General features: G+C 54.8%; 49 protein-coding genes and 1 pseudogene (2 of these 50 only partly in view). 24 read left to right on the plus strand and 26 right to left on the minus strand.

Translation table 11 applies throughout. The features are described 5' to 3' along the window. A protein-coding gene (uspE, locus tag ACT3RT_RS13635) for a universal stress protein UspE (RefSeq protein ID WP_034790525.1) crosses the window boundary here: on the plus strand, window positions 1–342 show its 3' end. 618 nt of this gene lie to the left of the window's left edge; only the last 342 of its 960 coding nucleotides appear in the window; the start codon falls outside the window, past its left edge; the stop codon is at window positions 340–342. 82 nt (window positions 343–424) lie between these two features. Here the strand turns inward: uspE and pntB are convergent, their stop codons facing one another. Both pntB and pntA read right to left on the minus strand, forming a co-directional pair. Then, window positions 425–1816: a Re/Si-specific NAD(P)(+) transhydrogenase subunit beta gene (gene pntB, locus ACT3RT_RS13640; protein WP_396130674.1), complete on the minus strand. Its 1392-nt coding sequence runs from the start codon at window positions 1814–1816 to the stop codon at window positions 425–427. A 10-nt stretch (window positions 1817–1826) separates the two neighbouring features. Next, window positions 1827–3356, minus strand: a complete 1530-nt coding sequence (gene pntA, locus ACT3RT_RS13645) for a Re/Si-specific NAD(P)(+) transhydrogenase subunit alpha (RefSeq protein WP_396130673.1) — start codon at window positions 3354–3356, stop codon at window positions 1827–1829. 535 nt (window positions 3357–3891) lie between these two features. Here pntA and ydgH point away from each other — a divergent pair. Beyond that, window positions 3892–4857, plus strand: coding sequence for a DUF1471 family protein YdgH (gene ydgH / locus ACT3RT_RS13650; protein ID WP_485900547.1), 966 nt, complete (start codon window positions 3892–3894; stop codon window positions 4855–4857). Window positions 4858–4964: 107 nt separating this feature from the next. On the opposite strand, the gene ACT3RT_RS13655 is transcribed toward ydgH, so the two are convergent. After that, a complete protein-coding gene (locus ACT3RT_RS13655; protein ID WP_353502086.1) occupies window positions 4965–5384 on the minus strand; it encodes a hypothetical protein in 420 nt (139 codons plus the stop codon). A gap of 326 nt (window positions 5385–5710) precedes the next feature. Here ACT3RT_RS13655 and rstA point away from each other — a divergent pair, with 326 nt between their 5' ends. From rstA to ACT3RT_RS13680, 5 genes are all read left to right on the plus strand, one after another. Then, a complete protein-coding gene (gene rstA / locus ACT3RT_RS13660) occupies window positions 5711–6445 on the plus strand; it encodes a two-component system response regulator RstA (protein ID WP_353502087.1) in 735 nt (244 codons plus the stop codon). Continuing rightward, on the plus strand, window positions 6442–7749 hold the full coding sequence (gene rstB, locus ACT3RT_RS13665; protein WP_396130670.1) for a two-component system sensor histidine kinase RstB: 1308 nt from the start codon (window positions 6442–6444) through the stop codon (window positions 7747–7749). Before rstA ends, rstB begins: the two co-directional genes overlap by 4 nt. Before the next feature lie 24 nt (window positions 7750–7773). Continuing rightward, window positions 7774–9255 (plus strand): carboxypeptidase M32, encoded by a 1482-nt coding sequence (locus ACT3RT_RS13670; RefSeq protein ID WP_353502089.1) that lies wholly within the window; start codon window positions 7774–7776, stop codon window positions 9253–9255. Window positions 9256–9700: 445 nt separating this feature from the next. Next, window positions 9701–10132, plus strand: coding sequence for an acid resistance repetitive basic protein Asr (asr, locus tag ACT3RT_RS13675; RefSeq protein ID WP_034790559.1), 432 nt, complete (start codon window positions 9701–9703; stop codon window positions 10130–10132). Window positions 10133–10432: 300 nt separating this feature from the next. After that, the gene (locus tag ACT3RT_RS13680) at window positions 10433–11302 is read left to right on the plus strand and encodes a trypsin-like serine peptidase (protein ID WP_485900551.1); all 870 of its coding nucleotides are present in this window, start codon (window positions 10433–10435) and stop codon (window positions 11300–11302) included. Between the two features lie 74 nt (window positions 11303–11376). Here the strand turns inward: ACT3RT_RS13680 and ACT3RT_RS13685 are convergent, their stop codons facing one another. Then, complete coding sequence (locus tag ACT3RT_RS13685) at window positions 11377–11709, minus strand: gamma-glutamylcyclotransferase family protein (protein WP_496203142.1); 333 nt, start codon at window positions 11707–11709, stop codon at window positions 11377–11379. Between the two features lie 13 nt (window positions 11710–11722). Further along, window positions 11723–15619, minus strand: coding sequence for an ATP-dependent RNA helicase HrpA (gene hrpA, locus ACT3RT_RS13690; RefSeq protein ID WP_496203143.1), 3897 nt, complete (start codon window positions 15617–15619; stop codon window positions 11723–11725). A gap of 296 nt (window positions 15620–15915) precedes the next feature. Between hrpA and ACT3RT_RS13695 the strand changes: the two genes are divergently transcribed. Beyond that, window positions 15916–16533 (plus strand): FMN-dependent NADH-azoreductase, encoded by a 618-nt coding sequence (locus ACT3RT_RS13695; RefSeq protein ID WP_485900554.1) that lies wholly within the window; start codon window positions 15916–15918, stop codon window positions 16531–16533. A gap of 127 nt (window positions 16534–16660) precedes the next feature. On the opposite strand, the gene ACT3RT_RS13700 is transcribed toward ACT3RT_RS13695, so the two are convergent. From ACT3RT_RS13700 to ACT3RT_RS13710, 3 genes are read right to left on the minus strand one after another with little or no spacing between them, the layout of a single operon-like run. Beyond that, window positions 16661–17002, minus strand: a complete 342-nt coding sequence (locus tag ACT3RT_RS13700) for a YdbL family protein (protein ID WP_496200362.1) — start codon at window positions 17000–17002, stop codon at window positions 16661–16663. A gap of 57 nt (window positions 17003–17059) precedes the next feature. Next, window positions 17060–17269, minus strand: coding sequence for a YnbE family lipoprotein (locus tag ACT3RT_RS13705; RefSeq protein WP_396130667.1), 210 nt, complete (start codon window positions 17267–17269; stop codon window positions 17060–17062). Beyond that, window positions 17266–19965: a YdbH family protein gene (locus ACT3RT_RS13710; RefSeq protein WP_496203144.1), complete on the minus strand. Its 2700-nt coding sequence runs from the start codon at window positions 19963–19965 to the stop codon at window positions 17266–17268. Before ACT3RT_RS13710 ends, ACT3RT_RS13705 begins: the two co-directional genes overlap by 4 nt. A 73-nt stretch (window positions 19966–20038) precedes the next feature. Between ACT3RT_RS13710 and ACT3RT_RS13715 the strand changes: the two genes are divergently transcribed. Continuing rightward, window positions 20039–21025, plus strand: coding sequence for a 2-hydroxyacid dehydrogenase (locus ACT3RT_RS13715; protein ID WP_496203145.1), 987 nt, complete (start codon window positions 20039–20041; stop codon window positions 21023–21025). A gap of 62 nt (window positions 21026–21087) precedes the next feature. Here ACT3RT_RS13715 and ACT3RT_RS13720 read toward each other — a convergent pair whose 3' ends face one another. Continuing rightward, window positions 21088–21372 (minus strand): putative hemolysin, encoded by a 285-nt coding sequence (locus ACT3RT_RS13720; protein WP_185690033.1) that lies wholly within the window; start codon window positions 21370–21372, stop codon window positions 21088–21090. A gap of 236 nt (window positions 21373–21608) precedes the next feature. Here ACT3RT_RS13720 and ACT3RT_RS13725 point away from each other — a divergent pair, with 236 nt between their 5' ends. After that, a complete protein-coding gene (locus ACT3RT_RS13725) occupies window positions 21609–22268 on the plus strand; it encodes an MgtC/SapB family protein (RefSeq protein WP_396130663.1) in 660 nt (219 codons plus the stop codon). A gap of 235 nt (window positions 22269–22503) precedes the next feature. Beyond that, the gene (gene nifJ / locus ACT3RT_RS13730) at window positions 22504–26037 is read left to right on the plus strand and encodes a pyruvate:ferredoxin (flavodoxin) oxidoreductase (RefSeq protein WP_496203146.1); all 3534 of its coding nucleotides are present in this window, start codon (window positions 22504–22506) and stop codon (window positions 26035–26037) included. Between the two features lie 411 nt (window positions 26038–26448). Here nifJ and ACT3RT_RS13735 read toward each other — a convergent pair whose 3' ends face one another. The 4 genes from ACT3RT_RS13735 to ACT3RT_RS13750 all read right to left on the minus strand — a co-directional run bounded on the left by ACT3RT_RS13735 (window position 26449) and on the right by ACT3RT_RS13750 (window position 31531). Then, complete coding sequence (locus ACT3RT_RS13735; protein ID WP_496200230.1) at window positions 26449–27150, minus strand: FadR/GntR family transcriptional regulator; 702 nt, start codon at window positions 27148–27150, stop codon at window positions 26449–26451. Window positions 27151–27250: 100 nt separating this feature from the next. After that, window positions 27251–28027: an SDR family NAD(P)-dependent oxidoreductase gene (locus ACT3RT_RS13740; RefSeq protein ID WP_396130661.1), complete on the minus strand. Its 777-nt coding sequence runs from the start codon at window positions 28025–28027 to the stop codon at window positions 27251–27253. Window positions 28028–28072: 45 nt separating this feature from the next. Further along, window positions 28073–30187, minus strand: coding sequence for a heparinase II/III domain-containing protein (locus ACT3RT_RS13745; RefSeq protein ID WP_496203147.1), 2115 nt, complete (start codon window positions 30185–30187; stop codon window positions 28073–28075). A gap of 3 nt (window positions 30188–30190) precedes the next feature. Then, window positions 30191–31531 carry an alginate lyase family protein gene (locus tag ACT3RT_RS13750; RefSeq protein ID WP_496203148.1) on the minus strand — a complete coding sequence of 447 codons (1341 nt, stop codon included), beginning with the start codon at window positions 31529–31531 and terminating at the stop codon, window positions 30191–30193. A 283-nt stretch (window positions 31532–31814) separates the two neighbouring features. Between ACT3RT_RS13750 and ACT3RT_RS13755 the strand changes: the two genes are divergently transcribed. Further along, window positions 31815–33599: a sodium:solute symporter family transporter gene (locus ACT3RT_RS13755; protein WP_496203149.1), complete on the plus strand. Its 1785-nt coding sequence runs from the start codon at window positions 31815–31817 to the stop codon at window positions 33597–33599. Between the two features lie 217 nt (window positions 33600–33816). Continuing rightward, window positions 33817–34047 (plus strand): hypothetical protein, encoded by a 231-nt coding sequence (locus tag ACT3RT_RS13760; RefSeq protein WP_353502103.1) that lies wholly within the window; start codon window positions 33817–33819, stop codon window positions 34045–34047. 60 nt (window positions 34048–34107) lie between these two features. Here ACT3RT_RS13760 and ACT3RT_RS13765 read toward each other — a convergent pair whose 3' ends face one another. Further along, window positions 34108–34932, minus strand: coding sequence for a lysostaphin resistance A-like protein (locus ACT3RT_RS13765; protein ID WP_496203150.1), 825 nt, complete (start codon window positions 34930–34932; stop codon window positions 34108–34110). 605 nt (window positions 34933–35537) lie between these two features. Between ACT3RT_RS13765 and ACT3RT_RS13770 the strand changes: the two genes are divergently transcribed. Both ACT3RT_RS13770 and ttcA read left to right on the plus strand, forming a co-directional pair. After that, entirely contained in the window at window positions 35538–38045 is a 2508-nt protein-coding gene (locus ACT3RT_RS13770) for a heavy metal translocating P-type ATPase (protein WP_496203151.1), read from the plus strand. 347 nt (window positions 38046–38392) lie between these two features. Next, window positions 38393–39334 carry a tRNA 2-thiocytidine(32) synthetase TtcA gene (ttcA, locus tag ACT3RT_RS13775; protein WP_485900581.1) on the plus strand — a complete coding sequence of 314 codons (942 nt, stop codon included), beginning with the start codon at window positions 38393–38395 and terminating at the stop codon, window positions 39332–39334. A 67-nt stretch (window positions 39335–39401) separates the two neighbouring features. Here ttcA and ACT3RT_RS13780 read toward each other — a convergent pair whose 3' ends face one another. The 3 genes from ACT3RT_RS13780 to ACT3RT_RS13790 form a co-directional block, all read right to left on the minus strand. After that, window positions 39402–40085 (minus strand): hypothetical protein, encoded by a 684-nt coding sequence (locus tag ACT3RT_RS13780; RefSeq protein ID WP_485900583.1) that lies wholly within the window; start codon window positions 40083–40085, stop codon window positions 39402–39404. A 294-nt stretch (window positions 40086–40379) separates the two neighbouring features. Further along, window positions 40380–41363 carry a zinc transporter ZntB gene (gene zntB, locus ACT3RT_RS13785; protein ID WP_353502108.1) on the minus strand — a complete coding sequence of 328 codons (984 nt, stop codon included), beginning with the start codon at window positions 41361–41363 and terminating at the stop codon, window positions 40380–40382. Between the two features lie 44 nt (window positions 41364–41407). Next, window positions 41408–42343, minus strand: a complete 936-nt coding sequence (locus ACT3RT_RS13790; RefSeq protein ID WP_496203152.1) for a LysR family transcriptional regulator — start codon at window positions 42341–42343, stop codon at window positions 41408–41410. Window positions 42344–42444: 101 nt separating this feature from the next. On the opposite strand from ACT3RT_RS13790, the gene ACT3RT_RS13795 reads away from it, so the two are divergent. From ACT3RT_RS13795 to ACT3RT_RS13820, 6 genes are all read left to right on the plus strand, one after another. Continuing rightward, window positions 42445–43662, plus strand: a complete 1218-nt coding sequence (locus ACT3RT_RS13795; protein ID WP_485900586.1) for an MFS transporter — start codon at window positions 42445–42447, stop codon at window positions 43660–43662. Between the two features lie 207 nt (window positions 43663–43869). After that, the gene (locus ACT3RT_RS13800) at window positions 43870–44949 is read left to right on the plus strand and encodes an ABC transporter ATP-binding protein (RefSeq protein ID WP_485900588.1); all 1080 of its coding nucleotides are present in this window, start codon (window positions 43870–43872) and stop codon (window positions 44947–44949) included. After that, complete coding sequence (locus ACT3RT_RS13805; RefSeq protein WP_485900590.1) at window positions 44942–45571, plus strand: ABC transporter permease; 630 nt, start codon at window positions 44942–44944, stop codon at window positions 45569–45571. The genes ACT3RT_RS13800 and ACT3RT_RS13805 overlap by 8 nt, the downstream gene beginning before the upstream one ends. Next, window positions 45571–46239 carry an ABC transporter permease gene (locus ACT3RT_RS13810; RefSeq protein WP_353502113.1) on the plus strand — a complete coding sequence of 223 codons (669 nt, stop codon included), beginning with the start codon at window positions 45571–45573 and terminating at the stop codon, window positions 46237–46239. The genes ACT3RT_RS13805 and ACT3RT_RS13810 overlap by 1 nt, the downstream gene beginning before the upstream one ends. Before the next feature lie 72 nt (window positions 46240–46311). Then, window positions 46312–47211 (plus strand): ABC transporter substrate-binding protein, encoded by a 900-nt coding sequence (locus ACT3RT_RS13815; RefSeq protein WP_496203153.1) that lies wholly within the window; start codon window positions 46312–46314, stop codon window positions 47209–47211. A gap of 50 nt (window positions 47212–47261) precedes the next feature. Continuing rightward, the gene (locus ACT3RT_RS13820) at window positions 47262–48596 is read left to right on the plus strand and encodes an LLM class flavin-dependent oxidoreductase (protein WP_496203154.1); all 1335 of its coding nucleotides are present in this window, start codon (window positions 47262–47264) and stop codon (window positions 48594–48596) included. A 59-nt stretch (window positions 48597–48655) separates the two neighbouring features. On the opposite strand, the gene ACT3RT_RS13825 is transcribed toward ACT3RT_RS13820, so the two are convergent. From ACT3RT_RS13825 to ACT3RT_RS13855, 7 genes are all read right to left on the minus strand, one after another. Further along, window positions 48656–49648, minus strand: a complete 993-nt coding sequence (locus tag ACT3RT_RS13825; protein ID WP_496203155.1) for a fatty acid desaturase — start codon at window positions 49646–49648, stop codon at window positions 48656–48658. Between the two features lie 175 nt (window positions 49649–49823). After that, window positions 49824–50207 carry a hypothetical protein gene (locus ACT3RT_RS13830; protein WP_353502116.1) on the minus strand — a complete coding sequence of 128 codons (384 nt, stop codon included), beginning with the start codon at window positions 50205–50207 and terminating at the stop codon, window positions 49824–49826. Window positions 50208–50429: 222 nt separating this feature from the next. Then, window positions 50430–50711, minus strand: coding sequence for a hypothetical protein (locus tag ACT3RT_RS13835; RefSeq protein WP_496203156.1), 282 nt, complete (start codon window positions 50709–50711; stop codon window positions 50430–50432). Beyond that, window positions 50708–51085 (minus strand): hypothetical protein, encoded by a 378-nt coding sequence (locus ACT3RT_RS13840; RefSeq protein WP_485900599.1) that lies wholly within the window; start codon window positions 51083–51085, stop codon window positions 50708–50710. Before ACT3RT_RS13840 ends, ACT3RT_RS13835 begins: the two co-directional genes overlap by 4 nt. Further along, window positions 51070–51585, minus strand: coding sequence for a lysozyme (locus ACT3RT_RS13845; protein ID WP_496203157.1), 516 nt, complete (start codon window positions 51583–51585; stop codon window positions 51070–51072). Before ACT3RT_RS13845 ends, ACT3RT_RS13840 begins: the two co-directional genes overlap by 16 nt. Then, complete coding sequence (locus tag ACT3RT_RS13850) at window positions 51582–51902, minus strand: hypothetical protein (protein WP_485900603.1); 321 nt, start codon at window positions 51900–51902, stop codon at window positions 51582–51584. The genes ACT3RT_RS13845 and ACT3RT_RS13850 overlap by 4 nt, the downstream gene beginning before the upstream one ends. A 175-nt stretch (window positions 51903–52077) precedes the next feature. Next, complete coding sequence (locus tag ACT3RT_RS13855; RefSeq protein ID WP_496203158.1) at window positions 52078–54147, minus strand: glycosyl hydrolase family 28-related protein; 2070 nt, start codon at window positions 54145–54147, stop codon at window positions 52078–52080. 176 nt (window positions 54148–54323) lie between these two features. Here ACT3RT_RS13855 and ACT3RT_RS13860 point away from each other — a divergent pair, with 176 nt between their 5' ends. The 3 genes and pseudogenes from ACT3RT_RS13860 (at window position 54324) to ACT3RT_RS13870 (ending at window position 55710) form a co-directional block, all read left to right on the plus strand. After that, the gene (locus ACT3RT_RS13860; RefSeq protein WP_496203159.1) at window positions 54324–54596 is read left to right on the plus strand and encodes a hypothetical protein; all 273 of its coding nucleotides are present in this window, start codon (window positions 54324–54326) and stop codon (window positions 54594–54596) included. A gap of 111 nt (window positions 54597–54707) precedes the next feature. Next, a pseudogene (locus ACT3RT_RS13865) lies at window positions 54708–54936 on the plus strand (ash family protein); the annotation flags it as partial. 24 nt (window positions 54937–54960) lie between these two features. Then, window positions 54961–55710, plus strand: a complete 750-nt coding sequence (locus tag ACT3RT_RS13870) for a BRO-N domain-containing protein (protein WP_496203160.1) — start codon at window positions 54961–54963, stop codon at window positions 55708–55710. 22 nt (window positions 55711–55732) lie between these two features. Here the strand turns inward: ACT3RT_RS13870 and ACT3RT_RS13875 are convergent, their stop codons facing one another. Together ACT3RT_RS13875 and ACT3RT_RS13880 are read right to left on the minus strand one after the other, a co-directional pair. Next, on the minus strand, window positions 55733–56044 hold the full coding sequence (locus tag ACT3RT_RS13875; RefSeq protein ID WP_496203161.1) for a hypothetical protein: 312 nt from the start codon (window positions 56042–56044) through the stop codon (window positions 55733–55735). Then, window positions 56045–57671 carry the 3' portion of a hypothetical protein gene (locus tag ACT3RT_RS13880; protein WP_496203162.1) on the minus strand. 1154 nt of this gene lie beyond the right edge of the window, so 1627 of the gene's 2781 nt are visible here — the last part of the coding sequence; its start codon lies off the right edge, out of view; the stop codon is at window positions 56045–56047.

Consider the following 57671-nt stretch of genomic DNA (forward strand, 5'->3'; position numbering starts at 1 on the left):
ATTGAGCTGCCTGATTTTGATCCGAGCGTTTACAACGACGCGATTCGCGGTCAGCACCTGATTGCGATGAAAGCTCTGCGGCAGAAATTCCAACTGGATGAGAAGTTCACCCACGTTGAAAAAGGCCTGCCGGAAGAAGTGATCCCAGATCTCGCTGAGCATCTACAAGCCGGCGTGGTGGTTATCGGCACTATCGGCCGCACCGGCCTGTCCGCCGCGTTTTTGGGGAATACCACCGAACAGGTGATCGACCATCTGAAATGCGATTTGCTGGCGATTAAGCCAGATGATTTTGAATGCCCTATTACTTCTGAAGATGTTGAAGAGCACGACGACGAATAACGGATTTTATTCACCGGGAAACGCCAAAGAAAAAGCCAGTTCATTACGAACTGGCTTTTTTGCTTTTACTGCGGGGAAACCGTCAAAGTGCGCGAAGAATATTCTCTACGCTCTCTTTCGCATCGCCAAACAGCATTTGGGTGTTGTCTTTGAAGAACAGCGGGTTCTGAACGCCAGCGTAGCCGGTATTCATTGAGCGTTTGAACACGATTACGTTCTGCGCTTTCCACACTTCCAGCACCGGCATACCGGCAATCGGGCTGCGCGGATCTTCCTGAGCCGCCGGGTTTACCGTGTCATTAGCACCAATGACCAGCACCACGTCGGTGTCGGTAAAGTCGTCGTTGATTTCGTCCATTTCCAGCACGATGTCATACGGCACTTTTGCCTCGGCCAGCAGCACGTTCATATGGCCCGGCAGACGCCCTGCCACCGGATGAATGCCAAAGCGAACTTTGATACCCAGGGCGCGCAGTTTGGCGGTGATATCCTGAACCGGATACTGCGCCTGCGCCACCGCCATACCATAGCCCGGTGTGATGATCACCGAGCTGGCGCTTTTCAGCATTTCCGCCACGTCTTCCGCACTGGCTTCGCGGTACTCGCCCATCTCTTCGGCATCGCCGGTAGAAGAGCCATCCGTACCAAAGCCGCCCGCGATCACGCTAATAAACGAACGGTTCATCGCTTTACACATGATAAATGACAGGATTGCACCGGAAGAACCCACCAAGGCACCCGTGACGATCAAAAGGTCATTGCTCAGCATAAAGCCGGCCGCCGCCGCTGCCCAACCTGAATAGGAGTTGAGCATGGAGACGACCACCGGCATGTCCGCGCCACCGATGGAAGAAACCAAATGCCAGCCGAACGCCAAGGCAATCAGTGTCATGATCAGCAGTGAGAACACCTGCAAACCGACGCTATCGGTGCGAACAAAAGTGACCATCAGCAGGAATGAAATCACCAATGCGGCCAGATTCAGCTTGTGGCGATGCGGCAAGGCGAGTGGCTTGGAAGAGATAATCCCGCGCAGTTTACCGAACGCAACGATGGAGCCGGTAAAGGTTACGGCCCCGATAAAGATACCTAAGAACACTTCGGTGAGATGGATGTTTTCCATTACCGAGTCCATGGCAACCGCGCCGTGGTCAAGGTAGCTGTTGAAGCCAACCAGCACCGCAGCAAGACCCACAAAGCTGTGAAGAATGGCAACTAGCTCCGGCATTTCGGTCATTTCGACTTTACGCGCCAGATAGATACCAATGGCCCCGCCAATCACCATCGCCACGATTATCCAGCCAACGTTGCCGGAATCAGGCCCAAGAATGGTGGCAATCAGCGCGATAGCCATCCCAGTGATGCCGTAGATATTGCCCTGTTTTGACGTTTCGTGTTTAGACAATCCAGCCAGGCTGAATATAAACAGAATAGCGGCAACGATATAGGCTGCTGTAACTAATCCCCCAGACATATGCTACCCCTTAATTCTTACGAAACATCTTCAGCATGCGCTGAGTGACGGTGAATCCGCCAAAAATATTGATACTGGCAATCAGAACCGCAACAAACGACAGGAAGCTAACCCAGCCTCCGTGACCAATTTGCAGCAGCGCGCCAACGACAATAATCCCTGAAATGGCATTGGTGACTGACATCAACGGCGTGTGCAGCGCGTGGCTAACGTTCCATACCACGTAATAACCCACCACGCAGGCCAGAGCGAACACGGTGAAGTGAGACAAGAACTCCTTCGGCGCGACGTTCGCCAGCCAGCCGAACAGGATGATTGCCACGGCCATGATGATGTATTTGGTGTAAGGCGACGCGGGCTTGGACTCGACTTTCTCCTGAGGCGCAGCCTGTTTGGCGGCCTGAGGCTGGGCGGAAACCTGAATCGGCGGTGCCGGCCAGGTGACTTCACCGGCTTTCACCACGGTCACGCCGCGCACCACGGTGTCTTCAAAATCGATCTCGATTTCACCGTTTTTCTCTTTGCACAGCAGCTTCAGCAAATTCACCAGGTTGGTGCCATACAGCTGGGAGGATTGCGTCGGTAAGCGGCTCGGTAAGTCGGTATAGCCAATGATTTTGACGCCGTTTGGCGTGGTAGTGATGGTGTCTGCGACCGTCAGCTCGCAGTTACCGCCGGTTTGCGCGGCAAGGTCAACGATGACGCTGCCCGGTTTCATTGACGCCACCATGTCGGCGGTGATCAATTTAGGTGCCGGACGGCCTGGGATCAGCGCGGTGGTGACGATGATATCCACTTCCGCCGCCTGCGCCGCGAACAGGGCCATTTCAGCTTTAATGAAGGCATCGGACATCACTTTGGCATAGCCGTCGCCGCTGCCCGCCTCTTCTTCGAAGTCCAGCTCGAGGAACTCCGCGCCCATACTTTGCACTTGCTCTTTCACTTCAGGACGGGTGTCGAAAGCGCGGACAATCGCGCCAAGGCTGCCCGCCGCGCCAATCGCCGCGAGGCCGGCGACGCCCGCACCGATGATCATCACTTTGGCAGGAGGCACTTTGCCTGCGGCGGTGATCTGCCCGGTGAAGAAACGGCCGAATTCGTGAGCGGCTTCAACAATCGCGCGGTAACCGGCGATATTGGCCATGGAACTCAGGGCATCCATGGATTGCGCACGGGAAATTCTCGGTACGGAGTCCATAGCCAGCGCGGTCACATTGCGCTCGGCCAGCTTCTGGATTAACTCGGCGTTTTGCGCAGGCCAGATAAAGCTGACCAGCGTTGAGCCGGGCTGCAGTTGGGTAATTTCATCGCCTTCTGGGGCATTAACCTTCAACACGATGTCGCTGTGCCAGACGTCAGCCGAACTGACAATTTGTGCCCCGGCCTGTATGTAGGCCGCGTCGTCAAAGCTTGCCAGTTTTCCGGCGTCTTGTTCAATGGCAACCGTAAAGCCGAGCTTTAGCAGCTGTTCCACCGTTTTCGGCGTTGCTGCGACTCGGGCCTCATTGGTCAACCGTTCTCTTGGTACACCAATACGCATAGTTATTCCCTTCACCCTTTTTATTGATGATTAACACGCCGACAGCGCTTTTTTATTGCTGAACCTGTCGAATTGTTACCGTACCGAAGTTAATATTTCCGACTGTTTATAACCTACTGAATTTGTGATTAATAATCTACGTATCGCAGTAATAGCCAGAGAATGAATGATTAATTCATGATGATGGGCAAGAAATTTGCCGCTAAGCGCTAAAAAATAGGGAGCCAATTAACGTTTTCGCAGCAGAACTGCCGCCGTTTGCCGAAAAGAAGAACATTCGGCTCCACGTCTAATCAGCCTTAAGGTTAGCAAAAGGTGAATAATTAACATTTATTTCACCTCTTGGAATATACCTAAAACTTATATAAGTTATGGGCTGAAAAAAAAGTGATGCAGGTAGCGGTTAGCAACATCATTAATGACATAAATTACTGAGACACTCGGTATTGTTACATGCAATAATCGGCCGCTAACCTGTTACACATCAAGAATTCAGCACGTTTCAACATTACTGCGCAAGGTGAAAGGATTTTTTATGAAGCTGACCAAAACGATCATCGCATCGGCTCTGTGTTTATCTTTAACGGCTATTTCCGCCTTGTCAGCAGCACAGGCAGCCCAGGAAATCGCTCCAGAAAAAGCAGCCGCCATCAAACCCTTTGATCGCATCGTAGTTTCCGGTCGTTTCAACACGCTGGGGGACGCGGCTGACGCCGTTTCTCGCCGTGCTGATGCACTGGGTGCAGATTATTTTTATATTCAAGACACAAACAGCTCAGGTAACAGCGGTAACTGGCGCGTCGTCGCGGACATCTATAAAAAAGATGCGGCCGAAGTCAGTAAGAAAACCACTTACCGTGAAATTAATGGCGTAAAAGAATTACCGAAAGAAGAGGCTTACCTGCTTGAGCCTTATGACACCGTGACCGTCAGCGGCTTCTACCGTAGCCAGCCAGACGTGAATGATGCCATCACCAAAGCCGCGAAAGAGAAAGGGGCTTACTCCTTCTTCATCGTGCGTCAGGTTGATGCCAACAGCGGTGGCAACCAGTACATTACGGCTTTCATCTACAAGAAAGATGCTGCAAAACGCGTCGTGCAGGATCCAGACGCTATCCCAGCTGATTCCGAAGCAGGTAAAGCCGCGCTGGCAGCTGGCGGTGCCGCGGCTAAGAAAGTGGAAATCCCAGGCGTCGCTTCTTCTGGTAGCCCAAGCCGTTCCGTGGGTCGCTTCTTCGAAACTCAATCTTCCACCGGGCAGCGTTATACCGTAACGGCGACCAACGGCGCGAAGATTCAGGAAGTGAACAACGTGACTGCAGCACAGATGGCTCCGTTTGATTCCATCACTTTCACCGGCCACTTCAACAGCATCACCGACGTCTCTCAAGAAGTGGCGAACCGTGCAGCAGCCAAAGGCGCGAAGTTCTATCACATCACTCGCCAGTGGCAAAACAAGAGTGGTGGTAACCTGACGGTTAGCGCTGACTTGTTCAAATAATTACCGCGTTAGAAATAACAAAAGGCAGCCTGCGGGCTGCCTTTTTGCTAACGCTCTTTTACTCAATATCTTTATATTGTTACGGCCAACATCAACCTAAACGACGTTTAATGCTGATGCACAGGCTGCAGAATTTCCACGCGCAAATGGTCATTACTTTGCACTAGCTGCAAGCTATGTTTGCATTCGCTTTTTATGGTATTCAACTGCTCATCGTTAAGCGCATAGGGCAAATTAATATCCACGCTATAAAGCCCCTGCTGTTCCGCCAATTCAATTAAACGCACAATATTGGTTTCATCGCTTACCTGCGTCGAAACCACTTGTAGCGCTAAACTTCTCAGGCGCTCCTGCTTAGATTTTTCTTGTGAGGTGCGGGATCGAAGTACCATGCCGAAGAAAGGCAGCACTCCATAAATCGCGTCGATAAAGCTCCACTGCTTTTTGCATGATGCAGAAAGGTATTCCATGTAATCGAAGGAAGCTTTTTCACTGCGCACATCGGGTATCAGGCGATTATCGCTCATCCCCTATTCCTCTCCTGGCCAGTGTTAGGACGGTTAAACGCACGAAGAATGAATCAGTTAATATAATGCAGCGTAATATATTTCGTTAAGTATATTCGCCTCTATAATGGCATATTTCACGAAGCGTGCGCTAGTCGGTTGAGCGGGCAAAACGCAATACTGTGTCGCATAATGTGAATGTTAAAATATTGTCAGTTTTTCTACGTTTGTCTCTACAAAAGGGTCGCAAACTCTGAAAAACTGTCACTTCCTATTACGCATGTCTTGTAGCCATAGCCTGTGTCTGCGGCTATGCTGACCATCGGATAATAATAAACAGCAATCCAATGAATAAAATCGTTTTTGTAGAAGATGATCCAGAAGTCGGTAACCTGATTGCGGCCTATTTAGGCAAACACGACATTGAAGTGTTAGTCGAACCCCGTGGTGACACCGCGCAGGATCGCATCGCGCGTGAAAAGCCCGATTTAGTTTTGCTAGATATCATGCTGCCCGGCAAAGATGGCATGACCCTCTGCCGCGACCTGCGCCCTACTTACAGCGGCCCCATCGTGCTGCTGACCTCCCTTGACAGCGACATGAACCACATTCTGTCGCTGGAAATGGGCGCTAACGATTACATCCTCAAAACCACGCCGCCTGCCGTATTACTGGCTCGCCTGCGCCTGCACTTGCGCCAGCATGCGCCGCAATCGGCGGGTGAAGAAAAACCGGCCAGCAAATCCTTGCAGGGTGGCAATGCGCTGCACTTCGGCCAACTCTGTATTGATCCTGTGAACCGCGAAGTGACGCTGGTCGATGAAGTGATTGTTCTCTCCACGTCTGACTTTGACTTGTTATGGGAATTGGCAACTCACGCCGGTCGCATTATGGACCGCGAGGCCCTGCTGCTAAACCTGCGCGGCGTCAGCTATGATGGCTTAGATCGCAGCATCGACGTGGCGATTTCGCGGTTACGCCGCAAGCTTTACGACAACGCCCTCGAGCCGTTCCGCATTAAAACCATTCGTAATAAAGGTTACCTTTTCGCCCCTAATGCCTGGGAGACAGGACAGGAATGAGAAAGCTTTTCATCCAGTTTTTCCTGCTGTTGCTGGTCTGTTTCCTGGTGATGACCATGCTGGTCGGTCTGGTTTATAAAGTCACCGCCGAGCGAACCGGGCGCCAGTCTCTCAACGACTTGATGAAAAGCTCGCTGTACTTAATGCGCAGCGAACTGCGCGAAATCCCCATTAAGGATTGGAATAAGACCATCAACACGCTGGATCTTAACCTCTCTTTTAAGCTGCACATTGAGCCTTTGGGCAAACGGGTTCTTAGCCCTGAACTGGATAAGCGCCTGAAAGATGGTGAAATTATCGCGCTCGATGACGAATATACCTTTATTCAACGCGTGCCGCGCAGTCACTACGTCTTGGTAGTCGGCCCTATTCCCTATCTGTTCTACATGCACGAGATGCGTATTCTGGATCTGGTGGTCATGATGCTGATCGGCCTGTCGCTCGCCCTGCCGGTCTTCTTGTGGATGAGCCCGCACTGGAAGGATTTGCTTAAGCTTGAAAAGTCGGCCCAAAGGCTGGGCAATGGCTATCTGGACGAGCGAACCAATTTTGATTCCACCTCAAGTTTGAATCGTTTAGGCATTGCCTTTAACCAGATGGCGGACAACATCAACACGCTGATCGCCAGTAAGAAGCAGCTGATTGACGGCATCGCCCACGAATTGCGTACCCCACTGGTGCGTCTGCGCTACCGTCTGGCGATCAGTGAAAACCTGCCAGAAGCCGAGCAGCAGGCCATTAACCGCGATATCGGCCAGCTCGAATCTCTCATCGACGAACTGCTGACCTACGCGCGTCTGGACCGACCGCAGGTTGCGCTTAATCTTGAGAAAGTAAATCTGGCAGACTGGCTGGCGGATAAGGTTGATGACTTCCGCCTGATCAACGCCGAGCGCGGCATCACCCTGTCGGTGCCAGAAGGCGTAGATTTCGGCGGGGTTGATTTACGTTTAATGGAGCGCGTGCTGGATAACCTGGTGAACAACGCCCTGCGCTATGCTAACGACAAAATCCACATCAGCCTGTGGCTGGACGGCGAGAACGCCAGTTTGCAGGTGGAAGATGACGGACCGGGCATCCCGGAGGAAGAGCGCATTCGCGTTTTCGAGCCGTTTGTGCGCCTGGACCCAAGTCGCGACCGCGCTACCGGCGGCTGTGGCTTAGGGCTGGCCATTGTTCACTCGATTGCCGTGGCGTACCAAGGCCGCGTCAGCGTGGAGTCCAGCCCATCATTCGGCGGGGCTTGCATACGTTTCAGCTGGCCTGCCAAAACCGTTTTTAATCTCAATACAGAACCACGCTAAAAATAATTTCGAAGGAAGTAAATAATGACAACAGCTTATTCACAACTGCGCAGTACCTTTGCCCGCCTGTCCCGCTTTAACCATCTTTCCGCCATCGCTGGCTGGGATATGGCCGCAATGATGCCGCCCGCCGGTAGCAAAGCGCGCTCTGAAGCATTGGCTGAGCTGAGCGTTTTGTCTCACCAGATTTTGACCGCAAAACAGGTTGGCGACTGGCTGGAACAGGCCGAAAGCGAAGACCTGAACGATCTCGAGCGTGCCGACCTGCGCGAGATGCGTCGTAAATATCAGCAATCCGCCGTGCTGCCTGAAAGCCTGGTTGAAGAGAAATCCTTGGCGGGCGCACGCTGCGAACACGCTTGGCGCGTGCAGCGCAAAGGCAATGACTGGGAAGGTTTTGCAGAGAACCTTCGTGAAGTCGTTCGCCTGAGCCGTCAGGAAGCGAAGTTGCGCTCAGAAGCGACGGGCGTCGGCCTGTATGACTCCCTGCTCGACATGTACGAGCCGGGAATGACTTCCGCCAAACTGGACGTGCTGTTCGGCGACCTGAAAACCTGGCTGCCAAATCTGCTAAAAACCGTGGTTGAGAAGCAGAAATCAGAAACGCGTATCACGCCAGTTGGTCCGTTTGATATTGAGAAACAGCGTCAACTGGGCCTGCAAGTAATGGCACGCCTGGGCTTCAACTTTGACGCCGGTCGTCTGGACGTCAGCGCTCACCCGTTCTGCGGCGGTGTGCCAGAGGACGTACGCATCACCACGCGCTACAACGAACACGAATTCCTCAGCGCCATGATGGGCGTCATCCATGAAACTGGCCACGCGCGCTACGAGCAGAACCTGCCGAAAGAGTGGCTTGGCCAGCCGGTATCCAACGCGCGCTCAATGGGCGTGCACGAGTCGCAAAGCCTGCTGTTTGAAATGCAATTGGGTTGCAGCGAACCTTTCCTGAAATCAATCTACCCTTTGGTTATCGAGCAGTTCGGTCAGCGCGAAGGCTTAGACGAGAGCAACTTCATCAAGCTTAATCAGCGCGTTGAGGCAGGCCTTATCCGCGTTGATGCCGATGAAGTGAGCTATCCGGCGCACGTGATCCTGCGTTATGAAATCGAAAAAGCGCTGATTGAAGGTGAGATCGAAGTCGAAGACATCCCTGCTCTTTGGAACAGCAAGATGAAGGAATATCTGGGCATCGACACCGTGGGCAACTACCGCGACGGCTGTATGCAGGATATTCACTGGACCGACGGCGGCTTCGGCTACTTCCCAACCTATACTTTGGGCGCCATGTACGCAGCACAGCTGTTCCAGTGCGCCAACCACGCGATCCCAACTCTGCAAGATGATATCGCCCGTGGCGACCTGACCGCCCTGTTCCAGTGGTTGCAGCAGAACATCTGGCAGCACGGCAGTCGTTTCACTACCGACCAGCTGATTCAGAATGCCACCGGCGAGACGTTGAATCCGGCGTATTTCCGCAAACATTTGGAAAATCGTTATTTGTAGGTTTTGCCTAAGCGAATAGCTTTGGAATTTGGCTTTGCTCCTCTGAGAGGAGAAGGCTAGGATGGGCGTGACTTAAATCACGCCCCATTCAGCAAACCTCGCCCCAGCCCTCTTCTTAAAAAGGAGAGGAAGTAAAACCACCCTTCCTGCTAAGAATCCTCTCAATAAATCTTCCAGATCCCATGATTTCTCAAGGATTTGCGGTGCCACAGAGTGTTCAAGTACATAAACAACATTGTATGTTGTAACTAAATACAGGTTTCTCTACGTACAGAAGTTGACAAAACCGAAGTAACCCATTGATTTTATTGCCGTATGGAGTTTGTACAAAGCGTTACACGCCGACACCAATCACTCACTTACAAAGCAGACTGCCGCGCCTACTATTCTCCTACCGGCCCCGCAGTGGGGTGGACATATAAACGAACATTCTGAGGAATTTAAGATGAAAAAAGTATTAGCTCTGGTTGTTGCCGCTGCAATGGGTCTGTCTTCTGTAGCTTTCGCTGCTGACACTACTGCTGCACCAGCTCCTGCTGCTGCTCCTGCTGCAACTACCGCTGCTCCAGCGGCTGCTGCTCCAGCTGCAAAAGCACCAACTAAGCATGCTGTAAAGCATAAGAAAGCACACAAGAAAGCTGCTCAGAAAGCGCAAGCTGCTAAGAAACACAAAAAAGCTAAGAAAGCTGCCCCAGCACAGAAAGCCCAGGCTGCTAAAAAACACGTGAAACATGCTAAGAAAGCCGCTCCAGCACAGAAAGCTCAGGCTGCTAAAAAGCACGTAAAACACGCTAAGAAAGCTGCTCCAGCGCAGAAAGCTCAGGCTGCTAAAAAACACGTGAAACACGCTAAGAAAGCTGCTCCAGCTGCTAAATAAGTAAGACTTTTGGTGAGTGATTCCACTCCCTTAGAGTAAGACTGAATATTAACACCCGGTTCGCCGGGTGTTTTTTTCTCCAGTTTTCAGATTGAGGTATTGATGGAAGATGCTGCGCCGATACCTGTTCGAAATCACCCTTAGCGCACTGATACTGTGCGGTTTAATTACCCTGTTCTTCTACTTGTGATATCACCTGAACAAAATCCCTCCGGTGATCACACCGCCAGTTGCAAGCGTCTATAATCACTCCATAATATACGATTCAAGGGATTTCCCTGCTTTCAAGGTCAGAATGTTATGCGCATCGCGTTACCTTTAGTTTTGAGCCTTTTTTGTTGCACCATTTCCTCTGTTCATGCGGACGTTCCTGAACCCGATTCAGATTCCGATGCGCCAACCATAAGTTTGAAAGAAAAGACTGCCCTGTTCTTTGGTCACGATCATCGCACCGCCGTCGCCAATACCAGCGAATGGCCGTGGCAAGCCATCGGACAGATTGAAACCGAAAGTGGCAATCTGTGTACGGCAACGCTGATATCCAAGCATCTGGTGTTAACCGCCGGGCACTGCGTGCTGGCTCCTCCGGGCAAGATTGATAAAGTCGTGGCACTGCGTTTTATTTCTCACAAGCAAAAATGGCGTTATCAGGTCACGGCGTTAGAAACGCTGGTTGACCCAAAGTTAGGCAAAAAGCTGAAAGCCGATGGCGAAGGTTGGATTGTGCCCTCTAAAGCCGCCGCGTTTGACTTTGCGCTGGTTCGCCTGACGGATGAGAATATCGCCCTGCCGATCACCCCGCTGCCGCTGTGGGAAGGCACCCGCGACCAGCTTACTGCCGCGCTGAAGCAGAATGGCCGTAAGATCACGCAGGCGGGTTATCCGGAAGATCATCTGGATGATTTATACAGCCATCAAAACTGCCTGATCACCGGCTGGGCGCAGCCTGGCGTGCTGTCGCACCGTTGTGACACCCTGCCCGGCGACAGTGGCTCGCCGTTGTTATTAAAAACCGGCGATAAATGGGCGCTGATTGGTATTCAAAGCTCGGCCCCGGCGGCGCAAGACCGCTATTTAGCGGACAACCGCGCACTGGCCGTTCCAGCCATCCGCGACGCCCTGAATAAGCTCTCGTCAGGTGCCGTCAGCGCCATGCCTGCTGCGCAATAATTGCCGGTAAAGGTGCAAAAAAAAACCTAAGTCACACAAGTGGCTTAGGTTTTTTTTATTGGCGCTGCGGCGAGTTAGGCGTCAGCTTTCAACATATAAATGCAGGAAGTCACCGTACTGCCGTCGGTGGTGGTCACTTCGACCAGCACGCGCTCGTAGCCCTCGCCTTCGAAATCATCCAGAATCTGCCAGTTTTCAGCGAGCTTTTCAGAGCTGAAGACAAAGCCATTGACCCGGTTGCCGCTGTCATCAAGCACAATCCCCGGAAAGCCCATTTCAGCCCCCCAGCCTTTGTGCAGCAGGGTTCCCCCTACGTGCCCTTCTTGCCAACTGCCGCCAATCCCCTCGAGTACGTGGGCGTTTGGGCGACCTGGGCCTAAAGTGCCATAAACGAATAACGTGGCCATCTTCACTCCTTACTCAACCGGTGACTAACTGTTCCATGGTTTGCAAAATACGCTTGTCGGAAATCGGGTACGGCGTGCCCAACTGCTGGGCGAAATAGCTCACGCGCAGCTCCTCAATCATCCAGCGAACTTCTTTGACTTCTTCGCTCTGTTGGCGAGCCGGTGGCAATTTGTTTAGCCACTGCTGCCACAGCTTCTCGACGTGCTCGACCTTCAACATCTGGGCGCGGTCGCGATGAGGATCCATCGCCAGCTTGTCCATACGTTTTTCAATCGCGTTGAGATAGCGTAGCGTATCTGGCAGGCGTTTCCAGCCGTTCTGCGTAACAAATCCACGGTAGATCAACCCTGACATTTGGCTCTTAATATCAGAGAGCGCCAGCGCCATGGTCATATCAATACGGCCTTTAAGGCGTTTGTTGATATTGAATACCGCCGTCAGGATCTGCTCCACCTGCACGGCAATCTGCACAACGGCGTCATTGAGATGAGCGCGAACGTGCTCGTGAAGACGGGCAAACTCCTCCTCTTTCCACACCAGACCGCCACTTTCGGCAATCAACTTATCAATGCCGCAGGAGATACAGTCGTCGATCAGGTCCAGCACTTTGCCATAAGGGTTGAAGTACAATCCCAGCTTGGCTTTGTTCGGCAGCTTTTCGTGTAAGTATTTAATTGGCGATGGAATATTAAGCAGCAGTAAACGGCGCACACCCGCCCACATCGCCTGCTGTTGCTCCAGCTCGCTGTCAAACAGGCGAATCGCGATGCTGTCTTTGGTATCGACCAGCGCCGGATAAGCCTTAACTTCGTAACCACCGCGCTTTTGTTCATAGCGCTCGGGCAACGTGCCAAAGCTCCAGACGTGCAAATCGCTCTGTTCGATGCCGTCATCGGCCACGGCAGACAGCGTCTGCTGCACCTGCTCTTTCAAACCTGCTTTCAGCGCCGTCAGGTCTTTGCCTTCGCGAAGGGTTTTGTTTTTGTCATCCAAAATACGGAAAGTCATTTTGAGATGGTCTGGAACCTGCTCCAACTGCCAGTCGTCGCGTGACACCGTCACGCCACTCATTTTGCGCAGTTCGCGCTCCATGGCATCCAGCAAAGGCTGTTCGAAAGGCTTGAGGCGGCCTAGCAGCGCGTCGGCGTAGTTCGGCGCAGGCACGAAGTTGCGGCGAATCGGCTTCGGCAGTGATTTAATCAGCGCCATAATTAGCTCGCGGCGAATCCCTGGGATCTGCCAGTCGAAGCCCTGCTCGTCAATCTGATTGAGCAGCGGCAGCGGAATGTGCACCGTCACGCCGTCGGCGTCGGTCCCCGGCTCAAACTGATAGGTCACGCGCAGCTTGATATTGCCCTGATGCCAGAAGTTCGGGTAGTCGTGGGCGCTGATGTTGCCCGCGCCCTCTTTGATCAACATGCTCTTTTCGAAGTTTAGGCTATCGGCGGGCTGGGTCTTCCACCAGCTATCAAAGTGGCGAGACGACACCACCTCCTGACCAATGCGCTGCTCGTAGAACAGAAACAGCGTCTCGTCGTCGACCAAAATATCGCGGCGGCGGGACTTGTGCTCCAGCTCTTCCACTTCGCCACGCAGTTTGAGGTTGGCGCGGAAGAACGCGTGCCGCGTCTGCCAGTCACCTTCCACCAGCGCATGGCGAATAAACAGCTCGCGGGATAGTACTGGGTCAATGCTGCCGTAGTTCACTTTGCGGGCTGCGACGATAGGCAGGCCGAACAGGGTGACTTTCTCAGACGCGATCACCGCGCCCTGCGCTTTCTCCCAGTGCGGCTCGCTGAAGCTGCTCTTCACCAGATGCTTGGCCAGCGGCTCAATCCATTCTGGCTCGATGCGCGCGGCGATACGGCCCCACAGGCGGCTGGTTTCCACCAGCTCGGCGACCATCACCCATTTCGGCGGCTTTTTGAATAGACCGGAACCGGGGAAGACGGCAAACCGGGCATTGCGCGCGCCGGTATATTCTTGTTTATCCGCGTCTTTCATGCCGATATGCGACAGCAGCCCGGTCAGCAAGGCGCAGTGAACGCTGCGATAATCGGCAGGTTCGCTGTTCACCGGCAGGCCCAGCTCTTTCACCACTTGGCGCAGCTGGGTATAGATATCCTGCCATTCGCGCACTCGCAGGTAGTTGAGGTAGTCGCTGCGGCACATTTTGCGGAACTGGGCCGAAGACAGCTCTTTTTGCTGCTCTTTCAGGTAGTCCCACAGATTCACAAAGGCCAGGAAGTCGGAGTCTTTGTCGGCAAAGCGGCGGTGCTTCTCATCCGACGCCTGTTTTTTGTCCATCGGCCGTTCGCGCGGGTCCTGAATCGACAGCGCGGCGGTTATGATCATCACTTCGCGCATACAGCTGTCTTTGCGCGCTTCAAGCACCATGCGGGCCAGACGCGGATCCACCGGCAGTTGGGCGAGCTGGCGACCGGACTGCGTCAGGGTATAACGCCCGTCTTGCGCGTTATTGATTGCCCCCAGCTCTTCCAGCAGGCGCACGCCGTCCTGAATATTGCGTTTATCCGGCGCTTCTACAAAAGGAAACGCGGCAATGTCGCCCAGCCCCAGAGAGGTCATTTGCAAGATGACCGAGGCAAGGTTAGTACGCAGAATCTCCGGATCGGTAAACTCCGGGCGCGACAGGAAGTCTTGCTCGGAATAAAGGCGAATACAGATACCTTCGGAAACACGCCCGCAGCGGCCTTTACGCTGATTCGCCGAAGCCTGTGAAATCGGCTCAATCGGCAAGCGCTGCACCTTAGTTCGGAAGCTGTAGCGACTAATGCGCGCCGTACCCGGGTCGATAACGTATTTAATCCCCGGCACGGTCAGCGAGGTTTCCGCCACGTTGGTGGCCAGCACGATGCGGCGACCGGCATGAGACTGGAACACACGGTTCTGCTCGCTATTGGAAAGGCGGGCATATAAAGGCAAGATTTCGGTATGCGGCAGATCCAGCTTATTCAGCGCGTCGGCGGTATCGCGGATCTCCCGCTCGCCGCTCATAAAGATCAGAATATCACCGGCACTTTCGCGGCCCAGCTCGTCTACGGCATCAAAAATCGCCTGAAGCTGGTCGCGGTCGGTGTCTTCCGCGTCATCCACCACCGGGCGATAGCGCACGTCCACCGGATAAGTGCGGCCCGACACTTCGATAATCGGCGCATGATTAAAATGCTTCGAGAAGCGCTGAGGGTCGATGGTCGCCGAAGTAATAATGACTTTTAGGTCCGGGCGCTTCGGCAGCAGCTGACGCAGATAGCCGAGGATAAAGTCGATATTCAGGCTGCGTTCGTGGGCCTCATCGATGATCAGCGTGTCGTATTGCATCAGCATGCGATCCTGTTGGATCTCCGCCAGCAAGATACCGTCCGTCATCAGCTTAACCAGCGTGTTATCCCCCACCTGGTCGTTGAAACGCACTTTATAGCCGACGGTGCCGCCCAGCGAGGTTTCCAGCTCGTCGGCAATACGGTTCGCCACGGTTCTGGCGGCCAGACGCCTTGGCTGAGTATGCCCAATCACGCCTTTAATGCCGCGCCCCAGCTCCATACAGATTTTCGGGATCTGCGTGGTTTTACCGGAACCTGTTTCCCCCGCCACAATCACCACCTGATGGTCGCGAATGGCTTTGAAGATGTCGTCTTTCTTTTGGCTAACCGGCAGATTGTCCGGATAGCTGATTTTAGGTCTTGAGGCTTCGCGGGCGCTGACTTTTTGCAGGCTCTGGGCGATAGCGTTTTCAATCTCATGGGTAATACCTTCGACCGCTTTCGGGTCGTCCTGCGCTTTATTCAATAGCGCCTTAGCGCCGTGCAAACGTCGTTGCAGGCGTTGGCGGTCACGAAGCATCAGCCCGTCTAATTGCGCTGACAGTGCCGCGAGCGGAGATTTCACGTTCGGCATTCCTTGTTGCTCGTCAGGCGACTCGAGGATAAACCGCGATATCGGCTGAATTTGAAAGGTTTAGTGTTGAAGTAGCAGCGGATGAACCTATGCCTGGTTAGCAATATGTTACCACAAGCTATTGAAGATGCTGAAAGCGGGCTGAATTTAGCGCCAAAGAGAAGTCATTCAGTAATATTGAACATAGCACTCGAAATATTACGCTATCACTGAATAACTTTTGTGAATAAAGTAACTTTCATTCCAGGGCGCCCGCCCTTGCAACGCACTCAGTTAAGGATTTACTCATGAGCAAAGTACTGGTTCTGAAATCAAGCATTCTGGCGAACTTCTCTCAGTCAAACCAACTGTCAGACTACTTCGTAGCGCAATATCAGGCTGCTCACAGCGGTTCACACGTTACCGTTCGTGACCTGGCTGCTGACCCAATCCCGGTTCTGGATGGTGAATTGGTAGGTGCTCTGCGCCCTTCCGACGCACCATTGACTCCACGTCAGGAAGAAGCGCTGGCGCTGTCAAATACGCTGATTGAAGAGCTGCAGGCCAATGACGTGATTGTTATCGCGGCACCTATGTATAACTTCAACATTCCGACTCAGTTGAAAAACTACTTTGACCTGGTAGCCCGTGCTGGCGTGACGTTCAAATACACTGAGAAAGGCCCAGAAGGTCTGATTAAAGGTAAGAAAGTTATCGTTCTGACCAGCCGTGGTGGCATCCATAAAGACACTGGCAGCGATCTGGTTGCGCCTTACCTGTCACTGTTCCTCGGTTTCCTGGGAATGAGCGACGTAGAATTCATCTTCGCTGAAGGTATTGCTTACGGTCCAGAAGTGGCGACCAAGGCACAGGCCGCTGCGAAAGAAGCTATCGATGCTGCTATCAAGCAAGTCGCCGCAGCTTAAGACTTAAGATTGCCAAGTATTATCACAATCTGGAAGGGTCAATTCCCCTCAGAATCGGTTGTTAAACCCCTCTCCTGATGATGTTGTGATAACACCATTGCGCGCTGAAAAGCGCGCTTTTTTTTGCCTATTTTTGCAGCCACTGACCATTAATCCCGCGCACATACTCCCCGGCTCCGGCCCGAGCTACCAGCTTCTGCCCCGCAAGCTTCGCCACGTCGCCGGTGGTCACCTGATTGTTTTGCGCCACTTGCTTATATTGCTCTTCGCGGCCCTGATTAATGCGTTTCACCAATGACAGGGTTTCCGCATCTTGCTTGACCGGCGCCAGATAGCCCGACAGGGTTTCGCCCACCCGACCTTGCTGCTTGGCCTCTTCCAGCGTCAGGGCAAAGGCCGTGCTGCTAAACAGCAGGGTTGAAACCAGCACCAGCAGCGCGGATTTCTTCACCGTGGCGGTTTTAAACATTTTGAAGGTTAACGCACGCATATCCATTCTCCACACCGGCTTGCCAGCCGCGCCAATTTAGAACAGGTCACTCTGGTTTTTCAGCAGATTTTCGACATCTTTATCGACCTTGATGTGGATCTCATGCTCAATCTTGACGTTCATATTGATGGTGATCGGCTCTTTCGGCGCAGAGAGTTCAATGCGCGGCACGCAGCCGTTAAGCATCACGACGGCCAGAGCGGTCGCCGTGCAGAGCGTGGTTCGGTAAGCGATAGCCAGCTTCATGGTAAAGTCCTCAAATTCTTATCCTTAGAGGGTGCATCCGGTTGCTGAGACAGGGAGTTCGCCGGCAGCGAGATCTCCTGTTGCAACCATTCTTGCAAGTTGTCGCCAAAGCGCAAACTGCGCCACAGCTGATAAATGTTTTCCTGATGGGTGTAATTCAGGTTCACTTCTCTGTCCTGCTTACCCGAGGTATTGGCTCCGGTAACGTGAGATTTCATGGTCAGCTCGCCGAGGTTATCCAGATTGACCTTGGCAATCATTTCGCGGATCTCCATATAGCGGATCCACTCAATCACCAGCCGGTTAGCCAGATTGCCCGCCGCCATGGCATCGGCAAACTGTGGGTCGAGGCGCAGCGTCAGCCAGCCATCATTTTGTATCCAGCCGTCGCGCACAATCCAGTGCGGGTCATTAACATAAAGTGGCAGCTCGCCGTTGATATTACCGGACATCGCCAACTGTTTGGGTTTCAGCGCGGTGAACAGTTCGCTGAGACTGATTTTTTGCAGTTTAAGCACCGCCGCGTCGTGTTGCGGCATGCGCAGCGCCGACATGCTGATGTGGCCGCGCAGGGTATCCACGCCGAGATTACTCAGGGTCAGCGGCGTGCTCTCCGACCAGGGATACGTCCCTTGCAGGTCGGCAGTAATGTTCTCCAGCTTAACGAGGTTATTCACTTCGCGGATCCGCAGCATTACCGGCTGTTTCACACCCAGCGTCCAAATCTGATTTTGCAGCCGATAAGAGAGGCTGAAGTCCATCCCACTGACGTCGCCGTCCGGCAACCACATGCCGCCGTCCTTCACCACCCAGTGACCGCCGCCGATAAATCCCTGCCCGCGCGCCATGGAGAAAGCCGCCTGCGCATAGAAAGTGCCCTCGCGCAGACGAATATTCAACTCCGGAGTCAGCAGCGACTGGAATACCGCCAGCTGCTGTTTCGGCCACCAGGCTTCACCGCGCAGACGTTCGCCATCCCAACGACCGTTGAGCTTGATCGGCCCTATCGGGTCGGCGTCCAGCGTGCCTTTCATGATGAAGCTCTGCGGGTCGCTACCACTGAGGTGCAGCATTAGCTCGCTGGGTGGCAGGTAGCCGCCGTTATCCAGCGCAATCTTCTTCGCCACCAGCTTGATGTCGCCCATAAACTGTGGCGGCAAATCCGGGAATTGTTTTTTGAAGCGTTCTGGTACCGGGCGACGCCAAGTCAGCGGTTTATCCAGCGTCAGGCGCGGCGCGTCCACATTAATCAAGCCGTAATGTAGCTTGTTAAAGCCGGTCGAGAGCGACGTCAGGGTGATGAGATTGTTATCCCAATTACCTTTACCGGCCATATCCCAACGTCCGGCCAGCGGCGGCAGTTTGCCATTGCCCCAGTATTTGAAATTCCACAGTCCCTGATCCGGCCAAAATTTCTCGGCCTTACCGTCAAGGTGCAGGTCGAAGCTACCCCAGTAGGTATCCCGAGCTTTAACAATCGCCTGTAGCGGGCCGCTCACCCCTTCGGCAGAAACCTTCACCCCCGCCAGCGGCCAGCGGGCGTCCTGTAACAGTAGCTCAGGAGTAGGTTTGCCCCACGCGCGCAGCAGAGCGCCGCTGCGCAGCGCCAGCGTCGGATTAAGCACCGAGCCGCTCAGCGTACCCGGCAGCGAGGCACTCAGTGAGGTAGCCACCAGGTTAGCTTGGCCAGTGAGCTGGAAAGCCAAATCGCTGTCCAGCAGCCCAACCTTGCCCGGCCCCATGGTCAGCACCACGTTGGCTTTACCATTATGCCCCTGAGTCAGCACGTTGAGCCGCGCCGCGAGCTGGGTCTGGTCGAAGGTATCCGCCCAATCGCTCAGCGTCAGGTTGATGCCACCGGCGAGCGGCTGCGCGGCATAGGGCCAGTGCCACTGCCCCTGGCTTATCTGTAAATTCTTACCGTGCAGAGTCCACGGCAGGGTCGCCAGAGGCTGCTGGCTGCCCTTTTCGGCAATCGTCAGCACGCCTGAGGTTTGCTGCCATTGCAGTAAAATATCCAGCGGATTCGGCACCTGTGCGGTTTGCATTTCGGCGCGCAGTTCGCCGATTTGCGGCAACTGGTCCAGAGTAGCGGGCAGCGTCAATTTGCCGCTCAGCGCAATGGGCTGTTGGCTGCCCGGCGGGGTCAGGCGCAGGGAGTTAATGGCGAGTTGTTGATTGTCGAGCGTGGCGTCCAGATCGAGATCTTCGCCCTGTAGCGTCAGGTGCTGGGTCGCGCCCTGATTGTCGAGACGCAGTTCACCGGCGTAACGCTGCCACGGCGTCACCACCAGACGGTGAATGATCATATTGCCCGCAGGCAGGCTCTGTTGGATATCAGCTAATGAAAGAGGTGAGCTATCGGCGCTTTTCGGCAGGTTGCTAAGACACAGGGTATCGACATTCAGGCTATCGGCCTCCAGCGCCCAGCGGCCACTGGCATGGCTCAGACGCGCATTGGTGGCCTGCGCCAGTTCGCATTCTCCCGCCATATAGCGCATTCCCGGCAGCTCGAGAGTACCATTAGACCAGCTAGGTGACGCGGAAAGGCGTAGACTGGTCCCTGCCGGTAGCCAATGTTGGGCAACCTGAGGCAACCAGCGAGGCACGGTTTTCCATAACACCCCGGCCAAAAACAGCAAGGTAAGCACGGTTCCCAGACACACCAGTGCAAAATATCTCAGTCCTTTCCTCATGATATGCCTTGTTTTTCACGAAACCGCTATAAGATACCATAATTAGCATAACAACTTATCGTGGAGAAATAGGATGAAACTCGCCGTTTACAGCACGAAGAATTACGATCGTAAATACCTCGAGTTGGTGAATCAGCATTATGGATATGAGCTGGAGTTTTTCGACTTCCTGCTGACCCCGCAGACGGCGAAAACCGCCATCGGCGCCGATGCCGTCTGTATCTTCGTCAATGACGATGGCAGCCGCGAAGTGTTGCAAGAGCTGAAATCGCTGGGCATTAAGACGCTGGCCCTGCGCTGTGCCGGTTTCAATAACGTGGATTTAGACGCCGCCAAAGAGCTGGGTATTTCGGTGGTGCGCGTTCCGGCTTATTCACCGGAAGCTGTGGCCGAGCACGCCGTGGGCATGATGATGTGTCTTAACCGCCACATTCACCGTGCCTATCAGCGCACCCGCGAGGCGAACTTCTCTCTGGAAGGGTTGATTGGTTTTAATATGCATCAGCGCACGGCGGGGATCATCGGCACGGGTAAAATCGGCGTCGCCGCGATGCGGATTCTGAAAGGTTTCGGCATGCATATTCTGGCTTATGACCCCTATCCAAGCCCATTGGCCCTTGAACTGGGTGCCGAGTATGTGGATCTCGATACGCTGTACGCTCAGTCGGACGTTATCTCCCTGCACTGCCCCTTAACGCCGGAAAACCACCACATGCTGAACGCCACGTCATTCGCCAAGATGAAAGACGGCGTGATGATTGTGAACACCAGCCGAGGCGCGCTGCTGGACGCCACTGCCGCCATTGACGCATTGAAGAAGCAGAAAATCGGCGCGCTGGGGATGGACGTGTATGAGAACGAGCGGGATCTGTTCTTCGAAGACAACTCCAACGAAGTGGTGCTGGACGACGTGTTCCGCCGCCTCTCATCCTGTCACAATGTGTTGTTCACTGGGCACCAGGCCTTCCTGACCAGCGACGCGCTGACCAGTATTTCGGAGACAACATTGTTGAATGTGGATCAGCTGGCGAAAGGGCAGCCATGCCCGAACATTTTATAGTTTTGCAGGATTGGCTCCTCCCGCTGTATGAGGAGGAGCGGCAAGCCTACTGCCAGCCCGCCTTACCCCGCCGTACATCTCCCTGCCATTAACGCGCTTTCCGAACACTGGCGGCCATTCGACATTGAACACATGCCTACGCGGCTGCCGTCTAACTGAGGTGCCATTCGCAACTGACCACCGGCCATGGAACATGCGGCGAAGGCCGGGCTGTCCATATTGACGCTGTGGTTAGAAAGGTTAACGCTGTTACCCTTCTGGGGAACCTCGTTGGAATCATCGTGGCTGCTACAGGCGGCCAACACCAGAACGGCTCCGGCCAATAATACGCGTAAGGCAGTGATCATCAGTCCTGCTCCTGAAGAATAACGGGGTGTCGGGGAATTAAGTGGAAATCATCATAGCCGAGCCATTCCGCCAGCGTCGAGTGTTAGCAAGAATTAATATCAACTTTTTCCTAAAAATAAACGATTAGATACACTTTATTTCGTTCCGTTATTTCTTTGGCTCATAAACTTAGGGCTCATTCACCGTTTTTGAGTATCAACTACTTAAAATAAGCACAACAGGGAGGCATTTTATAATGGTGACAGATTTTTTAATTCGTATTGCGCTGGCGGGCGTTTTGGGCGGGCTAATTGGTATTGAGCGCCAGCTGCGGGCGAAAGAAGCCGGTCTGCGAACCCACGTATTAGTGGGTATCGGCAGCGCGATGTTTATGATTGTGTCGAAATACGGTTTCGCCGATTTACTCAACCTCACCCACGTCAGTTTTGACCCCAGCCGCGTTGCAGCGCAGGTGGTGAGCGGCATGGGGTTCTTGGGTGCCGGGACCATCATCATCCAGAAACAGGTGGTCAAAGGCTTAACTACAGCCGCTGGATTATGGGTCACTGCGGCGATCGGTTTAGTTATCGGTAGCGGACTTTATGAGATTGGTATTTATGGCGCCTTCCTGACCTTAATTGTGCTGGAAGTATTCCGCCAAATTAGTAATAGGCTGATCGGCCATCATCATCTGATTGAAATACGCCTCGCGCCGCAAAGCGTTCCTTCGGTATTAATTGCATTGCAGAAAATGCGTATTCGTCCGGGCCATATTAAAGTCAATCAGCGCGACGATGGTGATGAAAGTAAGTGCGAATTAGTGATGGACGTGGTGTTAAAACCGAAACAAAGCGTTGATAAATTGTATGAAGCCATCATGACCGTTCAGGGTATTAAACGTATTGATATCAATTAACCTCTTACTGCGCTGACGCGTATTTTCTCAAGCTGCGAGGGGAATTGACCCTCGCAGAAGTAATAGAATTCCTACGACTTCCCCTCTTCCAGTAACCCTATCATTTCACTCAACTATTAACCCTGCACACAATCAGGATAAATCGATCGATGCCCCGCGTGTAAACTTTTTCATATTCGAACCGGTTCGGCATCGCTGTTTCCGGCAAGCATTAGGAAATGAAAAAGGGGTTTTCATGATCACCACTGACGGTAATAACGCAGTTGCTTCCGTGGCCTATCGCACCAATGAAGTAATTGCTATCTACCCTATTACGCCAAGTTCGACCATGGCCGAAATCGCCGGCGCGTGGTCCGGTGATGGTAAGAAAAATCTCTGGGGCGATGTCCCAACCGTGATGGAAATGCAGTCAGAGGCCGGGGCGATTTCTACCGTCCACGGTGCGCTGCAAACCGGCGCACTCTCCACCTCTTTCACCTCATCGCAGGGTTTGCTGCTGATGATCCCCACCCTCTACAAGCTGGCCGGTGAATTAACGCCGTTCGTGCTGCACGTCGCCGCCCGCACCGTGGCGACCCACGCCCTGTCTATTTTTGGCGATCACTCCGACGTGATGGCCGTTCGCCAGACAGGCTGCGCGCTGCTTAGCGCCGCCAGCGTGCAGGAAGCGCAGGACTTCGCGCTGATTTCTCAAGTTGCCAGCCTCAACAGCCGCGTGCCCTTTATTCATTTCTTCGACGGCTTCCGCACCTCCCATGAAATCAATAAAATCGCCCCGCTGAGTGATGACACCCTGCAACAGATGCTGCCGCAGGCCCAGATTGACGCCCACCGCGCTCGCGCCTTAACGCCGGACCGCCCGGTTATCCGCGGCACCTCGGCCAACCCGGACACCTATTTCCAGTCGCGCGAAGCCACCAACCCGTATTACGACGCTACCTGCCAGCACGTCATTGACGCCATGGAGGCCTTCTCCGCCCTCACCGGCCGCGCCTATAAGCCTTTCGAGTATGTCGGCCCCCCGGAGGCGGAGCGCGTGATTGTGCTGATGGGTTCCGGGATCGGGACGTGCGAAGAGGTGATTGAAACGCTGATTGAGCGCGGCGAAAAGGTCGGCGTGCTGAAAGTGCGCCTCTATCGCCCCTTCAGCGCCAAGCATATGTTGGACGTTCTGCCGCAGAGCGTCAAAACGCTTGCCGTCATGGATCGCACTAAAGAGCCGGGTTCCCTTGCCGAGCCGCTGTACCTCGACGTAATGACCGCGCTGGCGGAAGCCTACAGCCGCGGGGAACGCGACAGCTTGCCGAAAGTGATTGGCGGCCGCTACGGCCTCTCTTCCAAAGAGTTTGGCCCAGACTGCGTGCTGTCGATTTTCGACGAACTGGCCCTCAGCCAGCCGCGCCCGCGCTTTACCGTGGGGATCTATGACGACGTGACCGGCCTGTCGCTGCCGGTGAATGACGAGCAACTGCCGCAGCACGCCACGCTGGAAGCCCTGTTCTACGGGCTGGGCAGCGACGGCTCGGTTTCGGCCACCAAGAACAACATCAAAATCATTGGCAATAGCACGCCGCTGTTTGCGCAGGGCTATTTTGTCTATGACTCCAAGAAGGCCGGTGGCCTGACGGTGTCTCACCTGCGCGTTAGCCCGCAGCCGATTAAATCGGCCTACTTGGTCAGCCACGCGCACTTCGTTGCCTGCCACCAGTGGCAGTTTATCGACCTGTACCAGATGGCCGAGCGCCTGCGCCCCGGCGGCATTTTCCTGCTCAACACCCCTTTCTCGCCGCAAGAAGTGTGGGAACGCCTGCCGCTGGAAGTGCAGTCTTCGCTGCATAAGAACAGCGCCCGTTTCTACATTATCAATGCCGCGAAGATTGCCCGCGAATGCCAGCTAGGCGCGCGCATCAATACCGTGATGCAGATGGCGTTCTTCCACCTGACTCAAATTCTGCCGGGCGATCAGGCCCTGAAAGAGCTGCAAGGCGCGATTGCTCGCAGCTACAGCAGCAAAGGCGAAGAGCTGGTGATGCGCAACTGGCAGGCGCTGGGCGCGACTCTTGAACAGCTCATTGAGGTGCCGTTGCAGGCCATTCCACAGCAGCCGCGCAAGCGTCCGCCGATTGTGTCTGACGCCGCGCCTGATTTCGTTAAAACCGTCACCGCCGCGATGCTCGCCGGTCTGGGGGACGCCCTGCCGGTTTCCGCCTTCCCGCCGGACGGCACTTGGCCGACTGGCACTACCCAGTGGGAAAAACGCAACATTGCCGAAGAAGTGCCCATCTGGCAGCCAGATTTGTGTACCCAGTGCAACCACTGCGTCGCCGCCTGCCCGCACTCGGCTATCCGGGCCAAAGTGGTGCAACCCGAAGCCATGGAAGGCGCGCCGTCCGCCCTGCAATCTCTGGATGTGAAATCTCGCGATATGCGCGGCCAGAAATACGTGCTGCAAGTGGCCCCGGAAGACTGCACCGGCTGTAATTTGTGTGTGGAAGTCTGCCCGGCGAAAGATCGCCAGAATCCAGAAATCAAAGCCATCAACATGGCGGATCGCATTGAGCATTTAGAAGAGGAGAAGGCCAATTACGACTTCTTCCTTAAACTGCCGGAAATCGAGGCCAGCCAGCTTGAGCGTATCGACATTCGCACTTCGCAGCTGATCACCCCGCTGTTTGAGTACTCCGGTGCCTGCTCCGGCTGTGGCGAAACGCCTTACATTAAGCTGTTAACCCAGCTGTATGGCGACCGCCTGCTGATTGCCAACGCCACCGGTTGTTCATCTATTTACGGCGGCAACCTGCCTTCCACGCCTTACACCACTAACGCCGAAGGGCGCGGGCCGGCGTGGGCCAACTCGCTGTTTGAAGATAACGCCGAGTTCGGTCTGGGCTTCCGCCTGACGGTAGACCAGCACCGCCGCCGCGTCACGCGCCTGATTGACTCGCTTTCCGAGCATATTCCCGCCGAGCTGTTGGGCGGCCTGCGCGATGAAACCTCAACGCCAGAAGTGAAGCGCCAGCACGTCACCGAGCTGCGTAAGATTTTGGCCGAGATTGATTCTCCAGACGCCCGCCAGTTAGCCACCGACGCCGATTATCTGGTGGATAAATCCATCTGGCTGATTGGCGGCGACGGCTGGGCCTATGATATTGGTTTCGGCGGCTTGGACCACGTGCTGAGCCTGACGGAAAACGTCAATGTGCTGGTGCTCGACACCCAGTGTTATTCCAACACTGGCGGCCAGCAGTCGAAAGCCACCCCGCTGGGCGCCGTCACCAAATTTGCCGAACAGGGCAAGCGCAAGTCACGCAAAGATTTGGGTGTCAGCATGATGATGTATGGCCATGTCTACGTGGCCCAGATTTCCCTTGGCGCGCAGCTGAACCAGACGGTGAAAGCCATTCAGGAAGCCGAAGCCTATCCCGGCCCGTCGCTGATCATCGCCTACAGCCCATGCGAGGAGCACGGCTACGATCTGGCCCTGAGTCACGACCAGATGAAGCAGCTCACCGCCACCGGTTTCTGGCCGCTGTATCGCTTCGACCCGCGCCGTGTAGAGGAAGGTAAAGCCGCGCTGGCGCTGGATTCCCGCCCGCCAAACAGCAACCTGACGGAGACGCTGAACAACGAACAGCGCTTCAGAAGGCTCAACGCCCAGCAGCCGGAAGTCGCCACTCAGCTGTATGCGGCGGCAGAGAAGGAGTTACAGGAGAAATATGAGTTCTTGGAGCTGCTGGCGGGTAAGAGAACGAATGGGGAGTCGGAGTAAAGTTAAAGACGTTGTTTGCTCCTCCCCCTTGCCAGGGGGAGGAGCAAAACCAAACCCACTGAAAAGGCACGGCTGAGAAGCCAGTAGGCCGCGTTCAGAAATGACGCCGAGCAAGAGGTGAAAAACCGCGTGTCTCTTTACGCGGGTTGGAATCCCGCAGCGAGGGGACCGCCTTAGCGGCGGCTTTTCGCGGCGATAACCTCAGCCTCTGAAACATGTCCATTCCAACCCTGCGAAGCCTCGATCTCCCAGCAACAAAAAACGCAGGATTCCAAAGGGTTTCGTTTAAAACCCTTTGGGCCAGTGTGGGCGGCGAGCCCACGGTTTTGAATTTAAAGACCTACGTGTGGGCGGCGAGCCCCCGACCTTGACGTTGAATTTAAAAGCGGGCTTGGGCTGCCAGCCCAAAAATCACCCCCCAAGTCGATGTTTATGCCCTTTCATCAGACTCAGCGATGCCGAATAAGCTGCGCCCTCATCCCCGGCCATAATGGCCTCATAAATCAGTTTATGCTCTTGCAAACACATGCCGCCTTCCTTTGAGGAATACTCAAAGAACCATTTAAAAATGGTGGTCAGCACGTTGCCGAAAGGCACGTAAAAACAGTTGCCGGAGGAGATAAAAATCATGCGGTGAAACTGGGTGTCGATTTCCACCCACTGCGCCTGGTCAAACTGCTCGGCGACCTGACACATCTGCCGGTAAATGCGCGACAGCTCGATGCGCTGCTCCTTGCTGGCGTTGACCGCCGCCAGCGCGGTGGCGTGCGGCTCAATAGCTTTGCGAAACTCAAGAAACTGCTGATAAATCTCTTCGGTGGCTTCCATCCCCTGCATCCACTCCAGCAGCTGCGGGTCTAGCATGTTCCACTGGGCGCGATCTTTCACTCGGGTACCTACTTTCGGCCGTGATTCCAACAGTCCCTTTGAGGTCAGCAGCTTCAAGGCTTCGCGCAGCGCGGTGCGGCTGACACCAAACTGCTCGCCCAACTCGATTTCGCTCGGCAAAATGGCGCCAGAGGCCAGCTCGCCGGAGAGAATTTTTCGGGCGATGTCGCGAGCGATGTGGGTGTTCAAACCACGGGTTAACCCGGCGGCTGTTTCAAACTGCATCGTCATGCTATTCCCTTTTATTGGTGCAGATGGCCGTCATGATAGTTCAGGAAGCGGAGCGACGCATGTCCTCGTCGCCCCGAATGTGCTCAATCACCCGTTACGGCGCCATTTGGCCGCCGTTGACATCAAGGATCTGCCCGGTGATGTAGCCGCTACAGGCGTGAGAGGCGAAGAACAGATAGCTCGGTGCCAGCTCCTCGCTGGTGCCAAAACGCCCCATGGCGATGCCGCTGGAGATCTTGTCGCGCACTTCCTGCGTTTTGTCGGCGTGGAAAACCGTGTCGATGGTGCCCGGTGACACCACGTTGAAGCGAATATTGTCCTTGGTGAACTCCTTCACCCAGTGGCGGTTCATATTGTGCAGCCACGCCTTGGACGCAGCGTAAATCGAGGCTCCCGGCCCGCCGCCTTCGCGCCCGGCAATAGAACCGGTGCTGATAACCGAGGTGGTTTCGCCGGTCTGCTTGGCCGCGCTGCGCAGGTGCGGCACGGCGAACTTGGTGACCATGAGCGCCGAGCGGGCATTGAGATCCATCACCTGCTGGTAGAACTCATCGTCAATCTCTTGTAGAGGTTTGCGCCCCACCAGCCCGCCGGCGTTATTGATGAGCACGTCCAGCCCGCCGAAGCGCTCCACGAAGGCTGCCACCAGCTGCTGGCACTGGGCGGTGTCGGTCAGGTCGGCGGCGAAATACGCCACTTCGCCCCCCAGCGCCGCCACCTCTTGGGCCAAGCTTTGCAGGCTCGGGTCATTGCGATGCCCGTTCAGCCCCACTTTCGCGCCAGCGCGGGCAAAAGCCTGCGCCGTCGCCAAACCAATGCCTTTGGTGGAACCGGTGATTAGCACGCGTTTGTCTTTCAAGTCATTGAACATAAAAGCTCCTCGGTAAGTTGCTAGGGTACAGGGTCGGAAAATAGGTCAGCCTTGCCACGTGGCGCTAAACGCCGCGCCATGCGCAGGCCGATCCTGATTATTAATGGAAACGCGCAGGCGGCGGCCATCCACACAGTGGATCAGCAACTCGCTGCCGGTGGCGTCTTGGGAGAGCACTTCTACCCGGCTCACCTTGCCCCGCGCGTCGCGCGAGGTTTCAGTGGCTTCGTCAAAATAGCCGTGACTCTCAATCACGCTGGCAAATATTGCGTCGGCCCCCTGCTGGCGCAGCAGCAGCGCAGGCTCATTGCGCAGGTTGAAATGCGGATCGTCCGCGCCGGTTCGTGCCACGATAAGCTCGCCGCCGAAGGGTAATGCGCTGATAAGCGAGGTGTAGCCGTGGCCGTCGAGCCAGCTATAAAGGATAGAGTGCTGAGGAGTGACCTCCGCCCGCGCGCAGTCCCACAGGTGTTGGTAACCATGATCGGCACCCAGCGGGTTGAGCTGCTCCGCCACCCGCAGCGGGCTGTCGCTGCGCACAAACTGCCCGAGATGATGCAGGCAGTAGTCATACTGGTGCAGCTGCTGGCTGCTGATGCGCAGCACGTCCACCAGCAGCGGGTTTTCGAATTCGGCCAAATTGAGCATCAGCACCGTGCGCTGGAGGGTGACGCCGGGGTAGTAGTCGCGCAATCGCGCACTCATTCCCTGTCCGGCGGGATGCTCGCTGACAAAGAAGTGGCGCTCGCCGTGACGCTTTTCCGCCTCGGCGCTTTGGCCAAGGTTCTGACTCTGCTGATCCACCACCAGCGTGTTGTGCGCCACGGTCTGCTTACAATAACTGTTATTTTCCGCGATGTAGCGCCCGCCGAATTTGGGTTCGACATTCACCCAGCGGCCAAAACCGTAATCCCGCAAAGTCTCGCGGCCGTGGCTAAACAGGCTCAGGTGCAGCCCGTCAAAGTGGCCGTGGTTCAGCGCCGAGTGCAGTCGTGGAATGCTGCCATGCTGCCCATACCACATCAGCGCCATGGTCAGCTGGCCGTTTCGCGGCTGGCGAAGGATAGCCACTTCCCCCTGCTGGCCCTGCGGCCCGTCGGTAAGGGTCAAACTGCCCCAGTTCATCGGCTGGGCGGGCGTCTTCTGGGCCGCGTTGGAGAGAGCTAACCCAGCGGCGCTCACCCACAGGGAATCCTGCCAGTGGGCGGCGGCGATCCACTGCGGGTTGCCGTCGTAGCGATAGAAACAGACGCTGGCCGCCACCACCGCGCCGTCATCGCGCAGGCTGATGGTTTTCGAGGAATCATTCAGCGCCGGTAAAGTGCCGTCGGGGAAAGCCACCTGCATCAGGGCTTCGCAGGTTTTGCGCACCACCTGATTACGAAATTGATAAATGGCTAATTCCGGCTGGCGATGGTGAATCGCCTCGGCCAGCAGCAACAGCGGGCGCAGCGCAAATCGCTGATAGTACGGCCCTTCAATGTAGTAGCCGTCCGGTGAGAATAGCTGCGACAACTGGGCAAAGAAGCCGCCGCTCTCGCTATCCCCCTTTAGCCCGTACAGGGCTTTATCCACCAGCGACGGGTCGCCCAGCACGTAGCCGCAAATCCCCGCCGCCGCCACCGACCAGATGCCGTGGTTATGCACGATATCGAAATCCTTGGCGTGCAGCGTCAGTGCGTCATCCACCATCACGCGAAACAGCTGGCTTTCAATCTTCTGGCACTCGGCGGCGCTCAGGCTGGGCTGAATACAGTGGTACCCCTCGACGGCGTAAAGCAGCCACATATTCTCATTGAGGGTTTGATGAAACAGCCGCCCCGGCGCATTGCTGTCTTTACTTACCGCACTGCCCAAACCGGGATAAATCTCGGCGTAGCCGTTGAGCAGTTGCAGAGCGAAATCGCGATAATCCTGCCGCTGGAAAATCATCGACATGCGCCCCGCCAGATTGATGAAACGGTAATTCTGTTTGTGCTGCGCATGTTCCGGGCCGCCCGCCTCACCTTGGCCGGGGATCGCCACGGGCTGCGCCATAAATTCATCCAACTCGGCTATTTGCCTGCGCAGCACGCGGCCCATCAAGCTCTCCGCCGTTAGCTCTTCGCGTAACTCCTCGGCGTCGTCCGGGGTGATAAACAGCGGCTGCCAGTGATTCATGTTTTATCCTTCTGAAGACTTTAAGGCGGGCGTCGGCGCAACAAAGCCCTTGGCCCAGGTCGGCAGCGTCAATAGCCAGATTTCGCGCTGTGCCTCAAGGATCGCACCACGAGACACATCCTCGTGATAGCCCGATTTCTGCGACTTGGCGGCAGCGGGCAAGGTGAAGCTGGCGCTGCGGATCTGCTGCTGATAACGCGGCTGGCCGGTGGCGTTGTCCGCCCAGGAGAGCAAAGTCACCGGGCGCACGCTGATCCGGTCGAGGGATTTGTAAGGCCACGGCTGGCCGTCGTCGGTATATTTCGCCATGAAATCCAGCGACTTGAGAATACCGCCTCCCCTCGGTGTCTGGTAATGCCACAGGTCAATGCCCTCTTTCTGCGCCAGCACAGCCATCAGGCTAATGGCCTGCATATCAAAATAGCTGTAATGGAAAGAGCGCGTGCGGACCAGTTCGGCGGGCTGGGTACCGTCAGGCATCAGTTGCACGTCGAGCTTACTCTTCATCAGCTTGATCATCTTTTTCACCACCTCGGGCTGGTCGAGATACCAGGCGATGCCCGCCACCTGCGTGGCATACCAGTTGCCGTGGTTGTTCTTGGTACGGCTCTCTTTGAGCGCCAGCTTGTTGGTTTGCAGCCAGTCGAGATATTCGGACATCCACTGGCGCATCGCCTCCTGGTCTGGCTTTTTCCATGCTGCGTTGCCGTCAAGCAGCACCAGCGAGTCGACAATTCGGGTCGAGAAGTAGCGCCCGTCGAGCACGCCCGCGTTACGACCCGCCGCAATCCCCGGCACGCCTTGAGCAAAATTCAGGTTCGGGTTCATGCGGGTTTCTGGGTTGATGAACCACGTCCTTAGCAGACTGGCGGCCTTATCGGCATATTTCTGCTCGCCGGAGAAGTACCACGCCAGCGTCAGGTTCTGCACTCGCGCGGTAAAGTCGGCCAGGCGCACGCCGTCGCTCTGGTCATTTTTACTGGCCGGATTCACCTTGCCGTCTTTGCGCACCCACGGCAGGCCGTCCGGCTTGCTGCTGTCCGCCCACCAGTAGGCGCTCAGGCTGAGATAGTCATGCTTGGTGCCGCTCGGCGGCGTCATGCCTTTGTCCGTCACGCTGAGGTTCGGCTTCTCCAGCGCCTTGTCAGCCGCCGCGAGCAGTTGGCGGTAAGCCTCTTGGGTCTGCTGCGCCGCCTGATGTTGCGCCAGCTGCTGTTTCACCACGGCCAACTGCGCGGGTTGTAAAAATGCCGGTTCAGCCGCTAATAGCGATCCGCTAAACCCAAGGCTAATAGCCACCGCCAGTCGGGCAGATGGCCGAAAAATGGAGCTGAATAATGTCATGTCCTTCCCTTGTTCGCGCTGGTCTACCTTTCTTTTAGTAATACAAATAAAGCAGACTATTTTCGAATTTGCCACGTTTCGCTCCGCCTTTTCACTTCATTAATGCGATAAAAGGCTGACAAAGTGACACTCTTCACAACTTAGCAACAAATACCGCCTTTCTTATTTGTCCGACTTTTAATTTCAAATCCCTCTCCTACTATTGCTCACTGAGCATGCGCAAAAGATAACCAAAAGCAGCTTCTCGACAAACACTCACCCAACACCGAAGAGATTAACGACGATGGATATTAACGTTCTAGTGATGATCGGTTACTTCGTGTTAATGATTGCGATCAGTTACGCGTTCAAGAAGATGGCCTCCGGCTCGTCCAGCCACTACTTTCGTGGCGGCGGCCGTATGCTGTGGTGGATGGTCGGCGCGACGGCCTTCATGATTCAGTTTAGCGCCTGGACCTTCACCGGCGCCGCCGGGCAGGCCTACCGCTACGGGTTCAACGTGGTCAGCGTGTTCGCCGGTAACGTGTTTGGTTATCTGGTGGCATGGTGGTGGTTCGCCACCCGTTTTCGCCAACTGCGCGTCGATACCGCCACCGAGGCGATCAATCATCGCTTCGGCAAAGGCAATGAGCAGTTCTTCACTTGGATGATCATCCCGCTAAGCATCCTAAGCGCCGGGGTGTGGCTAAACAGCCTGGCAGTGTTTGCCAGCGCGGTGTTCCACCATGATGTCACCCTGACGCTGTGGGTTACCGGGCTGGTGGTGCTGGTGATCTCCCTGCTGAGCGGGGCGTGGGGCGTGGTCGCCAGTGACTTTGTGCAGACGCTGGTAGTGGCGATTATTTCTATTGCCTGCGCCGTGGTGGCCTTGATCAAGGTGGGCGGGCCGGTGAATTTAGTCACCGAATTCCCCTCGGGGTTCTTCACCGGGCCGGACGTCGGGCCGCACTACATCACGCTGCTGGTGGCCTGCTTCCTGTTCTTCTTCATCAAAAACGTGCAAAGCATTAATAATCTGCAAGATTCCTACCGATTTCTTAATGCCAAAGACAGTTTTAATGCCAAAAAAGCCGCGCTGTTTGCGCTGGTGCTGATGTTTATCGGCACGCTGATTTGGTTTATTCCGCCGTGGGCCGTGGCGGTGCTTTACCCCGACGCCGCCACGGCTCACCCAGAATTGGGCAAAAACGCCACTGACGCGGTGTATTTGATTTTCGCCGAGCGCGCCATGCCGTTGGGCACCGTCGGGCTGCTAATGGCGGGGCTGTTCGCCGCGACGATGTCGTCAATGGACTGCGCGCTGAATCGCAATTCAGGGATTTTCGTGCGCAGCTTCTGGACGCCTATCGTCAACCGCCACAGCGAGCGCAGCGATAAATACCAGCTGCGCGTGGGCCAGGCGGCCTGCGTGGTCAACGGCGTGTTGGTCATTCTGGTGGCGCAATACATGCACACCATGCACACCGTTAGCCTGTTTGATTTGATGATGAAAGTCGGCACGCTGATGCAGGCGCCGATCGTCGTGCCGCTGTTTCTTGGGGTATTTATTCGCAAAACCCCTGACTGGGCGGGCTGGGCCACGGTGCTGTTCGGCCTGCTCGTGTCTTACGTGGTGGCGAACGTGTTTACCGCGCCAGATCTGGTAAAACTGCTCGGGTTAACTTTCACCAACCGCGAGATGCTGGATATCGCCATCATGTGGAATATCTTCTCCCATCTGCTGTTCACCGGCGGCTTCTTCTGCCTGACCACCCTGTTCTATCGGGAGCAAACCAGCGAACGCTCGGCCATTCGCGACGCCTTCTTCCGCGACATGCAGCGTCCGGTGTATGCCGATGATGAGCAAGACGAGTTTGACCGCCTACAACGAGACAAGATTGGTAAGATTTCCATGTACATGGGGGCTGGGCTGCTGCTGATGGTGCTGGTGCCTAACCCGCTGTGGGGCCGGGGCTTATTCCTCTTATGCGCCCTGAGCATTTTGATTTTTGGCTGGGTGTTGCATCGCAGTGCAGAACGCGGCGCGGCGCTGGCGGCCAGACAACGACTTTCGGCGTCGCAAAGGTGATCTGAGTGCGAATTCTCAGCCAGAGGATTATTTCATAAAGACCTACATTTAATATTGTTTTCATGTCAATACAGACAAATGACATACGGCGTTAAATAAATACTTCAGTAGTATTTAACTATTTGCTTATTTAAATTTATGCACAGGGGCAACTACATGAACGCTGATGGCGCTGCCCTAACCTTATTAGCCCATCAGCCTTATCAAGGAAAAGATAATGAAACAACTGACAACTCAAGAAATGGAATCAGTACAAGGCGGATTCCTGTTTGATGCTTTGAAAGGTGCACTGACCGCGGGTAGCGATAAACCAGGTTATGATGTTGGACACGACGCTGGCAAAATGGTTAACGACGTAATCAACTGCACCCAAAACCTGACCTACAACGTGGCTCAGACCACAACTTCTATGGTGAAAGGTTTCTTCAGTGGCCTGTTCGGTCGCTAAGCCTTATCAGTAGAAGCAAGTAGTGCAATAAAGCCTCTGTTGAAACAGAGGCTTTTGCTTTTATGCCGCTTTAACGTGTTGCAGTACCGGATAGGTAAAGAACAGCAGTTGGCACAGGTTCAACCCAACGTGGAACAGCACCGCCACCCACAGTTTTCCACTCCACATCCACGCCAGCCCGTAAATCAGCCCGGCCAGGGTGGCAAAAATCACCAGCAAAGCCCCACCCGCAAAATGCAGAGCACCAAAGAGCAGCGAGGCAATCACCAATGCCAGCACCGGATGCATTACCCACGCTAAACGCTGCTGAATATAGCCGCGGAATAACGCCTCTTCCGCCAGCGAAACGAAGAAGATATTCGCCAGCACGAACTGGAACAACCACGCCGGATGGTGAAGTTCCACCTTCAACCCACCCATCGCCACCGCCACCATTAACAGCGCGGGTACCGCCACCACCAACGCCAGCCACTGCCAAGGCTTGGCCTGCGAATGGGTCGGGGCGGTGAATAGCGACTTCAGGCAGATAAGCAATACGAAAGGCACCAGCGCTTTGTCGAGGTTGTAATACATCGAGAACGGCGCGCTTTCCGACCCGGCTTTAACGCCATCCAGCACTTTGAGGTTATGAAATCCGGGGATCAGGTGCAGCATCAGCCCTACAGAGACCACCACCAGTAAAATCTCCAGCCCAGCGCGCAGCGCCCTGCCGTTGAATTTACAGTAAACCCCGGCAATCACCGCCAGCACGACCAAAAACGCCAGCGCGCGCCAGTCAAGAACATGGGTGACTGCCCCAATAGCGGCAGTCACCACCAGCAGAGCAACGGACAGTTTTTTATTAAATTGGAGTACGAGTAATGATGCAGCCAGTAAGAACCACATATGCTTCCCTTAATTATGTTTTAGAAAATCGGGACGAAACATAGCATTAGGAGGGGGAATGGGTGAATGGTTGCATTTAAAATAGTTTCTGATCTGGTCTGGTAATATTTGCGCTCTCTCCATTTCAAGGAGAAGGAGTAAGCCAGGCTGCAATCTACTGTAAGCCGCTGAATTTTTTGTAATACCCCCTCCCAGCCTCCCCCTTTTCAGGGGAGGAGCAAACACAACCCCAAGAAAAAAACCTGAAACGGCACGGTTGAAATGCCAGTAGGTCGCGTTCAGAAGTGACGCCGAATGAATGGTTCGAGACCATAGGCTCGAAGCCTGAAATTCGGGAACCGCCTAAGCGGCGGCACTTCGCGACGATCACAAAGGTGCCTGAAACACGTCCATTCAGACCCTGCGAAGCCTCGATCTTCCAACAGCCAAAAACGCAGGATTCCAAAGGGTTTCGTTTAAAACCCTTTGGGCCAGTGTGGGCGGCGAGCCCACGGTTTTGACCTTTGAGGTCGGTGTGGGCGGCCAGCCCAAAACAAACTCCTTGACCTTCCCCTGACTGGAAGGTCTAAGCTTCCTGCAACACATCATGTTCAAGGAGTAACATCATGGCTCTTCCATCTAGCTCCACCCTATCCACGCGTCTGAGTTTGCCGGTCGAAGGGATGACCTGCGCCTCCTGCGTTGGCCGCGTTGAGCGGGCATTAAAAGCCGTGCCCGGCGTGGAGACTGCGGCAGTAAATCTTGCCACTGAACGTGCTGATATTACTTTCAGCGAACAGGCTGACCCGCAGGCGGCGATTAAAGCGATTGAAAATGCGGGGTATGAGGTTCGCGAAGAAACTACCGAACTGGCTATCGAAGAGATGACCTGCGCGTCCTGCGTCGGTCGGGTGGAAAAGGCTTTCCGCAAACTGCCGGGAGTGCTGGAAGCGAGTGTCAATCTGGCGACCGAACGCGCGCAGGTACGCCATCTGGCGGGCGTGGTGACCATCCGCGACCTTGAAAATGCCGTCGAACAGGCGGGTTATAAATCCCATCGCTTATCGGAGAAAACGGCCGATTCGGCTGACCAGGACAGCGAACGCCGGGAAAACGAGGCCAAGTCGCTGCGTCGTTCGCTGCTGATTGCCTTCGTGCTCACCCTGCCGGTATTTATCCTTGAGATGGGGTCGCACCTGATCCCGCCAATGCATCACTGGGTGATGACCACTATTGGCGAGCAGAACAGCTGGTATCTGCAGTTTGTACTCGCCACGCTGGTGCTGTTTGGCCCCGGCCTGCGCTTCTTTCGCAAAGGGATCCCGGCGCTGTTGCGCGCTGGCCCTGATATGAACTCGCTGGTTTCGGTGGGGACGGCGGCGGCTTACGGCTACTCGGTGATTGCGACCTTTGTGCCACAAATTCTGCCGCAGGGCACGGCGAACGTCTATTTCGAAGCCGCCACGGTTATCGTCACGCTGATCCTGCTTGGCCGCACGCTAGAGGCCCGCGCTAAGGGCCGCACTTCACAAGCGATTAAACGTTTAGTTGGCCTGCAGGCCAAAACGGCACGCGTCGAGCGTCAGGGCGAAACCCTTGAAATCCCTCTCGATCGGGTCACCACCGGCGACATCGCGCTGGTGCGTCCCGGCGAGAAGATCCCGGTCGATGGCGAAGTGGTGGAAGGCTCCTCCTACGTAGATGAAAGCATGATCACCGGCGAGCCCGTACCGGTCTCGAAAAATGCCGGAGCCGAGGTGGTTGGCGGCACAATTAACAAAACGGGTGCCTTTAGTTTCCGCGTCACCAAGGTCAGTTCCAACACCGTGCTGGCGCAAATTATTCGTCTGGTAGAGGAAGCTCAAGGCTCGAAACTGCCGATCCAGGCGCTGGTCGATAAAGTCACCATGTGGTTCGTTCCGGCTGTCATGGCGGCGGCGCTGGTCACCTTCCTGCTCTGGCTGTTCCTCGGCCCGACGCCTGCCCTGACCTTCGCGCTGGTTAACGCCGTGGCGGTGCTGATCATCGCCTGCCCTTGCGCCATGGGATTGGCAACGCCGACCTCCATCATGGTCGGCACTGGCCGGGCGGCCGAACTGGGCGTACTGTTCCGCAAAGGGGAAGCCTTGCAGGCATTGCGCGACGTGAGCGTGATCGCCCTCGACAAAACCGGCACCCTGACCAAAGGCCGCCCTGAGCTGACCGACCTCGAGCCAGCCGCAGGTTTTGAGTATGACGAAGTTCTGTCACTGGTCGCCGCCGTGGAAACGCGCTCCGAGCACCCTATCGCCGAGGCTATCGTCGCCGCCGCCAAGCAGCGTGATATCAAACTTGCCGCCATAGAGAGCTTCGAGGCGACGCCGGGCTTTGGTGTCTCCGCCAAAGTAGATGGCCGCACCATTTCGGTCGGTGCCGACCGGTTTATGACCCAACTGGGGCTGGACGTGGCGGGCTTCCAGTCCACCGCAAAACGCCTTGGCGAGCAGGGAAAAAGTCCGCTGTATGCCGCCATTGATGGCCGTTTGGCGGCAGTTATCGCCGTCGCCGACCCTATCAAGGAGAGCACCCCGGAGGCCATAAAAGCTCTGCACGCGCTGGGTCTGAAAGTGGCGATGATCACCGGGGATAATGCGGCAACGGCAGCGGCCATTGCCAAACAACTGGGGATTGATGAAGTGGCCGCCGAAGTCCTGCCGGACGGCAAAGTCGCCGCCCTGAAGCAGTTCCGCACAGGAGGTGCACGCGTGGCCTTTGTCGGCGATGGTATCAATGACGCCCCGGCGCTAGCCGAGGCCGATGTCGGTTTGGCGATTGGCACCGGCACCGACGTCGCCATCGAGGCGGCCGACGTGGTGTTGATGTCCGGCGACCTGCGCGGCGTGCCGAATGCTATCGCGCTCAGTCAGGCCACCATTCGCAACATTAAGCAGAACCTGTTCTGGGCATTTGCCTATAACGTGGTGCTGATCCCGGTCGCGGCGGGCGCGCTCTATCCCGTCAATGGCACCCTGCTGTCGCCTATCTTTGCCGCTGCCGCGATGGCGCTTTCCAGCGTGTTTGTACTCGGCAACGCCCTGCGGCTGAAAGGCTTCCGGGCACCGATGGCGGTGGAAGGCTCGAAAGACGCGCGGTAAGGCAATTCAGCTTTAAAAAGGGCTTCTTCCTATTTTGCGGGAGAAGCCTGCTCCCTCATTTTCAGATCTTTATCCAACTGGATGCCCAGCGTGCGCATTAACTCTCGAGCACTCATCCCAACCTAACCCAAGGATTTGCCCCTAAGATTGATGTGGATAGCCCTTTAAACACGAAGACAAAATCCCGCCCCGCTCCCGCTCTTGGGCCCTGCTGCTACAAAACGCGCTGACATTCGTCGAGGTAATCCGTATTATACGCGGCACACTTATGCGTGATGCATAACCAGAATCTCGCGGGATAGGCGTTTGGCCTGTGCTGCCCATGAACGAATCGGTCACAAAATAAAATGTTAGATAACGCAACTGCCAACAAGAAAGAACAGTACAACCTCAACAAGCTGCAAAAGCGTCTGCGCCGCGATGTCGGTAAGGCGATTGCGGATTTCGGTATGATTGAGGAAGGCGATCGCATTATGGTTTGCCTGTCCGGCGGCAAGGACAGCTACACCATGCTGGATATTCTGCGCAATTTGCAGCAGAGCGCGCCGGTGAACTTTGAGCTGATCGCGGTGAACCTCGACCAGAAACAACCGGGCTTCCCGGCGCACATTCTGCCTGAGTACCTTGAGCAGCAGGGTGTGGAATATAAGATTGTCACCGAAGACACCTACTCCATCGTTAAGGATAAGATCCCAGAGGGCAAAACCACCTGCTCACTCTGCTCGCGTCTGCGTCGCGGAATTTTGTATCGCACCGCCACCGAGCTGGGCTGTACCAAGATTGCCCTTGGCCACCACCGCGATGACATCTTACAGACCCTGTTCCTCAATATGTTCTACGGCGGCAAGCTGAAAGGTATGCCACCAAAACTGATGAGCGACGACGGCAAACACATCGTTATTCGCCCGCTGGCCTACTGCCGCGAAAAAGATATCGAGCGTTTTGCCATTGCGCGCGAATACCCAATCATCCCTTGTAACCTGTGCGGCTCGCAGCCGAACCTGCAACGTCAGGTGATTGGCGATATGTTGAAGGACTGGGACAAGAAATATCCGGGCCGTATCGAAACCATGTTCAGCGCGATGCAAAACGTGGTGCCTTCACACCTCAACGACACCAGCCTGTTTGATTTTAAAGGCATTAAGCATGGTGACGAGGTGGTCGACGGCGGCGATTTAGCCTTTGACCGTGAAGACATCCCGATGCAGCCGGTTGGCTGGCAGCCGGAAGAAGATGACAATGCTGCGCCGATGGAGCGCCTGCAGGTGCTGGAAATTAAGTCATTCTAAGCCATAAAAATAGCCGTAACTCGAATTCGCCCGCCTCATCTTGATGCGGGCTTTTTTATCGCTGCCGCTAGGCCAGCGTGAACAGCCGCTGCCAGTTATAGCTGCACAGCACCAGTCGCACTGGAAGCTGGACTTGGCCAAAATCCAGGTGCTGGAAGCGTTTAAAGGTTTCGCGGATCTCCGGCGACACCACGTCGGCGCTGTAGCGCATCAGGGTACTGTGCCAAAACAGCTGCGGGATATCGCCAGAGGGATAACGCGCCCTGACCTTCTCGCGCCACGGGGAGTCCAGCAAAACATCGGCCAGACGCTGGCGTACTCGCAGGCTTTTCTCATCGGGGATGCCCGCCAGCAGGATCTGATTGGGCAGCGCCACCAGCCGCAGTTGGCTGATATGCATCACGTGGTCGGCACAGCACTGGGTGAAAATCGCCTGAAGCTGCTCAATGCTCTCGACCTCTTGCGGGCTATCGTAAATATCGCGGGTGATGGGGAAGAAGCTAAAATGCACCCCCTGCGGCGGATTGACGTCCACCAGCGGGTCACTCTGCGCCACCTGATTGAGCTCCATCAGCAGCTCTAACAGTGAATCACACAGATGCGGTCGGTTGCCGCTGGACACCGCCAGCCTGGTCGGATGGTAAAAAGGGGTCTCGATGGGGGTGCCGCGGCCAGCCGAGGTTTCCCACAATGCCAGCGAGTTATTAGTGACCTTCTCATATGCCTGATGAATAGCATCCTTCGACTGCATGGTATTTTCCTGCACAGTAATCGTTTTTCTTGCACGACAGGCGTCGCATAACCCACCGTCCGACTAACAAATCGTCAAACGCTGGCAAAAATCCCCAAAAGGTTGAGCGAAATCAACATAAGGCCCGCTCAACAGGTTCAGTATCTATTTCGCAGGTGAATGCAACGTCAAGCGATGGGCGTTGTGCTCCATATTGTCTTATTTACTTATTTTAGAATTAAGCGAGTACACTTTAATTCGAACAGCGCCGGTCTTATGACCGGCTTTTTTTTGTCTTTTTTCAGCCACTTCCCGCTATAACCACTTACTCTTCTTCAGCCACCAGGCCACGCCAAGTACCAGAATCAGCAGCGACAGGCAGAAGATGCCGAAGCCGTAAGGCGAGGTATTACCCGGGATGCCGCCGAGGTTGACCCCAAACAGCCCGGTGAGGAAAGTGGTAGGCAGAAACACCATCGCCAGCATCGACATGGTGTAGGTGCGGCGATTCAGCGCGTCGGCCATCAGCGAGCCAATTTCATCCGCCAGCACGGCGGTACGGGCGATGTTGGCGTCTAAATCGTCCAATCCGCGCCCCAGTCGGTCGGCAATCTCCTGCATGCGGCGGCGCTCGTCGTCATTCATCCACGGCAGGCGCTCACTGGCTAACCGGGCGAAAACGTCGCGCTGCGGAGACATGTAGCGGCGCAGCACAATCAGCTGTTTACGCAAGAGTGCCATCTGCCCACGCTCTGGCACCTGCTGGTCCATCAGGTCATCTTCGATATCGATAATTTTGTCATGCAGATCTTCAATGAAATCACTGGTGTGATCGGTCATCGCATCGCACATCTCCACCAGCCAGCTGCCGGTGTCGGTCGGCCCCGTGCCGTGCTGCATGTCGTTAATCAGCTCATCCATCGACAAAATTTTGCGATGGCGAGTGGAGACAATCATTTTGTCAGTAAGGTAAACGCGAATGGTCACCAACTGGTCGGGTCTGGAATTGGCGTTAAGATTGATGCCGCGCAGGGTGATCAGCGTCCCCTCGCCCATGCGCACCACTTTCGGGCGAATGCTTTCCCCCGCCAGCGCTTCACGCACGTTATCAGGCAGGACGGGCGTGCTGTTAATCCACTGTTCGCTGGCCGGGAGCGTGTAATCCAGATGTAGCCAGCAAGGCTGTTGGTCACTGGCAACGCATTGGGTATTGATTTCACTTACACCGCCTTTGCCGTCGAGCTGGTAGGCGTACACCGCATCAGAAACCTGGAGTTCTTTACCCTTAATCACTTCCACGACATTCCTCGCTGTTGTCTTTATTTACTTTTATGCTGTTAATTCTAGCGCTCGCCGCTGGGGATGGCTATTTCTGCAAACTTTGGCACCACCTCACGGATCATGGCGATGAAGGTGCGCAGCCTGGCGGGATAGTAGCTGGAATAGGGATAAACCAGATACACCGGCAGCGCCTCTGCTTCCCATTCCGGCAGGACATGCACCAATTCGCCGCAGGCCAAATCGTCGGCCACAATCCACGACGACACTATCGCCACGCCCAGCCCCGAGAGCGCCGACATGCGCAAGGCGTTGAGGCTATCTGTCGCCATTCTTGGCCGGATATTCAGATGATGCATCGAGCCGTCCGCGCCGTGACGCAATACCACTTCATTGCGGTAAAACAGGCTCAAGGCCACCCACGGTGCCTGAGCCAACTCCTGGAGCTGGCTCACCGGATGCTTCTCCAGCAGCGACGGCGCGGCTACCACAATGCGCGGGATTTCCGCCAACAGCACTTTGATGGTCGCAGGATCATTGTCATGCCCGACCTGAATAACACAATCCACGTCCTCGGCGATGAAATCTGGTCGGGTGTCATTCAGGATCCAGTCAACGGTGACGTGCGGATAGCGTTGCAGATAGCGCGTCAGAGGCTCAATCAGCTGGTTTTGTCCAAACGCATGAGGCGCGCGCACCCGCAGCCTGCCCACCGGCTCGGCGTCGCCCACCCGCAGTTCGTCCTCCAGCGCCGCCCAGCGCTCAAGCAGCTGTTTGGCCTGCTCGTAGCAGCGTTCGCCATCGTCGGTGAGTTTCATGGCGTGGGTGCTGCGCAGGATTAACGTCACCCCGAGCATGCGCTCCAGCGTCTGCAACCGGCGGCTCACCGTGGGTTGGCTGGTATTAAGCTGTAAGGCCGCGGCGGATAAGTTTCCACTCTCGACGATACGAACAAACGTTCGCATCAGGTCTATACGGTCTGTTCCGGAAGAATTCATCATGTTCATACGTTAAGTGTATAACAGTTTTACCTGTTAGCTGGCTACCACTTGCCTTTCTAATCATTAAGAATGCCGATCAAATTCACCGTTGAGAAAATAGCATGTCTGATACTTCGCTTATCGCGTCCTCGCCGAGTGCCGAATCTTTGCCACTTTCGGCCAAAATGATCTTCACCCTAGCCACGGCCGGTGGCCTGTCGGTGGCCTCGATCTATTACAGCCAGCCTATGCTGGGTCTGATGGGTAACGGCGTTGGCGCGTCGGAAGCCAGCATCGGCATGGTGCCGATGTTGACTCAGGCGGGCTACGCGCTGGGGATTTTATTGCTGCTGCCGCTGGGCGATCGATATGACCGTCGTGCGATTATCCTGCTGAAAAGCCTGTTTTTAACCTTGGCTTTGCTGCTGTGTAGCCTCGTGCCCTCCATTCACGGCCTGCTGTTTGCCAGTCTGGTGACCGGGGTTGCGGCCACCATGACGCAGGACATTGTCCCGGCCACGGCGGCGCTGGCTCCAGAGGCCCAGCGAGGGAAAACCGTGGGCACCGTGATGTCCGGCATCTTGATTGGGATTTTGCTATCGAGAGTAGTCAGCGGCTTTGTGGCGGAATATTACGGTTGGCGAGTGATGTACCAACTGGCGGCTTTCAGTATTGCGCTGATTGGCATTGCGCTATGGCGGATCCTGCCGCGCTTCACGCCGGGCGCGCGTCTGGGCTATGGCACCTTGCTGTTATCCATGTATCACCTGTGGCATCGCTACCCGACGCTGCGCCGCGCGGCGATTGCTCAGGGGTTGCTGTCGATGGCGTTCAGCGCCTTCTGGTCAACGCTGGCGATCATGCTGCATGACACTTATCACCTTGGCAGCGCGGTAGCCGGAGCCTTCGGCTTAGCCGGAGCAGCAGGCGCATTGGCCGCGCCGCTGGCCGGCGCCATTGCGGATAAATCGGGTCCGTCGCGGGTCACGCAGCTGGGTTCTGGAATTGTGATGCTGTCGTTCGCGGCGATGTTCCTACTGCCGCTGCTGTCGACAAATGCCCAACTGGTGCTGATCGTTCTCAGTGCGATCGGCTTTGACTTGGGCGTACAGGCCACGCTAGTTTCCCACCAAAGTATTGTGTTTGGGCTGGAACCGGCGGCGCGCGGCAGGCTCAACGCCGTGCTGTTCACCATCATGTTTATCGGCATGGCGGTGGGATCTTCGCTGGGCAGTATTGCGCTGCAAAGCGGCGGTTGGTCGGCCGTGGTGCTGGTCGCCACCCTCGCCGCCGCTGCCAGCCTCTGGGTGCGATTGAGAAGCCATCACCTGCACAACTAAATCTTCAAAAAACAGCGCTTTTATGCGCAAAACCTCCCAAGGCTATATATTTCGGTATATAGCCTTTTTTTGGCAATTCTTAGAACCATGATGGATTTGTGAATGCGATCGACTCTGCAATACTGCCCCGAATAGCGCACTGAAACTTAAGGGAAATCCCTGAGTTTTCAAGCACCGGCTGGGCAGTATGGGAAGTGAAAACGCATTATGATCCAACTCGAAAATATCAATAAGACCTATCCGGGCAACGCCCAGCACGCCATTCACTCGCTGAGTATCACCATTAATGATGGCGAGTTCTGCACCTTTGTTGGTCCCAGCGGCTGTGGCAAAACCACCACGCTGCGCATGATAAATCGTCTGGATATTCCCGACAGCGGCGAGGTCTATGTTCAGGGCCAGCCGCTGTCGACTGCCGATATTATTCAAGTACGGCGCAAAATCGGTTTTGTGATGCAAAGCCCGGCGCTGTTCCCCCATCGCACCGTGGCGGAGAACATTGCCACCGTGCCGCGCCTGCTCGGCTGGGACAAGCGCACTATCGCCCGCCGTATCGACGAGCTGGTGGCGCTGATGTCCCTCGACCCTTTTGTGCTCAAACGCTACCCCCACCAGCTCTCTGGCGGGCAGCAGAGCCGGGTGTCCATCGCCCGCGCGCTGGCCGCCGACCCGCCGGTGCTGTTGATGGATGAGCCTTTCGCCGCCATCGATCCCGTGGTCAGAGATAAGCTGCAAGGCGAGCTGCTAGAGCTTCAGGGGCGACTGCGTAAAACCATTATTCTGGTCACCCATGACATTAATGAAGCCATTCGTTTGGGGGACCGCATTGCCATCTTCCAACAGGGTGGGCGCCTGGCGCAGTTCGACACGCCGGACAATATTCTCTCCTTCCCGGCCAGCGATTTTGTCCGCGATTTCATCGGCCCGGAGCCGAATCTCAAACGCCTCGGCATGATGCGCGTCGGCGACTTGCCGCACCACGGCGTCTCTCTGTTAACCCAGGACGGGCAGCCGTTGACCGGGGAATATCCCCTGCTCGGCCATCCACGTGCTCTGGTGCTGGATAACAAGCGCCGACCACTCTACTGGCAGGAGAATGGCCAGCAAGTTGCGGTACAGGTCGCGGAGGAGCACCACTCATTGCGCAAAGCCTACAGCGATTTGCTGGAGGTGCCGCAGGGCGTGCTGGTGCGCGTGGCGGCCGACGGCACCTACGCCGGAGCCATCGACGCCAGTTTGCTGAGTCAGGCGTTAAGCCATCATCAGGAGCTGCATACCCATGATTGAATGGCAGTGGATATCCGATAACTCGGCAATGATTGGCGAACTGACGCTGCAACATCTGCAAATGGTGATGCTCTCTTTGGCGCTCGGCACCGGCATCACCGCGCTCATGCTGCTGGTTTCTATTGCCTGGCCCGCGGTGGCTGGCCCGCTGATTTCAGTCAGCGGCGTGCTGTTTACCATTCCCTCGCTGGCGCTGTTTATCCTGCTGCTGCCGTGGACCGGGCTGTCGATGACCACCTCGGTGATTGGCCTGACCCTCTATTCACTGCTGATCCTGCTGCGTAACGTGCTGGCGGGCATGCAGAAGCTCCCCGCTGAAGTGCTGGAGTCAGCCCGCGCCCTTGGCTACACGCGCTTTGGTCGCTTTATCGACATCGAAATCTTCCTGATCCTGCCTTCTCTGTTTGCCGGGCTGCGCGTGGCCTCGGTGACGCTGGTCGGGCTGGTGATCGTCACCGCGCTGATTGGGCAAGGTGGTCTGGGGCAGCTGATGATCCTCGGCTTCAACCAAAACTTCCTGACGCCCATTCTGGTCAGCCTGCTGCTCAGCCTGGTGCTGTCGCTGACTCTCGATTTTGCGATAACCCACCTCGGCTATCGCCTGACAGGGTGGACGCGCTGATGAACATCATTACTGAAACCTGGCACTGGTTCTTGCAGGCTGACCACTGGTCCGGCGATTTGGGTATCTGGCAACGCTTTGGGCAGCACCTCTATTACGTGCTGGTCAGTCTGGTGATAGCCGTGCTGATCGCCCAGCCGCTGGGCATTCTGTTTGGTTACTGGAAGCGCGGCGGTTTTCTGGTTATCAACCTGTTTAACATCGGCCAGGCCTTCCCCTCGCTGGGCATTATTCTGCTGTGCATCATGCTGTTTGGCTTTACCGACGTGCCGGTGTTTATCGCGCTGGTGGCGCTGGCTATTCCGCCGATGCTGACCAACACCTATGTGGGCATCAGCAATGCCGACCAAACCCTGTGCGACGCCGCCAAAGCTATGGGCATGACGCCGTTACAGAGCCTGCTGCAAGTGCGCATCCCGCTGGCGATGCCGCTAATTTTCGCCGGTATTCGCACTTCGCTGTTGCAGCTGATCGCTACGGCGGTCGTCGCCGCATACGCCGGGCTGGACGGGCTGGGGCGTTTTCTGATCGACGGGCTGGGCCAGCGCGACTTTCCTCAGGTCGTGGCGGGTTCTCTGGTGATTTCACTGCTGGCGATTATCTGCGAGCTGCTGATGTCTCTGGTGGCGAAACGCTGGCTGCACTTTTCGGTTTCAAACGCGGGCTAATTGCCCGCACGCATAGCCATAAAAACATCCACAACAACGCTCATAACAACATCCACCCATAAAAGAGAAACAATGATGATAAAAAATTGGTTGTCCGCAACAGGTAAAGGTTTCCGGCTGAGTCTGTTAGCCGCTGGGATGTCAAGCGCAGCCTTCGCGGCCCACGCCGAGACGGTGACTATCGGCGGTGCCAACTACTCCGAGCAAACCATTTTGGCTAACATCTATGCCAGCGCCCTAAAACAGCAAGGGATTGAGGTGAAAACGCGCCTGAACTTGGGTAACCGCGAAATCATTATTCCGGCGCTGAAATCTGGCGAGCTGGACGTGGTGCCGGAGTATCTCGGCGCGCTGCTCAACTACTACCACGGCGGCAGCAAGGCCACCACCGAGCAGGAAGTTTCTGACGAGCTGAAGCAAACGCTGCCAGCCGACTTGCAGCTGCTCAACGCCTCTCCGGCCGCTTCCATTACGGCGTGGGCAGTGCGGGCAGAAACCGCCAAGAAGTACAATCTGAAAACCCTGTCTGATTTGGCAAAAGTCGCCCCTGAGCTGGTGGTCGGCGGCCCGCCAGAAGTGGCCACCCGCGCCCTTGGTCTGCCGGGTCTGGAACGCGTTTATGGCATCAAATTTAAATCTTTCAAATCGCTGGATATCGCCGGGCCTCTGAGCCGTCTGGCGCTTAATTCGCGCAAAATTGACGTGGCGACCATCATCTCCACCCAAGGCGATTTGGCGAAAGAGAACTGGGTGGTGCTGGAAGACGATAAGCACGAGCAACCCGCGCAGAATCTGGTGCCGCTGATCCATAAAGGCGCGGTGTCGCCAAAAGTGGAAGAGGTGCTGAACAACGTTTCTGCGCACCTGACCACCCAAGACATTATCCAACTGAACAAGCAGGTGGACGTGGATCATAAAGATCCGGCCAAGGTCGCCGAGCAGTGGGTTAAAGACAAACTGGCGGCGAAATAGCGCCGTCCGCGGGCCAGGGAGGGTCCTCATCTTCACAGCGAGTAGCCGACATGTCGCAACAAACCGCCATATTCAATCTGTTTTTCTTCAATCCTCAGGGGGATTATCGTTTCTCATGGCGCCACCCCGACGCGCCGGGAAAAGAGATCTTCACGCTGAAATATTTCGCCGATCTGGCTCGCAAAGCCGAGGCGGCGACGCTGGACAACATTTTCATCGCCGACCACGTGGCCGTCTGGGACACCGTGCCAAGCGGCATGGCCCACTACGCCAATCCGCGCCTGGAGCCGATCACCCTGCTCGCCGCGCTCTCGGCCGTCACCGAGCACATTGGCCTGATGGCCACCGCGTCCACCTCCTACAACGAGCCTTACAATCTGTCCCGCTATTTTGCCTCGCTGGACTTTCTCAGCGAGGGCCGCGCCAGCTGGAACGTGGTCACCTCGTGGCTGCCAGAAGAAGCCGCTAACTACGGCTTAGAGCAGCTGCCGAAGCATGACACGCGCTATCAGCGCGCCGCCGAATTTATCGATGTCGTGCGCAAACTCTGGGACTCGTGGCAGGATGACGCGGTGCTGATTGACAAGCAGAGCGGCTATTTCACTGACCCGCAAAAAGTGCATCAGTTGAACCATGAAGGAGAATTCTTCAGGGTGCGCGGCCCGCTCAACCTGCCGCGCCCGCCGCAGGGCCACCCTATTGTGGTACAGGCCGGCTCTTCAGAATCCGGCAAACAGCTGGCCGCCGCGCAGGCTGACATTCACTTTGTATTTATGCGTGATATCGAAAAGGGGCTGATTTACCGCGCCGACATGGACCGCCGCCTGCGCGAAAACGGCCGCGATCCGGCGCATTTCAAAATCCTCGGCGGCGTGCTGCCGGTGGTGGTCAACAGTGAAGAAGAGAAACAGCAGCGCCAGGGGCTGATCGAATCGCTAATGAACGACCAGATGGCGCTCGACCTGCTCAGCACCTATCTGCGTATGAATCTGAGCGTGTACGATCCTCACGCCCCGCTGCCGCCGTTGCCGGATGAGCAGGACTTCGATGGCCTGCGCACCGCGCTCAGCATTATTCGCGGCTACGACAAGAAGCTGACGGTGCTGGAGCTGGGCCGCCTGCTGCTGCAAAGCTCCGACAGCTGGCTAGTGCTGGGAACTGCCGAAGAGGTAGCCGACAAGCTGACCGAGGCCTTCCACGCCGGTGCCGTCGACGGCTATAACCTGATGTTCCCCTTCCTGCCGGTGGATCTTGACAACTTTATCGAGCAGGTCGCGCCCCTGCTGAAAGCCCGTGGCGTGATGAAACAGGCCTACCAGCCCGGCACCCTACGTGAAAAGCTGGGACTGCCGCCGGTGGTTAATCAGTTTGCTAAACCTCAGTAAGTCTTCGAACAGAAAGCAAAAAGGCCCGACATGGGCCTTTTTTATCACCAGAGTGTAGTTCACTCCTTCTGCGCCTGTTCCTGCTGCTCAACCCGGCCGTGAGGGAAATAGGTATTGATCTCCACCTTGATGGGTTTAATCAGGTGTTCACGCATCAGCTCGCCATAGCCGTTGACCAGAAAGCCCTGATTGCGCGCCAGATAGTCAGCTTTATTGGCGCGGTAGACCTGCGGCAAGCCGTACCACGGCACGCGCGGCAGGTCGTGATGCACCGAGTGGTAGTTGAGATTAAGGAACAGCAGCCGCCAGAACCAGCCCGCCTCGTTGATCACCGTGCGGGCTTCGGGATCCTCCGCCGCGCGGTGCTCGAAGAAAGATCGCACTTTGGTCATCGCCAGCATCGGCCAGGTCACTGCCAGCAGATAGTAGATCACCCCAAAGTCGTGCTTCACCAGCCAGCCCAGCACCGGAATCAGTAACAGCAGATGCACCGACCACATCGCCATCGATGCCGGGCGGCGATAGCGAAAAGAGTGCCAAATATTGACGAAGGTAAAACGCATGGTTAGCAACGGCGTTAACAGCAGTCGCCCCGGAAAGGTATTGCGCAGTCGCACCAGCTGGCGCTGTAGGCCGTTAAAATGGTGCCATCGGCGCTCGGTAAAATAGTAACTCTCGGGGTCGGTTTCCGGCACGGTGAGATCTTCATCAAAATGGTGCTTAAGGTGCAGGTCGCGATAGGTGCCGTAAGGATACCAGATGGAAAATGGCAGCAGGCCGAACAGCTGGTTAAGCCGGGGGAAACGGGTCGGATGGCCGTGCAGCAGCTCGTGCTGTAGAGACATATACCAGGTGCTGAACCAGATAAGCAGCAGGGTCGCGGGTAGCCGCCCCAGTGTCTGCCAGTAGGCCACGGTAACAAACCAGCCGCTATAAATGGTGATGATCAGCAGCCAGGTTGGCAGCTCCGTGCGCCACAACCAGCTGCGATGCAGCGCCTGCACCGCCTCGCGCTGCTGCTCATTTATATAAACCGATGCCCTTCCACTCATGATGATCCACTGGCAAATGTGATGAATTAATCAGCCAGAGATTAATCAGCGAGGGGGAAACCACAAGTGATTTGAATTGCTAAGCTTAGTCACTGAATTGCTTAGAAGAATCCCCCGTAAATGCATGGTTTTACGGGGGTGAAAATAGCGGGGAAAATCCGTGCTGAATTCTCGACTACGCAGCTTTGAAAGCTTTGAGCTTTTTCGAGAAATAGAGATAAATAATGGTCAGAATATAGATCAGCTCGGCGCCCAGCATTTGCGGGTAGAACTCTTTGGGGATCGCCTTGCCGCTGAAGATGATGCCAATAATCGACATATCGAGCAGGATGACTATCGCCACCAGCCCCATCAGCAGGTTAATCGCTTTCACGCCCCCGCCGCGCGTGTTCATTTTAAATACCACGTACGCCACGATCAGCAGCTGTAGCGCCACGATATACACCGTCGGCCCCGATGCCTTCATGACAAAATCCCAGCCAGAAAGCATTTTTAAAACCAAGAATACCGCCAAAACCATCGCTAGTATCGGGCGCTTGGCTTTACTCACTTCTTCCATTTTCTAACTCCGTTTTATGGTTTTTTTTCATCGTCACTCTTTGTTCATCGCCACCAACAGAAAGAGCACCTCCGCGACAGGGTGCTCTTCTTTGCTGCGTTAGCCGCTATGAGCCAAATATCAGTGCTTTGTTATATACAGAGCATTTATATGATTGTATTTATTGATATTTATAAATAAACAACTTACTTATACCGTCTTCAATACCGTTGCTGGATGAAGTTAACCCGGCTTTGCCGTGGAACGGCAAGAATCAACACCAGCTTTGAGTTCTTTCTCATAACCAATGCGCTGGTGGCGTTCTGCTCGCAGAGCTTGCATCTGCTTATCAATGGAGGAACCGATCGGTAGCCGGTCAACGGCAAAGGCTGGCGCTGAGATTGCGCCGGGGTCACACGGTACCGCAACCGGGACTTTGACTTCAACATAAACCGGATCCATTTTCTTCACCTCTTTGCCGCATCCGACCAGGGCAAAAAGAATCACGACGATAAGCCATTTCATTTCGCACGCTCCCGCGCCAGTTCGGCGTCGAATGCTGATGCGGCAGCTGCGCAAACATCATGACCATCCACCCGCTCAGCCAGCACATCGTTGGCCTTACCATAGTCATCTTTGGCTGATATGCGGGCGGTGGCCACGGCGTTCTCAGCGGCAAGGCCGCGGGCTATGCCCGCCAGGCTTAAAGCCGTAATGGCATTATTCTGCGTGAGAATTCCCGCGTCGGCCTGGTCCTTCAGGCTCCGACATTTTGACAGCTTGGCATTAAGGCTATCAATAGTCGGCTGATAGTGGCGGGAGGCCATCCACGCGCCAGCGCCGATTACGGCAGACAGCGCCAGCAGTACGACCACGATATAGGCTAATGGCTTAAGCATAATGCCTTCTCCTTATCGCGCCGTGTCACCAGACCGGGCAACACCTTACCCCCAGCGTAAACCCAGCGCGGGAACTGGTTGCAACCATCGTCAATGCGGCCCTGCCGGAACATCCAGAACATTGTGGATTTCTGCATCGCCGGACAGCCCAAGTTAAAGGTTACACTGACAGCTGCGTCGAATGGCCCCTGTGTCAGCTTCTTGCCGTTCCCGTATCGGTCGACGCATTTCTCTGCCTCAAGGATGTTTTTCTCCCAGTCAGCAGCTACCTGCGCATCTGTCTTGCGAACGCCAGGCTTAACGCCGTGCGTGTTCCCTATGCCATCCGTCCAGACATCAGCCGGGCAGCGGTACGGATCGCGCTGGCATGACTCCGCGTTACCTATCAGTTCCAAACCCTTCTCGCTGGTCCTGACCTGTCCGCTGGCGACTACCATTGCGATTATTGCCGCAACAGAACAGACGGCTCCGGCTTTACCGGCTTTCCTGAGGGCGCTCATGCGTCGTTACTCGCACGTTGTAGCGCTTCGTTGACTATTTCTAGGGCTGCGGGAGGTTTAGACGGATCGTAGTTCTTGAGCCACTCGGCGTATAAATCAGTTCTTCTTTGCTTGTCTGCCATTGCGGCTAGCTGCGCGGCTTTGTTGATGCGATAGGTGCGGATTGTATAGATGGCACCGATGACGGTACCGATGATGAAGGTGTAATCCTGAAGCGATAATAGCGCTGTTCCTGCGGTGACAGTGGCCCATAGATACGTTATCCAGCTGCCGATAGTGTTTAATGCGTTGCTAAACCAGTTGTTTAATTGGCTCATGAGACAACCCCCTTAGTGTGGTTGGCCCATGATACACAATTATTCATATGTGGTTAAAAATTACCTTTCATTGTGCTTGATTCCTTTTCGATCCTTTTGAAAATAAAAAATAATAATTGTAAGAATCTAGCCTATTGATAATACATCACACCAGATCAAACTGGAGTACTGTCAATTAAAGACTCTTAAATGTTGCGCCGTTACTTAACCCCGGAACGTCTATTATAGAGCCTATATTAAATACATTTGTGTTTGCGCCAACTATTAGCCCTACAATCTGGTTTCCAAGGCTCACGTCTTTTTTAAGATTGCAGTTAATAAAGCTAACGCTACAGAACTTTACAGCACCTGTGCCATCAACACGATAAATTGGCGTGTTTGGAACAACAGGGTTCTCTTGCACGATCTGCCCCTGGTACGAGTTCACGGTCACAGTGCTATCATAAACCGCAAAACCATCCATGGTTATGCTCAAACGTTGCCCTGAAACCCCCTCTGAACCACAGCCGTTCATGGTAATACCATGCGGGTTATGGAAACTATATGCAGAGGCAAGAGTCTCACTAGTTCCAGACATAGGACGGATGCCATCAGCTGTACAAGAGTTAAGTGTGCAATATTGCATGGAATCCAATTTAAACCCAATTTGGTAACCCGCAACACCAACTAGAGTTAGTACGTTAGATGTGCCAGATAATCTATAGACACCTGAACGGTACCTGGATATTTGGAAACCGCAATATTGACCTACGCCTAATCCTAGGAATTGTAAACTCTCAAAAGTATTAGAGAATACATCCTCCCCCCAAAAACCAAAGTTACCGCACTCTATCCTAAGATCTGACAATCTAGAGGCCGCCAACTTAGAAGCCCAAATACCGTAATAAACTGCATCCTCTCTACCGGTAATACCTTTGCGCCTAGCTGTGAAACCGGATAGATTTACTAAGATCGCGTATGCACTAGCGTCTGTACCTTCTGGATCATATGTACTAGCAAGTATGCAAATGAAAGCATCAGCAGTAACACCTGTGGCAATTGTGTAAGGGTTATTAGTGGTTTTCTCAAAGATTGTTTTATCCCTGCCATCCCCCACAAGGCCAGATCTATCCCATACAGGTATTGTTGAGGAAGTTTCAAATATGCCAGGACCGGCATATATTGTCACCTTGTGGTGCTTCCCGTAATCCATGGCGGCCAATATGGCGGAAGTGCTATCCGTTACCCCATCGCCAATTGCCCCAAAATATTCAATGTAAACCCTCTCTACATTTATCCTCTTCCAAGCCATTGTTCCTGTAATTGGAACAATAGTCATCCCACCATCGTCAAGCAAACTTCCTTTGCTCACGGCCTGAAAATTCCCTCCGCCATAATGAATATCTGACGTTCCAGTGCTTGCTGCTGAGGCAACATAAACGACATCACCGATAGCCGCTGGTGGAAATGATCGTAACTCTGAAAGGTTAAGGAACCGGCCAACAGCGTTAAATCCATCCGGTGATTTGACACCCTTCAATGCCTCGCCCACTGTGCCTGATGGATATGATAATGATTTATCAAAACCAGAAAGGCCTGCACCTGAAGGTTTCGCCAGTTGAATAAGTACGTCTGCTGCGCTACCAGTTGTAGGGATTACTACAATTGCACGCCCTAAGCTGTCAAACGCAGGTACTTTATTTGCTCGTTCCTCGGCGGAAGGTAGTTCATTAATAGGCTCTGGAACGCGTAAGGTGTGTGTGAGGTTTGTATTTGCAACACTATCAACATAGCTTTTTGTTGTAGCATCCTGCGGGCTTACAGGGTTGGCCATGTTAGCAATGCGATAGCCCTTGGCGTCATAAAATTTTGATAGCGGTGTATTACGACGTAGCGATAAATTAAAGCGGCTCCATACCTGCTGGATCAGCATGGTTAGCTTATCGAACACGTCTTCGTGAACTTCAGCGAAAAACGTACCCTGATTTCGCAGGTCTGTTTCCTGAGTTAAAGGAATTTCTCGAACCAGGGTTAGGCCATAACCACTAGGTAGTGGCGTAGTCAGGATCACGTTACCGCCCGAATAACCTCCCACACCAGTGATGGTGTAATCAGTTCCTAAGGTCAATACAGTTTCAGCATCACTGAGATCAATACGTGTAACAACCATATTTGATGGTTGTAGGATTCTAAATCGATATGGAAATGTGGTAGTTACCCCATTACCGGTGAATTGTTCGCTGTCAATCTCGGTTGAAACAGTCATGGCGCGGCTCCGCGTTGGTTATTATCCACACATCTTACCGCCAAATAATCCTTATATGAATTTTATTACTTCAAATTAAATCCATAAATCACCCGTAGGGTAACGTTAAAGTAATGGAAAAATCTGTACCGCTTTGCTACTGTGTTTTTATACAGTGCTTTTATGAGAGGTAGGTTATGAATACGGGAGGCGAATATGACTATCACTATCCTTGCACGGATGCGTACTCAGAAAAGGTTCACACACCAAAGGGAGTGGCAGGACTAACATCAGGTTCAAACATCGAGAGATTGCTGCTCCAACTACATGAACGAGGTTATGACATATCAGGTGCAATGACAGAGCTGAAAGCCCTGCTCAACTACGTGACCAGCAATCAGGAAACTCTGCGGGATATTGAGACGCACCTCACTTATTTGCTGCAAAAGGCAAAAAAGGAAATCGGATAATTACCGAGTGTCGAGCACTGATTTATAAGGATCCACCTTAAATACAGGTAATCTTTATAAATTTAAATGGCGCAATTGTTACCTTTCCGGTAAGTTTACTTGCCGCAAATAATGCGCCATAGTGATTGCACATCAGCAAAATCTGATGTCGGGATTGAGACCCTGTTCACTACAAAGGCGCATTCACCGCGCAAGCGGTTTTTTTATGTGTAAAGCACAGCCACATCAGAATTATGGTGGGCTGGGCGGGGCAGCCGAAAGGTTGGCCGGGTCCTTTGTAGCCGGTAGTCTCAACCCCGTTCAGCTCACCACCAGCAAGATTGAGACCTTCGGTGGTGATTAACCTGACTACAAAGGTGATCACATGAATGCTAAACCCGCAGTTTTTTCATTCGAATCCAATACAAAAATCCGCGCTATTACTATTAACGGTTCTCCCTGGTTTGTTGCCATTGATGTCTGCGATGCTCTCGGGCTTACCAATAACAGAGACGCTCTTCTTAAACTGGATGATGACGAAAAAGATACCGTCGGTTTAACCGACAGTCAGCCCGGAATGGGCGCCCAGAGCATTTCCATCATTTCGGAATCAGGCCTTTACACCCTAATCCTACGCTGCCGAGACGCAGTAAGAAAAGGCACTATCCCCTACCGTTTCCGCAAGTGGGTCACTGCCGAGGTGCTGCCTGCCATCCACCAGACCGGTCAATACTCTGTTGGTAAACCTGAGATGCTTGGGGATCTGGTCGGCACATCGACCGCCACCACAATGACCGTTCGCGACAACCGCCGCGGCAAGAACGCCACTGCCAGCAAAGCGGCGCAGCGTATCGCCGACGAATGTGTCCCGATGATAATGAAGGCAGTGCAGAACCAATACCACTACAACAACACGGATGTCGGCCCGGCGGAGTTCATGGCCGCTATAGTGGCGGACAACAGCAAAACGCAGCTTGGCGCACTTCTGCGCGAGCTGGCAGAGAACGGGCACAACGTGGCGGGCGCGTATCGAGAGCTGGAGATCGTGAGGCACCTGATGGTGCAGCAGCATAAGTTGATGTTGGATATCGCCACGCATGCGGCGTACATCCAGCAGGCGACTAAAATCAGGTAAAGAAAAAGCCCCAAGGAAGGGGCTATTTTTTGGGGAATTTTAGATTAATTATTTCATCTCCACTGCGTTCATATTCCTTACCGAATTTTTTTAAGCAGAAATTATTCAATCTATCCAGATCCCTTTTTTCTCTGTCATAGCTAATTAGCCAAAATGCCACTGAAATTCCCGTTAAAAAGACCTCAAAACCCAGTGATATAGAATCCACATGTCTAAAGTAATTATCAGAAATCAATGCAACGATGAGTCCAATGGAAATGTAAAATGCCCATTTCTTTGCGCTGCGGTTCCTACTAGCGCTACTTTCTAATTCAGAGAATAATTCCTTATCCATTCAATCCCCTATCGCCTTTCCAAAATCTGGTGCGCGGCGCGGTGCAGTGTCGCCCGGCTCCCACCAACTGGTTACGTCATATTGACGCTCTGCTCTATCTTTCGCCCGGTCATTATAGCCTGGGTTCGCCATCTCTTGCAGTTGCTGCAATATCAAGTGGTTGAATGCCGCTTTGGTATACCACAGGTTTGCAAACGGGATAATCATTCTGGCAGTCTGGATAGCATCAGCGCCGACGCTGGTTTCCTCGCCTGACATAGCCTTTTGAAGATTGGTTAGGGTCAGTTTAGAGAACTGCTCTGCGAATCCTAGCACCGGCCCACCGAGAACGGCAGCCATACTTGAGCCGTACTGAGTGTGGTCCTGCAAAATGAAATCACCGTAAATACCGAATGACCCGCCTTTGAGCAGCGCCTGAATCCATGATGTAACGCCGCCTTCCTCAAGCGGGTTCATGTTTCGTGGGTCATTGCCAGTCAGAAGGGCATTCATTTGGTTAGCGAACATGCCTGCAATGGTGGTTCCTGCGACATAAGACGCCAAAAATTTAACCGCTGGCACAGTATCAAGATCCCTATAACGATTCACCATCTGGCGGAATCCGGCGAAAGGCGTTGTCTTGAACAGCATCGCAGACTTCAGCAGTTCCCCCGCGGTGGCACGCTCAAAGGTATCAATACCTGTGGCCGTTGTTATGGCACTGGTCATTTCGCCATGGGTGATGCCTAAAAGCTTCTGCGCGGCCTCTGCCTGCGCGTTTCTAACCATTCGGTTAACTGTCTGTTCTGTCTCAGCATTGAAAGCCTCAGTGAGCGCTTTGCGGCGCGTCTCTGGCATGTCTCCCATAGCGGATAGCGCATCGTCAGCCCCGGCGCGGATACTGGCAATCTTGTCAGCCAGAATCTCCCTGACCTTCTCCTCGGGAACGGCGTAGATACCATCAGGCGTCATTCCCATTGCGCCGCTGGTATTCAGCGGTCGAAGCTCTGCGGCGTTCATGATGGCCCAGTCTTCCTGAGTCCACCCCTTGTTGGCGAGAATGGTTTTATCGGAAGCTTTGAGGGAATCCAACGTTGGGAATTTTCGTGACATGTCACCAATGTTTTTATACATCAGCAAGCCGAAAGATGCCTTGTTTGCCCGGTCCATTGCGATCAGTCCTGACCATTTAAGGGTTTTCTCAGCGAACCAGCCGGTGATGCCGCGTGTTAAATCAAAGCCGCCCATCTTGCTGACTACCGCGGCATGCGAATCTACCAACAGGCCAAGGTCTGCATTGGCGCGCTTAGCGTCTCCGCTGAACAGATTTTTAATAGTGCTGGCCGACAGGCGGGCGCCCTTGTGATCGAAGCCAAGGGCCATAGCGTTGGCGCGCATAATCGCCTGGTCACTGACCGCCGTCCAAACTGACGTGCCGAGCATGGCCGACGTCATCAAGTTGCGCAGGCCGCCTATGGCTGAAGAGAACACCCCGGAGTTCTGTACCCCATTCAGTCCCGCCATTGAGTTGAACATGCGGTCAACCATGCTTCTCTGCGCCTGCATATCCGATACCGGCTTGCCGCCGCCGTCACTGGCTACCGACTTGGTGTAAAGCCTGTCTGCAATCAGCTTGAAGTTGGTGGCG

This window comes from Ewingella sp. AOP9-I1-14 (genome assembly GCF_052375995.1).
Classification (GTDB): domain Bacteria; phylum Pseudomonadota; class Gammaproteobacteria; order Enterobacterales; family Enterobacteriaceae; genus Ewingella; species Ewingella allii.

Excerpts from the sequence above, each read along its gene's own strand:
- ACT3RT_RS13795 (WP_485900586.1), top strand. The coding sequence starts at position 42,445 with ATGTCTGATACTTCGCTTATCGCGTCCTCGCCGAGTGCCGAATCTTTG.
- ACT3RT_RS13670 (WP_353502089.1), top strand. The coding sequence starts at position 7,774 with ATGACAACAGCTTATTCACAACTGCGCAGTACCTTTGCCCGCCTGTCC.
- ACT3RT_RS13655 (WP_353502086.1), bottom strand. The coding sequence starts at position 5,384 with ATGAGCGATAATCGCCTGATACCCGATGTGCGCAGTGAAAAAGCTTCC.
- ACT3RT_RS13725 (WP_396130663.1), top strand. The coding sequence starts at position 21,609 with ATGGTGACAGATTTTTTAATTCGTATTGCGCTGGCGGGCGTTTTGGGC.
- ACT3RT_RS13715 (WP_496203145.1), top strand. The coding sequence starts at position 20,039 with ATGAAACTCGCCGTTTACAGCACGAAGAATTACGATCGTAAATACCTC.
- ACT3RT_RS13830 (WP_353502116.1), bottom strand. The coding sequence starts at position 50,207 with ATGGAAGAAGTGAGTAAAGCCAAGCGCCCGATACTAGCGATGGTTTTG.
- ACT3RT_RS13800 (WP_485900588.1), top strand. The coding sequence starts at position 43,870 with ATGATCCAACTCGAAAATATCAATAAGACCTATCCGGGCAACGCCCAG.
- ACT3RT_RS13845 (WP_496203157.1), bottom strand. The coding sequence starts at position 51,585 with ATGAGCGCCCTCAGGAAAGCCGGTAAAGCCGGAGCCGTCTGTTCTGTT.
- ACT3RT_RS13700 (WP_496200362.1), bottom strand. The coding sequence starts at position 17,002 with ATGTTTAAAACCGCCACGGTGAAGAAATCCGCGCTGCTGGTGCTGGTT.
- ACT3RT_RS13740 (WP_396130661.1), bottom strand. The coding sequence starts at position 28,027 with ATGTTCAATGACTTGAAAGACAAACGCGTGCTAATCACCGGTTCCACC.
- ACT3RT_RS13780 (WP_485900583.1), bottom strand. The coding sequence starts at position 40,085 with ATGCAGTCGAAGGATGCTATTCATCAGGCATATGAGAAGGTCACTAAT.
- ACT3RT_RS13810 (WP_353502113.1), top strand. The coding sequence starts at position 45,571 with ATGAACATCATTACTGAAACCTGGCACTGGTTCTTGCAGGCTGACCAC.
- nifJ (WP_496203146.1), top strand. The coding sequence starts at position 22,504 with ATGATCACCACTGACGGTAATAACGCAGTTGCTTCCGTGGCCTATCGC.
- ACT3RT_RS13805 (WP_485900590.1), top strand. The coding sequence starts at position 44,942 with ATGATTGAATGGCAGTGGATATCCGATAACTCGGCAATGATTGGCGAA.
- ACT3RT_RS13825 (WP_496203155.1), bottom strand. The coding sequence starts at position 49,648 with ATGAGTGGAAGGGCATCGGTTTATATAAATGAGCAGCAGCGCGAGGCG.
- ACT3RT_RS13710 (WP_496203144.1), bottom strand. The coding sequence starts at position 19,965 with ATGAGGAAAGGACTGAGATATTTTGCACTGGTGTGTCTGGGAACCGTG.
- rstB (WP_396130670.1), top strand. The coding sequence starts at position 6,442 with ATGAGAAAGCTTTTCATCCAGTTTTTCCTGCTGTTGCTGGTCTGTTTC.
- ACT3RT_RS13750 (WP_496203148.1), bottom strand. The coding sequence starts at position 31,531 with ATGACATTATTCAGCTCCATTTTTCGGCCATCTGCCCGACTGGCGGTG.
- ACT3RT_RS13875 (WP_496203161.1), bottom strand. The coding sequence starts at position 56,044 with ATGGATAAGGAATTATTCTCTGAATTAGAAAGTAGCGCTAGTAGGAAC.
- ACT3RT_RS13705 (WP_396130667.1), bottom strand. The coding sequence starts at position 17,269 with ATGAAGCTGGCTATCGCTTACCGAACCACGCTCTGCACGGCGACCGCT.
- pntB (WP_396130674.1), bottom strand. The coding sequence starts at position 1,816 with ATGTCTGGGGGATTAGTTACAGCAGCCTATATCGTTGCCGCTATTCTG.
- ACT3RT_RS13755 (WP_496203149.1), top strand. The coding sequence starts at position 31,815 with ATGGATATTAACGTTCTAGTGATGATCGGTTACTTCGTGTTAATGATT.
- ydgH (WP_485900547.1), top strand. The coding sequence starts at position 3,892 with ATGAAGCTGACCAAAACGATCATCGCATCGGCTCTGTGTTTATCTTTA.
- ACT3RT_RS13765 (WP_496203150.1), bottom strand. The coding sequence starts at position 34,932 with ATGTGGTTCTTACTGGCTGCATCATTACTCGTACTCCAATTTAATAAA.
- ACT3RT_RS13855 (WP_496203158.1), bottom strand. The coding sequence starts at position 54,147 with ATGACTGTTTCAACCGAGATTGACAGCGAACAATTCACCGGTAATGGG.
- ACT3RT_RS13695 (WP_485900554.1), top strand. The coding sequence starts at position 15,916 with ATGAGCAAAGTACTGGTTCTGAAATCAAGCATTCTGGCGAACTTCTCT.
- ACT3RT_RS13815 (WP_496203153.1), top strand. The coding sequence starts at position 46,312 with ATGATGATAAAAAATTGGTTGTCCGCAACAGGTAAAGGTTTCCGGCTG.
- ACT3RT_RS13790 (WP_496203152.1), bottom strand. The coding sequence starts at position 42,343 with ATGATGAATTCTTCCGGAACAGACCGTATAGACCTGATGCGAACGTTT.
- ACT3RT_RS13760 (WP_353502103.1), top strand. The coding sequence starts at position 33,817 with ATGAAACAACTGACAACTCAAGAAATGGAATCAGTACAAGGCGGATTC.
- ACT3RT_RS13840 (WP_485900599.1), bottom strand. The coding sequence starts at position 51,085 with ATGCTTAAGCCATTAGCCTATATCGTGGTCGTACTGCTGGCGCTGTCT.
- ACT3RT_RS13835 (WP_496203156.1), bottom strand. The coding sequence starts at position 50,711 with ATGAAATGGCTTATCGTCGTGATTCTTTTTGCCCTGGTCGGATGCGGC.
- ACT3RT_RS13820 (WP_496203154.1), top strand. The coding sequence starts at position 47,262 with ATGTCGCAACAAACCGCCATATTCAATCTGTTTTTCTTCAATCCTCAG.
- ACT3RT_RS13735 (WP_496200230.1), bottom strand. The coding sequence starts at position 27,150 with ATGCAGTTTGAAACAGCCGCCGGGTTAACCCGTGGTTTGAACACCCAC.
- asr (WP_034790559.1), top strand. The coding sequence starts at position 9,701 with ATGAAAAAAGTATTAGCTCTGGTTGTTGCCGCTGCAATGGGTCTGTCT.
- ACT3RT_RS13720 (WP_185690033.1), bottom strand. The coding sequence starts at position 21,372 with ATGATCACTGCCTTACGCGTATTATTGGCCGGAGCCGTTCTGGTGTTG.
- ttcA (WP_485900581.1), top strand. The coding sequence starts at position 38,393 with ATGTTAGATAACGCAACTGCCAACAAGAAAGAACAGTACAACCTCAAC.
- ACT3RT_RS13680 (WP_485900551.1), top strand. The coding sequence starts at position 10,433 with ATGCGCATCGCGTTACCTTTAGTTTTGAGCCTTTTTTGTTGCACCATT.
- rstA (WP_353502087.1), top strand. The coding sequence starts at position 5,711 with ATGAATAAAATCGTTTTTGTAGAAGATGATCCAGAAGTCGGTAACCTG.
- ACT3RT_RS13850 (WP_485900603.1), bottom strand. The coding sequence starts at position 51,902 with ATGAGCCAATTAAACAACTGGTTTAGCAACGCATTAAACACTATCGGC.
- ACT3RT_RS13860 (WP_496203159.1), top strand. The coding sequence starts at position 54,324 with ATGAATACGGGAGGCGAATATGACTATCACTATCCTTGCACGGATGCG.
- ACT3RT_RS13685 (WP_496203142.1), bottom strand. The coding sequence starts at position 11,709 with ATGGCCACGTTATTCGTTTATGGCACTTTAGGCCCAGGTCGCCCAAAC.
- ACT3RT_RS13870 (WP_496203160.1), top strand. The coding sequence starts at position 54,961 with ATGAATGCTAAACCCGCAGTTTTTTCATTCGAATCCAATACAAAAATC.
- pntA (WP_396130673.1), bottom strand. The coding sequence starts at position 3,356 with ATGCGTATTGGTGTACCAAGAGAACGGTTGACCAATGAGGCCCGAGTC.
- ACT3RT_RS13770 (WP_496203151.1), top strand. The coding sequence starts at position 35,538 with ATGGCTCTTCCATCTAGCTCCACCCTATCCACGCGTCTGAGTTTGCCG.
- ACT3RT_RS13745 (WP_496203147.1), bottom strand. The coding sequence starts at position 30,187 with ATGAATCACTGGCAGCCGCTGTTTATCACCCCGGACGACGCCGAGGAG.